We start from the raw sequence: 41,971 nt of genomic DNA, 5'->3' as shown, positions 1-41,971 counted from the left end.
GACGGTGCGCCAGAACAGCGGCCGCCCTGCAGATTTCGGCCGGTCGCGATACGGCGCGAACGTCGACAGGCCCGAGGTCTCGGACTGCCCGAACGTCGCCCAGAACGTTGCGTTCGGGCAGGCGGCTTCGAACCGCTCGATCGTCTCCGGGGTGTCGAGCCCGGTCACCGCGCGCAGGCTTTCGAGCTGAGCCGGCTGGGCCTGGTCGAGAACGTTGCCGAGCATCGGGGCGAACTCGGCCAGCACCGTCACCTTGTGGGCTTCGATGTCGCGCGCCGCCTGCGCCGGATCGAATTTCGCGGCGATCACGCTCGCTCCGCCGGCTTGTTGCAGCGTCAGCATCAGGCCGAGCCCGGTGACATGAAACAGCGGCAGCATGCCGAGATTGACGTCGGCTTCGCTCAGTCGCCAGGCGTCGACCAGCGAGCTTTGCGCAATCAGGAGATTGCCTTGCGAGATCAACGCGCCGCGCGGCCGGCCGCCCACCGCCGCAGTGTGGATGATGACGAAGCCGTCGGCGGCGCCGAACTCGGCCGGGGCGAAGGGAGCCTCCGACGACAGCTCGGTGAACGGCGCGAACGGGCCGCTGCCGCCCCCGATTGCGTAGGCCTTCTTCACACCGTCGAGCGAGGGCAGCATGCCGGCCACGATGTCGCGATAGTCGGTACCGGCCACCACCACGCTGGGCGCGCCGTCGCTGAGCACGAAGGCGATTTCGTCGGCATTGAGCCGGTAGTTCACCGGCAGCAGGATCGCGCCGATCAGCGCCACCGCACCGATCAGCTCGACCATCTCGATGCAGTTCTGCGACAGGATCGCCACCCGGTCGCCGGTCTGTACGCCGTCGCGCAGCAAACCACTCGCCAGCCGTTCGGCCCGCGCCAGATAGTCGCGGTGGGTGAGGCGGACGCCGTCGACCACGAAGGCGGTGCGCTCGGGAAACAGCACCGCGTTGCGGCGATAGACGTCGGCCAGCGTGAAGTCGTGAAGCGCCATCGTGTCCCCCCTGGTGCCGGCCGCAACCGCTCGTTCGCGGCGGGTCCGGATTGTCGCGCCGCCGGTTGGCCGGTCGTCCGCGCCTCGCTTTGTAGCGAACATCGTCAGGGTGCGGAAAGCATGATCGCGCATCCGCCACGCTATCCCGACCGCGCTACCGCTGAAAGCGGCATCCGGCGGAGGCCGGGTGACTGAATCCGTGACTTCCGGGGCCGGGCTGCTTCCGCTGCTGTTCCCGAATCCCCATTTGTATGAATGGATTGAAGGCAAGGAACATCGCTCACCTGGCCGAGTTGGGGACGCGAGACAAGGATTGGAGGCATCTCATGGCCAACGACACCCGAAGCCTGGACGAGATTCGCCGCGACACCGAACGCGCCCGGGCTGGCCTGACCGAGACCGTGGGCCAGTTGCGCGCCACCGTCGCCGACACCGCGAACGAGGTCCGCGAGAAATACTCGCCGGCCGCGATCAAGGCCGAGGTGGGCAGCTACATCAAGTCGCGCGGCGAGGAACTCGCCGACAATGTGCGCGACTCGATCCGCCACAATCCGGTGCAGGCGGTCGCGGTGGGCGCGACGCTGGCTTATCCGCTGTGGAAGGTGGTGCGGGCGATTCCCGCGCCGGTGCTGATGATCGGCGCCGGGCTGTATCTGGCCGGCACCCGATCCGGCGCGGAGCTGACCCAACGGGCGTCCGACAAAGCCCGCGATCTCGCCGGTGATCTCGAGCGCCGAACCCGCGAATTTTCCGCCGATGCCGCCGACACGGCGGTGGCGGCCCGCGAATATGCGTCCGGCGCGTTCGACGCTGCCAGTGATGCCGTGGCCAGTCGCGCCGAGCAGTTCCGCCAGGCGGCGACCGCGACCGCCGCGGATCTCAAGCACAAGGGCGACGATCTCAGCCGCAGCGTTGCGCATAGCGGCGATGATCTGCGACGCCGCGCCAGCGCGGCCGGTGAAGCGTTTGCCGGCGAAGCCGAACAGCTCGCGGCACGCGGAGCCGGCCTTGCCGGCGCCGTGGTCGACACGGTTCGTGAGCGCGCCGGTGATGCGGCCGCCAAGGTGCGCGAAACGATCCACGACACCCGAGATGCTGGAATGGAGGCGGCGGCGCGATTGCGCCACCAGGCCACCGATTTCAGCCATCGCGCCGGCAAGACCGCTAAGCAGACCCTGACTGATCATCCGCTGCTGGTTGCCGGCGCCGGATTGTTGATCGGCGGGCTGATCGCCAGCGCGTTTCCACGCGTGCGCGCCAGCGGCGGGCGTGTCGGCCGCCGCGTCGGCGAGCAGGCCAGGGACGCGGTGTCGCGCGGGTTCGAGAAGGGGCGCGCCGCCTATCAGGGCGCGGCGCGCGAAGCCGAACAGCAGGGATTGACCGGCGACGACCTCGCCGAGAACGTGAGAGATCTCGGCCAGCGCGTCCGTAAGGTCGCCGAAGCCGCAGCCTCTTCGTTCGAAGCGCCTTCGCCCTCGCAGAACAAGCATTGATCGGAGATACCGGACATGGCCGAGCAAATCGTCAAGACACCTGGCGCGACCGGCGGCAGCAATGGCGGACGCCAGCAGCCACCGAAGTCAGCCAAGAAGGATCCGGAGATGGTCTCCGGCGAGACCGGCGCGGGTGCGGAGCCCGAGCGCGATCTGAAAGAAAGGATCGTCGGTTTGGCAAGCGAATCCGCGGACGCCGCCCGTGCCAAGGCCGAGGAGTTCGCCGAAACCGCCAAGGATTTCGCCGCCGAGGCCGGCGAATCTTTGAAGCGGCGTGCCTATGAAGAAAAGCAGGCCGGCGCCGACTACGTCGCCCACATCGCCGACGCGATCCGCCGGGCTTCGCGCGAGTTCGACAACGATTTGCCGATCGCCGGCGTCTATATGCGCAAGGCGGCTAACAAGGTCGAGGACATCTCCGACACCGTGCAGCGCGGTGACCTGTCCGATCTGGTGCATGGCGTGCAGGACTTCGCCCGGCGCCAGCCGACGGTGTTTCTCGGTCTGGCGGTGCTCGCGGGGTTCGGCGCGGTACGCTTCCTGAAGAGTTCGGGGCGCGACAGCCGCGTCGTCGATGCTCAGGTCAACCGGAGTTCCGACGATGACAACGCCAAGTAATCGCTCGATCCCGGACCTGGTCGGGGACGCTTTCAATCAGTTCGCCAAGCTCGTCAGTAACGAATTCGATCTGGCGCGGGCCGAGATGTCGGACAAGCTCGGTCAGATTGGTCGGGCCGCGATGATGATCGGCGCCGGCGCGGTGATCCTGATCCCCGGTCTGGTGGTGCTGCTGATGGCGGCTGCGGCAGCTCTGATCGAGAACGGATTTGCGACCTCGGTGGCCTACCTGATCGTCGGCGCCTGCACCACGGGCATCGCGGCGACGCTGATCGGTTTCGGCGCAAACCGGATGTCGCCGGAGGCACTGAAGCCGGAGATGACCATGGAACAATTGCAGCGCGACAAGCAAGCGGCCGGGGAGATGATGCGATGAGCAAGAAAGAGGGCGTGCCGTTCATCGGCGATCTCGGCGACGCGATGCGGCGCAATCCGGTCTCGACCGCGCTGATCGGAATGGGACTATTGTGGCTGTTCACCGGCGATCGCGCCAAGGCGCGAGCGTCGCGCTTCGTGCACGACACCGGCCTCGACCGCGTCCCGGACGTCGCCTCCGAGGCGGTCGGGCGGGTCGGCGAGCGTTTCGCCGATGTCGGCGAGAAACTCGGCGAGGTGCGCGACGGCGCGGCGAGTGCCGCGAGCGAGGCCGCGCGGATGGCGCGCGAGCGCGGCGCGGAAGCGATCGATCGTGCGACAGAATTCGGCCGTGCCATTCCGGAGACCGGTGCCGACCTGTTCGACAGTGCGAAGACCCGGCTCGGCGATCTGTTCAATGAGCAGCCATTGCTGCTCGGGGCGATCGGCGTCGCGATCGGCGCCGGCATCGCGGCGTCTCTTCCGGCGACCGAGACCGAACGCGAGCTGTTCGGCGACACCAGCGACGAAATGATGGCGCAGGCGCGCGACTATGCGCGGCAGCAGGCGGCACGGGCTGGCGAGATGGCACGCGATGTCGCCGGCGCTGCCGCAGAGGAAGCGCGTCGTCAGGGGCTGACGCCGGAAGCCGCGATGGCAGCGGCGCGCGAGGTCGGCGAGAAGGCCAAGCGGGTTGCCGAAGCGGCCGAAGACAACGTGCGGCTGGAGTGAGGGCGATGGCAGACGACAAGGCGCCCGACGACCGCCCCGGCGACGCGATGAAGAGCGGCACCCGCGAGCCCTGGAAGAAGCCGGGGCAGAGCTCGCAGGTCGACGACCAGAATCCGCCCGACAGGCCGGATCTGGAACGCTGGCAGAAGTCCAGCACGCACTGAATTTTTGACACGCAACTGGTGTGCTGATGACCGCCGCGGAGCCAAGCCTTGCTGCGCGCCGCAGACGGCGTGCGCCCGAACGAGCCCTTTCGTCAGAACCGCGACCTCGCGCCGACTCGCCGTGGCAGGTTCTGCGCACCGGTTGGAAGCCGGTGTTCGCTGACACCTATGCGCGGATCGGCGGCGACCGGCTGCTGTTGGTCGCGGCTGGCGTGGTGTTCTACTGGCTGCTCGGTCTGTTTCCCGCCATCACGGCCCTGGTGTCGTCTTATGCGCTGTTTGCCGATCCTGTGACGATAAGCGGGCACCTCGCGCAGTTGTCTGCGGTGGTGCCGGCCGGCACCTACTCCGTGATCGAGGAGCAGGTTGGCCGGGTGCTGGCGAATGGCCAGACCAGGCTGGGCTTTGCGTTCCTGGTCAGCCTGTCACTGGCGCTGTGGAGCGCCAATGGCGGCGTCAAAGCCATCATCGACGCGCTCAATGCGGTGTATGACGTCGAGGAGGAGCGCGGCTTCTTCAAGCTCAACGCATTTTCGCTGCTGTTGACGCTCGGTGCGCTCGGTGCGGTGCTTGCGGCAATCGGCTTGGTGATCGCAGCGCCGATCGTGCTGGCACAGATCGGACTAGGCAGTCTGGTGGCGGTGGTGATCGACTATGGCCGCTGGCCCGTGTTGGCGCTGCTGACCTTCGCCGGGCTGGGACTGCTGTATCGAACCGCGGCCAACCGGCCGTCGCCGCCGTGGCGCTGGGTCGTGCCCGGCAGCGTCGCGGCGACGCTGAGTTGGCTCGCCGGCTCGGCTGCGCTGTCCTACTACCTCGCCAACTTCGCCGACTACAACGCGACCTACGGCTCGCTCGGCGCGGCGATCGGCTTGATGATCTGGATGTGGATGACCGCGATCGTGGTGCTGGTCGGCGGCGAGCTCAATGCCGCGATCGAAGCGCGGGCGGGGCGGCTCGGCCGGGCCGAAGGCGGGCCGAGCTGATCGAGCGTGCGGGCGGGCGCGACAGTCACAGATCCCGCCGGCTCGCATTGGTGGCTATCGCGGCGGCGGCGGTGCGGTTCTCGACGCCGAGCTTGGCGTAGATCTGCTCGAGATGCTTGTCGACGGTGCGGGGGCTCAGACCCAAAATCTGCGCGATGTCGCGGTTGGTCTTGCCCTTGCTCAGCCACGCCAGCACCTCGCTCTCGCGGCTGGTGAGGCCAAATTCGGCTGAGAACTGCGTCGGCGCCTCGGTTGCCGTATCGCGCGCCAGCCGCAGCAGGAATTCGTTGGGGCCGAGCTTGCCCATATATTGCAGCCGCAGCTCGTCGTTGCGCAGCATCGATGCCTTGATCGGCATCTTCGGCTGGGCGAGTCCGGTGTGGACCTGCTCCAGCCAGTCGAGCCAGGGCTTCGGCAGATCCAGCCGCAGACCGTCCTCCGGCGCGCCATCTGCGGCGAGCAGCTTTTGCGCCTGCGGCGTCGCCCACAGCACCTTGCCGAGCCGGTCGACCGCGAGCAGGAAACGTCCCGAAACATCCAGCGCTGCGCGGGCGCTCTGGCTCACCCGCGCGTTGTTGAGGTGAACTCGGATCCGCGCCAGCATCTCGACGATCGCGATCGGCTTGGTGACGTAGTCGACGCCGCCGGCTTCGAGGCCGCGGACGATGTGCTCGGACTCCGACAGTCCGGTCATGAAGATCACCGGCACGTCGGACAATCCCGCGCTGCGCTTCAGCCGCCGGCAGGTTTCGAATCCGTCCATCCCCGGCATTACGGCGTCGAGCAGGATGATGTCCGGCGTGATCTGCTCGACGATCCGCATCGCCGCGGCGCCGTCGAGCGCCACCATCACGGTCATGCCGGCGCCGTCGAGGGCGTCGGTCAGCATCCGCAACGTCTCCGGAGAGTCGTCGACCACCAGGGCGATATCGCGCTTTTTCATGTCATTGTTCATGGCGATACAGCGTGTTCAGCGTCTTCATGTAGGAGTCGAGATCGAATTGCTCGACGAGCGTTCGCATCTGCGACACGAACGCCCAGGTCTCCGGATAATCGGTGTGGATCTGATCGAGCTTCGACTCGATGCCGCGGATGTAGCCGATTTTGCCGAGCTCCAACAATTCCTCGACGTGCCGCATCGGCGGATGCTGGATCTCGGGCGTCTCATCGGCGGCGGCGGTGGTTTCGCCCTTGTAGATCCATTCGATCTTGAGGAGCTGGCCGATCAGTTCGAGCAGCCGCGGAATGTCGACCGGCTTCATCAGGTAGGCATCGTGGAACGGCTGGGACAGCAGCGTGCCGTGCGCCTCCAGCGCGCTCGCCGACAGCATCAGGATCCGCGCGTGGTGATGACCCTGGGAGCGCAGCGTCTCGGCCACCGTCCAGCCGTCCATCCCCGGCATCGAGATGTCGAGCAGGAACAGATCCGGCTGGCAGTGCTCGGCGAGATCGACGCAGGAATAGCCGTCGGTCGCCACCAGCACGATGAAGCCGAGCGGCGCCAGCGCATCCTGCAGCAATCCGCGCTGCGCCGGATCGTCGTCGGTGACCAGGATGGTCTTGCGCGGGCCCTGATAGCCGAGCACCGGCGCGCGGATCGAGCGGGTGCGGGTCGGATTGGTGACCTCGGACAGCAGCAGCTTGACCCGAAAAGTCGAACCCTTGTCCGGCGTCGATGTCACTGTGAGGTCGCCGCCCATCACCCCGGCCAGCAGCTTGCTGATGGTGAGGCCGAGGCCGGTGCCGCTGTGCGGCTGGGCGGCGCCGAGGGCGCCGCGCTCGAACGGCGCGAAGATTCGCTCCAGATCGTCGGGATGGATGCCGGGCCCAGTGTCGCGGACTTCGAGCTCGGCGACCGGGTTGCGGTAGTGCACGATGAACTGCACGCTGCCTTGCTGGGTGAACTTGATGGCGTTCGACAACAGGTTGATCAGCACCTGGCGCAGCCGCTTCTCGTCGGCATAGACCATCGGCGGCAGATATTGCGGCCGCTTGAACACGAACTCGATGTCCTTGGCGGCCGCCTGTAGCCGGAACATGCCGACGAGCTGATCGAGGAATTCGCCGAACCGCACCTCGTCGCGCGATAGGTACAGCCTGCCGGCCTCGATTTTCGAGATATCCAGCAGGCCGTCGATCAGGCCCGACAGATGATCGGCGCTGCGTCGCATCAGCCGGATCTGGTCGCGCGGCCGCGGCGGCAGGCTGTTGTCCTGCTCCAGAAGCTGCGCGTAGCCGCTGATGGCGTTGAGCGGCGAGCGCAGCTCGTGGCTGAGGCCGACCACGTAGCGACTCTTGGCGAGGTTGGCCGACTCCGCCGCCTCCTTGGCGCGCTGCAGCTCGGCGTCGGTCTGGCGGTGGGCGTCGATCTCCTGCATCAGCAGCGTGGTCTGTCGCCGGGTTTCGGCCTCCGCCGCCTGCCGGCTCAGCCGCGCCAGCACGAACAGCCAGCTCACCACGCCGACGATGATGGTCAGCGCGAAGAACAGCTTCCACAACACCTCGGCGAGTTCGATCTGCTGGGCTTCGTTGGCGGTCGCCGCCTGCAGATAGATCAGCAGCAACGACAGGCCGATCAGGCCGACCGAGGCTGCGAACACGGTGAGATAATGTCCGACCTGGGAATTCAGCAGCGCATAGACCCGCTGCGGCAGCACCTTGCCGAGGGTGTCGGTGAACTGCGCGTCGATTCGGGCGTGCGGCTTGCACAGATCGCTGCAGCGTGCGTCGAGCGAGCAGCACAGCGAGCAGATCGGCCCGGCATAGGCCGGGCAGGAGGCCATGTCTTCCGGTTCGAACGAGTGCTCGCAGATGCAGCACTTGATCGCCTCGACGTGCTGCCAGGCGCGTTTCGGCTTGCGCGCGATGTAGAACCGGCCGCCGGTCGCGAAGGCGATCACCGGTGCGGTGAGGAAAGCCACGGTCAGCGCCACGAACGGCGCCAGTGCTTTCACGGTCGGCCCGAACACGCCGTAGAACGCGGTGATCGACAGCACCGTGGCGATCGTCATCGAGCCGACCCCGACCGGGTTGATGTCGTACAGATGCGCGCGTTTGAACTCCATGTGGCGAGGCCGCAGCCCGAGCGGCCGGTTGACGACGAGATCGGCCACCAGCGCTCCGACCCAGGCGATCGCGACGTTCGAGTACAGCGCCAGGGTGTGCTCCAGCGCCTTGTAGACGCCGATCTCCATCAGCAGCAGCGCCACCAGCACGTTGAACACCAGCCAGACGACGCGTCCGGGATGGCTGTGCGTCAGCCGTGAGAAGAAGTTCGACCAGGCGATCGAGCCCGCATAGGCGTTGGTGACGTTGATCTTGATCTGCGACAGGATCACGAACGCGCCGGTCAGCGCCAGCACCAGGCCGGGCTGCTCCAGCACGGTGCGGAACGCTTCGAGATACATGTGCGCCGGCTCAGCCGCTTCGTCCGGCGGCGCGCCGCGGCTGAGGGCGAAGTAGGCGAGGAACGATCCCGCCAGCATCTTGAGCGCGCCGGGGACGATCCAGCCGGGGCCGGCGCTGATCATTGCGATCCACCAGGCGCCGCGGGAGGCGCGGCGGTCGCGCGGCAGGAAGCGCAGGAAGTCGACCTGCTCGCCGATCTGCGCCACCAGCGCGAACACCACCGAGGCCGCGGTGCCGAACAGCAGCAGATCGAGCTTGCCGTCCGGGCTGCCTTGCTCACCGGCGAACCTCGTCCAGGCGGTGAAGGACTCCGGGCTCTTCACCGCGATCGCGGCGAACGGAAGGATGTGCAGCAGGATCCAGAACGGTTGGGTCCAGAGCTGGAACCGGCTGATCAGGGTGATGCCGTAAGTCACCAGGGGGATGATCACGACCGCGCTGAAGAAGTAGCCGAGCGGCAGCGGCAGGCCGAAGCACAGTTCCAGCGCGTTGGCGAGGATCACGGCCTCGATGGCGAAGAAGATGAAGGTGAAGGAGGCGTAGATCAGCGAGGTGACGGTCGAGCCGATATAGCCGAAGCCGGCGCCGCGGGTCAGAAGGTCGATATCGACCCCACATTTCGCGGCGTGATAGGCGATCGGCAGGCCGCAGCAAAAGATGATCACGCCGACCACCAGGATCGCCGCGGTGGCGTTGGTGACGCCGTAGTTCAGCGTGATAGTGCCGCCGATCGCCTCCAGCGCCAGGAACGAGATCGCGCCTAGCGCGGTGTTGGCGACGCGTGCCGCCGACCACCGGCGCGAGCTCTTTGCGGTGAAGCGGAGCGCGTAGTCCTCGAGAGTCTGGTTGGCGACCCACTGATTGTACTGGCGCCGAACGCGATCTATGCGCTGCCGCCCCGCCACGCGCTTCTCCTCATCTCTGTCCGACCCTAGCGCCGATCCGCCGGCGACGTTGCCGGTTTTGCGATCACGACCCGCGCAATTGTTCGGCCTGCAGCTCGTTGCTGCGGCACCGGACCACGAGGCTCCGTCGCCTGAAAAACCTACGTCGCGATCTTGCGATGCAACATACGTGATCTTGCGTATCGGTCCAGTCGCCGAATTCGTCGATCGTTTCCCCGACTGCACTCGCATCCACGAACCACGAAGGGGTAGTTAATGTCAGACGACAACAAGACGAGCCTGAATTCGCCGCTCCGGCGTAAGCTGCTGATGGGAATGGCGGCGATCCCCGCCATCGCGATGTTGCCGCGCACCTCGTTCGCCCAGGCGCCCGCAACTTCTGCGGTCAATACGACCGGTCTCGCGGTGACGGATACTGAGGTAACGGTCGGCATCCTGCATTCGGTGACCGGCACCATGGCGATCTCCGAGACCGGCTCGGTGCAGGCCGAGAAGCTGGCGATCGAGCAGATCAATGCCAGCGGCGGCGTGCTCGGCCGCAAGATCAAGTACATTCAGGAAGACGGCGCTTCCGATTGGCCGACCTTCGCCGAAAAGGCCAAGAAGCTGCTGGTCAACGACAAGTGCGCCGCGGTGATGGGGTGCTGGACCTCGGCGTCGCGCAAGGCGGTGCTGCCGGTGTTCGAACAGTATAACGGCATGCTGTACTACCCGACCTTCTACGAAGGCCTCGAGCAGTCCAAGAATGTGATCTACACCGGCCAGGAAGCCACTCAGCAGATCATCGCCGGCCTCGACTGGGTCAACAAGACCAAGAACGCCAAGAGCTTCTATCTGCTCGGTTCCGACTACATCTGGCCTCGCACCTCGAACAAGATCGCCCGCAAGCACATCGAGAACCATCTGCAGGGCTGCAAGGTCGTCGGCGAAGAATACTTCCCGCTCGGCCACACCCAGTTCAACTCGGTGATCAACAAGATCAAGCTGACCAAGCCGGACGTGATCTACGCCATCATCGTCGGCGGTTCCAACGTCGCCTTCTACAAACAGCTCAAGGCGGCCGGCATCGACCTGTCGAAGCAGACGCTGTTGACCATCTCGGTGACCGAAGACGAGATCGACGGCATCGGCGGCGAGAACATCGCCGGCGCCTATGCTTGCATGAAGTACTTCCAGTCGCTCGACAATCCCAACAACAAGGAATTCGTCGCCGCGTTCAAGAAGATGTGGGGCGACAAGACGGTGATCGGAGACGTCACCCAGGCTGCCTATCTCGGCCCGTGGCTGTGGAAATTGACGGTCGAGAAGGCCGGCTCGTTCGATGTCGACAAGGTCGCGGCGGCCTCTCCGGGGGTCGAATTCAAGGGGGCGCCGGAAGGTTATGTCCGGATCCACGAGAACCACCACCTGTGGTCCAAGACCCGCGTCGGCCGCGCCAAGGCGGATGGTCAGTACGAGCTGATCTACGAAACCGCCGATCTGGTCGAGCCCGATCCGTTCCCGAAGGGCTACCAGTAAGCGTCGGCGAAACGCTTCCACAAACTCCGCGTCATGCGCGGGCAACAGCGCGAAGCGCGTCTTCGCATAGCTGCCCGCGCATCCATCTCCTTCGCAAGAAGATGGATCGCCGGGTCGCGCCCGGCGATGACGGCCGGAGTGTGGGAGCGCGCCGCCGCCACCACCGAATCCAGATCCATTCCATCCAGGGGCAGCGTCATGTTCGGCGACTATTCGATTGGCGATCTCGGCGCGATCTTCGCGATGCAGGGCTTCGCGGGGCTCATTCTGTTTTCGGTCTACGTGCTGATGGCGCTGGGGCTGGCGATCATTTTCGGCCAGATGGGCGTCATCAACATGGCCCACGGCGAGTTCATGATTCTGGGTGCCTACGTCACCTGGATGACGTCGAACCTGTTCCAGTCCTATCTGCCGTCGCTGTTCGCCGGCTACTTCTTCATCGCGATGATTCTCGCCTTCATCGCATCCGGGGCGCTCGGCATGCTGGTGGAGTGGGGGCTGATCCGCCACCTCTACAAGCGCCCGCTCGACACTCTGCTGGCGACCTGGGGGCTGTCGCTGATCCTGCAACAGGCGTACCGCTCGATCTTCGGCGCCCGCGAGGTGGGCGTCGAGCTGCCGCAGTGGATGCTCGGCTCCAAGCAGGTCACCGACACTATCGAGATTCCGATCAACGGCATGTTCGTGATGGCGCTCACCGTGCTGATCACCGCTGTGGTGTTCTATCTGCTGTTCTGGTCGCGCTGGGGCCGCCAGGTCCGCGCCGTGATGCAGAACCGGGTGATGGCCGGCGCCGTCGGCATCAACACCGAGAAGGTCGACCGCTACACCTTCGGCCTCGGCTGCGGCATCGCCGGCATCGCGGGCTCGGCCTTCACCATGATCGGCTCGACGGGGCCGACCTCCGGCCAGCTCTACATCGTCGACACCTTCCTGGTCGTGGTGTTCGGCGGTGCCGCCAGCCTGTTCGGCACCATCGCGTCCGCCTTCAGCATCTCCCAGGCGCAGTCGACGATGGAGTTCTTCATGTCCGGTTCGATGGCCAAGGTGCTGACGCTGCTCGCCATCGTGGCGATCCTGATGGTGCGTCCGCAAGGCCTGTTCGCCCTCAAGGTCCGCAAGTAAACAGGAGCCTCCGTCATGGACAGCCCGCGCTTCCTCAGTCGTACCGACCTGCTCGGTCTCGCCGTCCTCGCCGTGCTCCTGGTGGTGATCCTGCCGCTGACGCTGGACGTGTTCCGCCTCAACCTGGTCGCCAAATATCTGACCTACGCCTTCGTGGCGATCGGCCTGGTGCTGTGCTGGGGCTTCGGCGGCATTCTCAGCCTCGGCCAGGGTGTGTTCTTCGGTCTCGGTGGCTACTGCATGGCGATGTATCTCAAGCTGGAAGCCTCCAGCGTCGAGAACACCAAGATCCAGTCCACCCCCGGCATCCCGGACTTCATGGACTGGAACCAGATCACGCAGCTTCCGTGGTTCTGGCAGCCGTTCCACAGTCTGACGCTGACGATCGTGGCGATCCTGGTGGTGCCGACGGTGTTCGCCTATCTGATCGGCGCCGCGATGTTCAAACGGCGGGTCGGCGGCGTGTACTTCGCCATCATCACCCAGGCGATCGCCGCAATCATGACGATCCTGATCATCGGCCAGCAGGGTTACACCGGCGGCATCAACGGCATCACCGACCTGCGCACTCTGAAGGGCTGGGACATCCGTCCCGACCACGCCAAGGTGGTGCTCTACTTCGTCGAGGTCGCGTTCCTGTTCGGCTGCATCCTGCTGGCGCTGTTCGTGCGTCACGCCAAGCTCGGCCGCATTCTGGTGGCGATGCGCGAGAAAGAGGACCGGGTGCGGTTCTCCGGCTACAGCGTCGCCAATTTCAAGATCTTCGCGTTCTGCCTCGCGGCAATGTTTGCGGCGATCGGCGGCGCGATGTTCACCCTCAATGTCGGCTTCATGTCGCCGTCCTTCGTCGGCATCGTACCGTCGATCGAGATGGTGATCTACACCGCGGTCGGCGGCCGGCTGTCGATCTTCGGCGCGGTCTACGGCACGCTTCTGGTCAATTTCGCCAAGACCTCGCTGTCGGAATCCTTCCCGCAGCTTTGGCTGTTCGGCCTGGGTGCCTTGTTCATCGCGGTGGTGCTGATCTTCCCGAATGGTCTGGCCGGCATCTGGCGCGACAATGTCCAGCCGCTGTTCGGCAAGCTGATCAGCAAGCGTAAGCCCGGTTCGGATCACGGCAACGGCAAACCGTTCGGCTCGGTGGCCGACGGCGCCCCGGCGGAATGAGGAGGACATCATGCTGATCGGTCATCAACCGCCCGAATTCCTGCTCGCTGTGGAAGGGCTCACGGTTTCGTTCGATGGCTTCAAGGCGGTCAACGATCTGTCGTTCTACGTCGAGGAGAACGAGATCCGCGTGATCATCGGCCCCAATGGAGCCGGCAAGACCACGGTGCTGGATCTGATCTGCGGCAAGACCAAAGCGACCTCCGGTGCGATCCATTTCCGCGGCAAGGATCTCACCAAGATGAAGGAGAACCAGATCGTCCAGGTCGGGGTGGGGCGCAAGTTCCAGACGCCGTCGATCTACGAAGACCTCACGGTGTTCGAGAATCTGGAGATCTCATATCCGCAGGGCCGCTCGGTGTTCGGTGCGCTGGCGTTCAAGCGCACCGCCGCCGTGCGCGAGCGCGTGGAGGAAGTCGCCGAGGCGATCTTCCTCAAGGACAAGCTAGGTATGAGCGCCGATCTGCTCAGCCACGGCCAGAAGCAGTGGCTCGAGATCGGCATGCTGCTGATCCAGGACCCCGACCTGTTGATGCTCGACGAGCCGGTCGCCGGCATGAGCGTCTCCGAGCGCGTCAAGACCGCCGAGCTGCTGCACACCATCATCAAGGACCGCTCGGTTCTGGTGATAGAGCACGACATGAAGTTCGTCGAAGACATCGCCCACAAGGTCACCGTGCTGCACCAGGGCCAGATCCTGTCCGAGGGCACCATGGACACGGTGAAGAACGACCCCAAGGTGATCGAAGTCTATCTGGGCCACTAAAGGAGGCGGACATGCTTGCTATCAACGATCTGCACGTCGCCTATGGCCAGAGCGAGGTGCTGCACGGGCTCAATATCGACGTCGCGCCGAACGAGATCGTCGCGATCATGGGCCGCAACGGCATGGGCAAGACCACCCTGATGAAATCGCTGATGGGCATCGTCCCGCAGCGCAAGGGCTCGATCGCCATGAACGGCGTCGAGCTCGGCGTCCTCAAGAGCTACGAGCGCGTCGCCAAGGGGCTCGCCTATGTGCCGCAGGGCCGCATGATCTTCTCCACCATGACGGTGAAGGAGAACATCGAGACCGGGCTTGCGGCCTCCGGCGACAGCGAGGTGCCGGCCGACATCTACGAGCTGTTTCCGGTGCTGCTCGAAATGAAGGGGCGGCGCGGCGGCAACCTGTCGGGCGGCCAGCAACAGCAATTGGCGATCGCCCGCGCGCTCGCCACCAAGCCGAAGGTGCTGCTGCTCGACGAACCGACCGAGGGCATCCAGCCGTCGATCATTCGCGAGATGGCGCGCACCTTGAAGCGCATCCGCGACAGCCGCGGTCTTTCGATCATCGTGTCCGAGCAGGTGCTGAGCTTCGCGCTCGACGTCGCCGATCGGGTGCTGGTGATCGAGAACGGCGAAATCGTGCGCGATGAGCCGCGTGCCGGCGTCGATGAGGCGCAGGTCGCGAAATATCTGTCCGTCTAGTTTTCCACCGTCCACTGGTAACAAGGGGAGCTTCCGATGCCAGAGACACTGATCAAGGTCGACCTCACACAGTCGGCCTACGACAACGAGATGGTCCACAACCGCTGGCACCCGGACATTCCGATGGCCGCGTGGGTCAATCCCGGTGACGACTTCATCGTCGAGACCTATGATTGGACCGGCGGTTTCATCAAGAACAACGACTCGGCCGACGACGTTCGCGACATCGACCTGTCGATCGTGCACTTCCTGTCGGGCCCGATCGGCGTCAAGGGCGCCGAGCCCGGCGATCTTCTGGTCGTCGATCTGCTCGACATCGGCCCGAAGGCCGAGAGCATGTGGGGATTCAACGGCTTCTTCTCCAAGCAGAACGGCGGCGGCTTCCTCACCGACCACTTCCCGCTGGCACAGAAGTCGATCTGGGACTTCAAGGGGATGTACACCTCATCGCGTCACATCCCGGGCGTCAATTTCGCCGGGCTGATTCATCCCGGTCTGATCGGCTGTCTGCCCGATCCGAAGCTGCTGGCGGCGTGGAATGAACGTGAAACCGCGTTGATCGCCACCAATCCGACCCGGGTGCCCGGCCTCGCCAATCCGCCGTTCGGGCCGACCGCCCATATGGGCAAGCTGAAGGGCGACGACAAGGCCAAGGCCGCGGCCGAAGGTGCCCGCACGGTGCCGCCGCGCGAACATGGCGGCAACTGCGACATCAAGGATCTGTCGCGCGGTTCGAAGATCTACTTCCCGGTCTATGTGCCGGGCGGCGGCCTGTCGATGGGCGATCTGCACTTCAGCCAGGGCGACGGCGAGATCACCTTCTGCGGCGCGATCGAGATGGCCGGCTGGCTGCACATCAAGGTCGACGTCATCAAGGACGGCGTCTCGAAATACGGCATCAAGAACCCGATCTTCAAGCCGTCGCCGGTGACGCCGAACTACAAGGACTATCTGATCTTCGAGGGCATTTCGGTCGACGAGCAGGGCCAGCAGCATTATCTCGACGTCACTGTGGCGTATCGCCAGGCGTGCTTGAACGCCATCGAGTATCTGAAGAAGTTCGGCTACTCCGGCGCTCAGGCCTATTCGATCCTCGGCACTGCGCCGGTGCAGGGCCATATCTCCGGCGTCGTCGACGTTCCCAACGCCTGCGCCACGCTGTGGCTGCCGACCGAAATCTTCGACTTCGACATGATGCCGACCTCGGCCGGCCCGGTGAAGGCGATCAAGGGCGACATCCAGATGCCGATTTCGCCGGATAAGTAACCAAACGTCGTCATGGCCGGGCTTGTCCCGGCCATCCACGCCTTAACTGCTGAGCCGCATCAAGGCGTAGATGCCCGGGACAAGCCCGGGCATGACGGGAACAACGTGGCAACCGCCGAGCAGTCATCATGGCGGCTAGTCGCCAAGACTTCCCTGCGCGACGGGGGGCGGGACGGGGCGTGTTTTCCGCCCCGCTCCCATCGCACAGGTCCGAACCAATCGTCAGCGCAAGGGAAACGACGATGCCTGTCTACGAGTATCTATGCGACGCCTGCGGGCCGTTCACCGATCTGCGGCCGATGGCGGAATGTGACGATCCGCAGCTCTGCCCGACCTGCGAGACTTCGTCACCGCGGGTGATCCTCACCGCGCCGAATTTCTCCTGCATGCCGTCCTCGCAGCGCGCCGCCCACGCCACCAACGAGAAGAGCCGCAACGCGCCGATGACGGTCGGCGAATACAAAGCCAAACATGCCCCCGGCTGCAGTTGCTGTTCGGGCATCAAGAAGCCGGCGCGGCTGCAGACCCGCACCAAGAGCGGCGCCAAGGGCTTCCCCACCGCGCGGCCCTGGATGATCAGCCACTAATTGCTTTCTCATCATTGCGAACGAAGCGAAGCAATCCAGGAAGCGGGTGCACCGGGCTTCTGAATTGCTTCGTCGCGGAGCCTGTAATCGGACGACGCGAAGCGTCGATCCGGGTGCTCCTCGCTATGATGAAGGGACTGGAGCGACCGACCTATCCGGCGATCACCGCCGCGACGCCAAGCAGAAAGCCGATTTCGAACAATTGCTCGCTGGCGCCGAGCACGTCGCCGGTGTAGCCGCCGATCAGGCGCTTGGCCCAGCCGGCCATCGCTGCGGTGAGTGCGGCACCGGCGGCGAGGCCGATCACCAACGCGATCGGCGAAACCAGTAACAGCGGCAGCGCGCCGAGCGCGACAGCGATTGCGCCGAGCACCAGTTCGTCCTTGCGCAGCGTGGTATCGGCGTAGCTCGCCTTCATCGCCGCGGTATTGCCGGCGTAGCTCATCTGATGCGCCACCAGGCACGACGCGCCGCGCGACGCCGCATGGCAGGCGACCAGCGCGGCCAGGGCCGCCCACAGCGGCAGCAGCGTCAGCGCCGCAACCCGGAGCGCCACGCCGATGCCGAGCGCGAGCGCCCCGTAGGTGCCGATGCGGCTATCCTTCATGATCTCGAGTCGGCGCTCGACCGTCCAGCCGCCGCCGAACGCATCGAAGGTGTCGGCGAGACCGTCTTCGTGGAAGGCGCCGGTCAGCGCGATCGAGGCGGTCACCGCGAAGAGCGCGCCGAGCGTCGGTCCGAACAGGGAGGTGCCGACGATCATCGCCGCCGCTGACACCACGCCGATGCCGACTCCGACCACGGGAAAGAACGTCATCGCTCGCATCAGCCAGTCGGGCTCCGGGGCGCGGTCGGCGCTCGGCACCGGCAGGATGGTGAGGAAGCGCACGGCGTCGAGCAATTGCGCCAGGGTCGGCGTCGGCCGCGAGAGTTGAGGGGAGTCGGTCATGTATCTGCCTTTGCGGAAGCCGCCGTACTGCGCGCACCCGCGATTGCGGTCAAGCGCCCGCGTGCACCGTAGGTCGGTCCGACTGCGGTGTTTTGATACCGGGTTGCGGTTGCCGCGACCTTCCGCCGACTGTGACCACCCGCCGCATCCAAACGGCTAACCCCTTGATAGAGGTCAATGTGACCGTCGACCTCCGGCCGCTACCCTTTGTCAGTCCTGATCGAGATGGGGTACGCTGCGCGACGATGCGATTTGAACGAAAGAGGGACGGCTTGGCGATCTCCGCCGCAGTGCGCTTGTGGCTTCAGGCGGCGATCTGTGTGTGTGCATTCGCTGTGCTCGTTCTCGGCAACGTTTCGGTCGCCGCGGCTCAAGATGGGCCGCGTCCCGAGTTTACCCTCGTCAAGACGCCGCCTCCGGTTCCGCCGCTGAATCTCACTGACGATCCGGAGATCATGACGACCGACAGCGCCAATGCGCTGACTCCGGTGTCGTTCAGGAACCTCGGCTGCGATCAGTCGACCCGCGTGCACCTGCCGCTGGTCGAGCCGATGCTCGATCGCAGCGAGCCTCCGCAACTGCGTCCGCCAATAGCCGCATAGTCCTCACGCCGCGACTCCGTCTGCTGCCGTCATCCCGATCGAGCGAGCCGTCGTCCGACGGCGCGAGGCGCTGAGCCCGTTCTCGCCTGATCGCCGCGGCGACGCCGTCCGGCATTTCGATTTCCTCCCATCGCGTTGCGTGGCCGATTCCCTTGTTCGGGATCGGACGGAGCAGAGGCCATGGACGCGTCTTCTGAGGGATGCGTTCGGCTTCGAACCGCAGCGTTCTTGCCGAGCCCAAGACGTCGAGACCCCACCATGACCGAAGTATTGCAAGCCGACATCAAGGGCCCGAACGATCAGGCCTCCGCGGAAATGTGGCATGCGGTCGATGCAGACCGCGTCCTCGCCGCTCTCGGCACCAGTCGTGGCGGCCTCAGCAGCGAGGAGGCGAGGCGCCGGTTGGAGAGCTACGGCCCCAATGCGCTACCGGAGCCGCCGCGCCGCTCGGCGATCCTGCGGTTCCTGTCGCAGTTCAACAATACGTTGATCTACTTCCTGCTGGCGGCCGCAGTCGCTGCCGCGTTCCTCGGTCACCATATCGATGCTGCGGTGATCGTCGCAGTCGTGACCATCAACGCCATCGTCGGCTACCTTCAGGAGGACAAAGCCGAGAAGGCGCTCGCGGCGATCAAGAAGATGATCTCGCCGCGCGCTCATGCTTGGCGCGACGGTCATCGCGTCGTTGTGCCGGCCGAGGAGTTGGTGCCCGGCGACGTAGTCATGATCGAGGCTGGCGACCGCGTGCCGGCCGATCTGCGGCTGACACGTGCCCGCGGCCTGTTGATCGATGAAGCGATGCTGACCGGCGAGTCGGTCGCGTCGGAAAAGCACGACCAGCCGGCGGCGCCCGACGCGCCGCTCGGCGACCGACTGTGCATGGCGTTTTCCGGCACGCTGGTTTCGGCCGGGCAGGGCTTTGGTGTCGTGGTCGCGACCGCCGCCCGCACCGAGATCGGTCGCATCAGCACCATGATCCAGGGCGTCGAACAACTGGCGACGCCGCTGCTGGCACAGATCAATCGGTTCGGTGAACGCTTCACCTGGGTGGCAATCTCGGCGGCGGTGGCGATCTTCGCCTTCGCCACACTGGTGCGCGACTACGCCTGGTCGGACGCGCTGATCGCCGTGGTGGCGCTCGCGGTCGGCGTGGTGCCGGAGGGGCTGCCGGCGGTGATCACGATCACGCTGGCCATCGGTGTGCAGCGAATGGCGAGGCGCAACGCCATCATCCGCCGGCTGCCGGCCGTCGAAACCCTCGGCGCGACGTCGGTAATTTGCTCCGACAAGACTGGCACGCTGACCCGCAACGAGATGACCGCGCGGCGCATCGTCACCGCCGACCACACCATCCTGGTCAGCGGCTCGGGCTACGTGCCGAAGGGCGAGTTCACGGTCGACGGCCGCGACGATCCCGAAGCGGTGGCGTCAGCGGCGCAACTGATCCGCTCGGCGCTGCTGTGCAACGACGCCCAGCTTCGCCAGGTCGATGGGCACTTCGTCGTCGATGGCGATCCAATGGAGGGCGCGCTGGTCGCGCTCGCGATCAAGGCCGGGCTCGATCCGGAAGGCGAGCGGTCAGCGTGGAAGCGCTCCGATGAAATTCCGTTCGATGCCAAGCACCGCTTCATGGCGACCCGTCACGCTGCCGAATCCGGCGCGCAGGTGATCTTCGTCAAGGGCGCGCCGGAACGGCTGCTGGGCATGTGCGCGACCCAGGTTGGTCCGGGCGGTGCGCTGCATCCGATTGATCCGGAATTCTGGACCGCGCAGATTGCGCGCGCTGCGGCCGAAGGCGAGCGCGTGCTCGGCTTTGCGCTACGCTCGCCGGCGCGGCCGTCCGATCAGCTCGGCTTCGCCGATCTCGACGAGGGACTGTCGTTCATGGGGCTGGTCGGCTTCATCGATCCGCCGCGCGACGAGGTGATCCAGGCGATCGCCGAGTGCCGCTCCGCCGGCATTGTGGTCAAAATGATCACCGGCGATCACGCCGCGACGGCGGAGTCGATCGCACGGCAACTGAACCTCACCGATCATCCCGATGTCGTCACCGGTGCCGAGCTCGACCGCACCCCGGATTCCGGCTTCGTCGAGCTGGCGCGCCGCACTGACGTGTTCGCCCGCACCAATCCGGAACACAAGCTGCGCATCGTCCAGGCGCTGCAATCCACCGGTGCGGTGGTGGCGATGACCGGCGACGGCGTCAACGATGCGCCGGCGCTCAAGCAGGCCGATGTCGGCATCGCGATGGGCCACAAGGGCACCGAAACGGCCAAGGAAGCCTCCGAGGTGGTGCTGCTCGACGACAATTTCGTCTCCATCGTCGCCGCCGTACAGGAAGGCCGCACCGTCTACGACAACATCCGCAAGGTGATAGCCTGGACGATTCCGACCAACGGCGGCGAGGTGCTCACCGTCATCATTGCGATCCTGGTCGGCTTCACCATGCCGATGACGCCGGTGCAGATCCTGTGGATCAACCTGATCCTCACCGTCACGCTCGGCCTTGTGTTGGCGTTCGAGCCGCCGGAGCCCGGCGTGATGAAGCGCCCGCCGCGGCCGGCGCACGCGCCGCTGCTGTCGCGGTTTCTGGTATGGCGGATCTTCTTCGTCTCGTTCCTGTTCACCGTCGGCGCGTTGGCGATCTTCTTCTTCGCACTCGGCAAGGGCCTGCCGCTGGAGACCGCGCGCACCATGGTGGTCAACGTGATCGTGGTGTTCGAGATCTTCTATCTGTTCAACGTTCGCTATCTTCACACCAGTTCGATATCGCTGCGTGGCGCGCTCGGGACTATGCCGGTGCTGGCCGCGCTGGTGGTGGTGGTCGCCGCGCAGCTCACCTTCACTTATGCGCCGTTCATGCACAGCCTGTTCGCCACCACGCCGATCTCGCTGGTCGACGGTGCGGTGGTGATCGGCGCCGGCGTGGTGCTGATGATCGTGCTCGAACTGGAGAAGCTGGTGATGCGCAGGATCGGAGCGCTGCAGCGTCTCGAGCCGTAGCCGGTCATCGCGTCGTCGCGCCCGCTTCACTCCAACGACGAGTTTCATCATGAATGAACTGCCCCGTCCCGATACGATGTCCGGCCTGAAGGTTGTGCTCGCCGCCACTGATTTCTCGGCGCGCTCAGATCGTGCGGTGCGCCGTGCCGCCGCCCTCGCCAGGCAAAGCGGCGCCGGCCTGGTGATCGCCCATGTGGTGGACGATGATCAGCCCGAGCACATCGTCACGGTGGAGGTCGAACTCGCCGAGTCGGCGCTCGCGGATGCGATCCGCGAACACACCTATCTGGCCGGCCTGGATTGCAGGCCACTGGTCATACTCGGCACGCCGTTCGACGGCATCGTCCGTGCTGCGCAGCAGGAGAGCGCCGATCTGTGCGTGGTCGGCAGCCATCGCCGGCTATTCCTGCGCGACATTTTCGTCGGCACCACCGCCGAGAGGGTGATTCGCAACAGCACGGTGCCGGTTCTGATGGCCAATCTTGATCCGGCGTTGCCCTACGCGAAGAGCCTCGCGCCGGTCGAACTGACCGACTGCTCGGCCCAGGCACTTGAGACCGGGCGCCGGCTCGGCCTGCTGCAACGGACCAAACTGATCGTGATGCACGTCTACGACGCCGCCGCCGCTGGCATGCTCAACTACGCCGGCGTCGACAAGACCAGTCTCGACGACTATCTGGTCGACACCCGCACCGATGCGGTGCGGGATCTGGTGCGCTTCCTCGAACCGCTTAGGCTCGACGACATCGACTACTCCACCGTGGTCAGGGAAGGGGTCGGCCTCGCCACCGATATCATCGAGGCTGCTACCGAATTGCGCCCCGATCTGGTGGTGATCGGTACCCACGCGCGGCGTGGTGCGGTGCGGTTGTTGCTCAGCAGCGTGACCGAGGAGGTGTTGCGCCAACTGCAGCGCGACATTCTGGTGGTACCTGTGCGCGACGCCGCGGGCTGAACCGAGCCGGCTTGCCGGCCTCGGCATTGCCCGTCACACTCCCTGCTGATCGGCGTGGCATTGGCACCTCGCCGGCAAGCAACCGGGAGGTCGAGGATGGGCGCGCGGCTGAAGCACTATGGCTGGGGACGGGAAGGCGAGGGCATGACGGAGGCCGAGCAGGCGTTCGTGCTCGGCCGCTATCAGGCGAAGTTCGGCTGCGACAGCTTCGAGAGGGTCGGCGTCGCCGCGCTCGACGACATCAAGCTCCGCGAACCCCGGATCGTGCCGCCGAAGTCGCTGTCCGAAATCTGCGCGGTCGATGTCTATCACCGCGCCGCCCACGCCTATGGCAAATCCTATCCAGACTACGTTCGCGGCATGCTCGGCGACTACGATGCCGCGCCTGACGTCGTCGCCTATCCCCGCGACGAAGCTGAGATCGCCGCGGTGATGGATTGGGCCGGCGGCGCCGGCGCCGCGTTGACGCCGTTCGGCGGTGGCTCGTCGGTGTGCGGCGGCGTGGAATGCCGCGTCGACGGCAGCCGCTACAAAGCGGCGGTGACGCTTGATCTGCGGCACCTCGGCAAGGTGCTCGAGGTCGACGCCACTTCCCGCGCGGCGCTGATCCAGGGCGGCGCGTTCGGTCCGGCGCTGGAGGCGCAACTCAAGTCGCGCAATGTCACGCTCCGGCACTTTCCGCAGAGCTTCGAATACTCCACGCTCGGCGGCTGGATCGCGACCCGCTCCGGTGGTCACTTCGCCAGCCTCTACACCCACATCGACGATTTGGTCGAAAGCCTCCGCGTGGTGACGCCGCGAGGGGTGGTCGAGACGCGGCGGCTGCCGGGCTCCGGCGCCGGCCCGAGCCCGGACCGGATGTTTATCGGCTCCGAAGGCATTCTGGGCGTGATCTCCGCGGCCTGGATGCGGCTGCAATCACGCCCGATGTTCCGCGCCGGCGCTTCGGTGCGTTTTCCGACCTTCTTCGCCGCGGCGCACGCGGTCCGGGCGGTGGCGCAGGCGGGACTCTATCCGTCGAACTGTCGTATTCTTGATCCGCAGGAGGCGTACAACACCGGTGCCGCCGACGGCAGCGTCGCCATCATGGTGCTGGCGTTCGAGAGTGGCGATCACCCGGTCGAGCCGTGGATGGCGCGAGCGCTGGAATGCTGCGCCGACCACGGCGGCACCAAGGAAGAGGCCGACGCTTCATCGGCACATCTCGAAGGTGCCGCCGGACTGTGGCGCAACGCCTTCATCCGGATGCCCTATGCGCGGGAATTCCTGACGCCCGCGGGACTGATCAACGACACCTTCGAAACGTCGATAACCTGGGAGCGGTTCGAGAGCTTCCACGACGGCATCAAGGCTGCGACCGAGCAGGCGATCCTGGATGCGACCGGGATCAAGGGCGAAGTCACCTGTCGCTTCACCCACGTCTATCCGGACGGACCTGCGCCGTATTTCTCGTTTCATGCGCTCGGACGGCACGGCGCGCTGCTCGAGCAATGGCAGGCGATCAAGGATGCGGCGAGCGACGCGTTGATCGCCGCCGGCGGCACCATCACCCATCACCACGCGGTCGGGCGCGATCATCGCAAATGGTACGACCGTCAGCGTCCCGAACTGTTCGCTGCGGCGCTACGCGCCGCCAAACGCGAATTCGATCCGCACGCGATGCTCAATCCGGGAGTGCTGATCGATCCGTAGCGCGACGCTGCGGCGTGCCGGGAGCGGCCGGCGGCAGGGTGGCGGCAATTGTGGGCGGCGTCAGATCCGTGGCGCGGCGGCGCGGCAGGTCGACACGCGCTTCGACGAATTCCGGCGGGCCTTCGACCAGCCGAGCGATTCTCCGGTCGCGTTCGTCCGTCGGCGCTTCGGGATCGATCAGCGCGTGGATCTGCGACGCGGCGAGTTCGACCGCGCGGTCCGGTGCAATCGCGAGCGGTGGCCTTGCGCCTGGTGCGATGCCGAGGCCGAGCCGCACCAGCTCGGCGAGCGCTTCTGTTCGCGACATGCGCCGGCTCGTCGCCCACTGGTCGATCGCCGCCAACGTCGTGTCGTCGAGTGCGACCGCATGCGAGCGGGTACCGGCATTCGCGTTCGGGTTGGGGGCGGGCGTCGTTGCCCGTGCGCTGTCGTCGCTCATACATCAGCACTAGACGATCGACCGCCGATCCGGAAGCCGAACCTGCCACGGTCGGTCGTTCCACGTATTCACATCAGGACAGCACGGGCGTTGAGCCAATCGTTACCGGATTACTAACAGCAATACCCGCGATCTCGTGTCGCGCTTAGGCAAATTTTAAGCCGGGCCGCTTAGGTTAAGCCTGTGAGTTGAGTGCTTTGCGAGTTGTGAGTACGCCATGACAGAGCCCCACCGCCCGAGGGTAAAATACGTGATCGGGCCCGATGGAAGCCCATTGACGATCGCGGACCTGCCTGCACCCGGCACCAAGCGCTGGGTCATTCGCCGGAAGGCCGAAGTCGTGGCCGCGGTCCGCGGCGGACTGCTCTCTCTGGAAGAGGCGTGCAGCCGATACACCCTGACGGTGGACGAATTCCTGTCCTGGCAGTTCTCGATCGACCATCACGGTCTGGCCGGGCTGCGGACCACCCGAATCCAGCAGTATCGCCAGTAAACAAATCCTTTCCAGATTTCGACGATTCGATGAAAGCCGGCTCCTTTTCGGGAAGCCGGCTTTCAGCATTTTCGCCGGTTTTTCCGGTCCGTTAAGATTCGTTAACCATATGGAAACCATCCCATAGGCAAGATTTGCCTAGCCGGGCGGGGAGGCTGATCCCGCCGGTCGGTCGCGTCGTGCATCCGAGGGGCTGGTCCTTGCAGAATCTGTTGAGTTTCCTGAAAGGCTTGGGGGCCGCCCGGCTGATGGCGATGATCGCCGTCACGGTTGCGCTGGTCGGCTTCTTCGCCTTCGTCATCATGCGGGTGTCGCAGCCGCAGATGACGACTCTCTATACGGACCTCAGCGTCGAGGACTCGTCCAGCATCATCAAGGAGCTGGAGCGCCAGGGTATTCCGTTCGAGATGCGCAACGAGGGCGCCATTTTGCTGGTGCCGAAGGACAAGGTGACCCGGCTGCGGATGAAGCTGGCCGAAGGCGGCCTGCCGAAGGGCGGCGGCGTCGGCTACGAGATCTTCGACAAGTCGGATGCGCTCGGCACCACCAGCTTCGTCCAGAACATCAACCATCTACGCGCACTCGAAGGCGAATTGTCGCGCACCATCCGGGCGATCGACCGGGTTCAGGCGGCGCGGGTGCATCTGGTGCTGCCGGCGCGGCCGTTGTTCTCGCGCGAGGCGCCGGAGCCGTCCGCCTCTATCGTGCTGCGGGTGCGCGGCGCGCTGGAGCCGCAGCAGGTCCGCGCCATCCGCCATCTCGTTGCTTCCGCCGTCAACGGCCTGAAGCCGCAACGGGTGTCGATCGTCGACGAGGCGGGGCAGTTGCTCGCCGACGGCTCGGCCAGCGGCGAGCAGATGGAAGGCGCCACCAGCGACGAGCGGCGCGCCGCATTCGAAAAGCGGATGCGTCACCAGATCGAGGGCATCGTTTCCTCGGTGGTCGGCTCGGGGCGTGCCCGGGTCCAGGTCTCGGCCGACTTCGACTACAACAAGATCACCCAGACCTCCGACACGTTCGATCCGGAAGGACGGGTGCTGCGGTCGAGTCAGACTCGTGAAGAATCCGCCGCGACCTCGGCCGCCGATGGTCAGGTGACCGTCAACAACGAGCTGCCCGGCGCCAACCAGGGACAGGGCGCCGGCGCACGCGACGTCAGCAAGAAGTCCGAAGAGACCAACAATTACGAGATCTCTCGCGTCACCAAGACCGAAGTCACCGAGGCCGGCCGGGTCAACCGGCTCTCGGTCGCGGTGCTGGTCGACGGCGCCTACACCAAGGACGACAAGGGTGAGCTGGTTTACGCCGAGCGGTCCAAGGAGCAGCTCGACCGGATCGCCGCGCTGGTGCGCTCGGCGATCGGCTTCGATCAGAAGCGCGGCGACCAGATCGAAGTCGTCAACCTGAAATTCGCCGAAGCGCCGCAGATCGAGAAACTGCCGGAGCCCGCCGGGCTGATGGGCATGTTCCAATTCACCAAGGACGACATCATGAACATGATTCAGCTCGGGGTGATGTTCCTGCTCGGCTTGGTGGTGCTGTTCATGGTGATCCGCCCTCTGGTCAAGCGCGTGCTCGCCGCAGAGCAGACGCCGGAAGCGGCGGGCCTGCCGGCGCTGGCCGACGGCACCGTGCCGCAGATCGGCGTCGACGGGCAGCCGGTGGCGCCCGGAATGCCCAGCATGATCGACATCGCCCAGGTGCAGGGTCAGGTCCACGCCCAGTCGGTGCACCGGGTTGGCGAGCTCGCCGAACGCAATCCCAACGAAACCGCCGCCATTGTCCGTCAATGGCTGGCCGAACCCGCCGCCTAATCCGCCATGGCAGACGCTTCCCTCCCAGCAACCAGCCAGGATGACATCGCCTCCGTCGTCGCGACGCTGGCGCAGCGTCAGAGCGGCCGGGCGCCGAGCAAGCCGCTGAGCGGACCGAAGCGCGCCGCGATCCTGATGCTGGCACTCGGCGAGCAGTACGGCGGCAAGATCTGGAGTCTGCTCGACGACGAGGAGGTGCGCGAACTGTCCTCGGTGATGTCGACGCTTGGCACCATCGAGCCGGAAACGGTCGAGGATCTGCTGCTCGAATTCGTGTCGCGGATGTCGGCGTCCGGCGCGCTGATGGGCACCTACGACGCCACCGAGCGGCTGCTGCAGAAATATCTGCCGGCCGACCGCGTCACCGGCATCATGGAAGAGATCCGCGGCCCGGCCGGCCGCAACATGTGGGAGAAGTTGTCCAACGTCTCCGAAGAGGTGCTCGCCAACTATCTGAAGAACGAGTACCCGCAGACCACCGCGGTGGTGCTGTCGAAGCTGAAGCCGGAGCATGCCGCCAAGGTGCTGGCGATCCTGCCCGAGGACATGGCGCTCGACGTCATCAACCGGATGCTCCGGATGGAGTCGGTGCAGAAAGAAGTGATCGAAAGCGTCGAGAAGACACTGCGCTCCGAATTCATGTCGAACCTGTCGCAGACCCGCCGCCGCGACGCCCACGAGGTGATGGCGGAGATTTTCAATAATTTCGACCGCCAGACCGAGACCCGGTTCATCACCTCGCTGGAAGAGGACAATCGCGAATCCGCCGAGCGCATCAAGGCGCTGATGTTCACGTTCGACGATCTGGTCAAGCTCGACGCCGGCTCGGCGCAGACGCTGATGCGCAATATCGACAAGGATAAGCTGGCGATCGCGCTGAAGAGCGCCAACGAGGAGGTCCGCGGGTTCTTCCTCGGCAACATGTCGTCGCGCGCCGGCAAGATGCTGCTCGACGACATGGCCGCGCTCGGTCCGGTGCGGCTACGCGACGTCGACGAGGCGCAGGCGCTGCTCGTCAACCTCGCCAAGGACCTCGCCGCCAAGGGCGAGATCGTGCTGACCAAGAACCGTGCCGACGACGAATTGGTGTACTGATGGCCGCTCCCGCACAGAAATTCCTATTCAACGACGATTTCGGGGCGCCGGAAAAGACCCGCGAGAAGACGATCGCCGCAGCCGAGCTGGCGCAGGCCGTCGCCGCTGCCGAGCAGCGCGGCTATCACAACGGATTCGCGGCTGGTCAGAACGAGGCCATGGTCGAGGCTCAGCGGCGTAGCGCGATGGCGCTGGAGCAGGTCGCGCAGGCGATGCATGTGATCGCCAGCGGCATCGGCGGCGTCGAAACCCGGATGGAGACCGAGGCGGTCGAAGTGGCGGTCGCAGCGGCGCGAAAGCTGTGCGGCGAACTGGTCGCCGCCGAGCCGCTCGCCGAGATCACTGCGCTGGTCGGCGATTGCTTCCGTCATTTGGTGGCGACGCCGCATCTGGTGGTGCGGATCAACGACTCGCTCTATGAGGCCGCGCGCGAACGCATTGAGCTGCTCGCCAAGCAGAGCGGGTTTGCGGGGCGTCTGGTGCTGCTGGCCGATCCGGAGATCGCCGGCGGCGACTGCAAGATCGAATGGGCCGATGGCGGCGTGGTGCTGGAGCGCGCCGCGGTCGAAGCCAAGATCGACGAATTGGTGGGCCGCTACATGGCATCGCGCAACAGCGGCCGATGATCGGGAGGAAAGTGAGACATGGGCGACAATGACGGCCAGGTGCCGCTTCCCGACCTCAACGGCGCCGATGCGCCGCCGCTGGCGGACGTCGGCTATCAGGAGGACGAGCAGATTTCGCGCGTCGCCGCCGATCTCGAGGCGGTGTTCGACGTCCCGGTGCAAGTCTCGGCTGTGCTCGGCCGCTCGAAAATGGACGTCGGCGAGCTGCTCAAGCTCGGGCCCGGCGCGGTGCTGGAGCTCGATCGCCGCGTCGGCGAGGCGATCGACATCTATGTGAACAACCGCCTGGTGGCGCGCGGCGAGGTCGTGCTGGTCGAAGACAAGCTCGGCGTCACCATGACGGAAATCATCAAGGCAGACACCTAAACGAGCAGCGCGCGGATTCGCGCAGCAGGATATCCAGGAGCAATCCATGCGGCTTCTCATCGTCGGCACCCTCAAGGGCCAGCTCACCACCGCGACCAAGATCGCGATCGACAACGGCGCGTCGGTCACTCATGCGGCCGACAACGAACAGGCGATGCGGGTGCTGCGCGGCGGCAAAGGCGCCGACTTGCTTCTGGTCGACGTCGCGCTCGATATCCGCGATCTGGTGATGCGGCTGGAGGCCGAGCACATCGCGGTGCCGATCGTCGCCTGCGGCATCGCTTCCGACGCCCGCGCCGCAGTCGCCGCGATCCACGCCGGCGCCAAGGAGTATATCCCGCTGCCGCCGGATCCGGAGCTGATCGCTGCGGTGCTGGCTGCGGTGGCCAACGATTCCCGCGAACTGGTGTATCGCGACGACGCGATGGCCAGGGTGGTGAAGCTGGCGCAGCAGATCGCCGCTTCCGACGCCTCGGTGATGATCACCGGCGAGTCCGGCACCGGCAAGGAGGTGCTGGCGCGCTACGTTCACAGCCGCTCGGGTCGCGCCAAAAAGCCGTTCATCAGCATCAATTGCGCAGCCATCCCTGAGCATCTCCTGGAATCCGAACTGTTCGGCCACGAGAAGGGCGCCTTCACTGGCGCTGTGGCGCGCCGCATCGGCAAGTTCGAGGAAGCCAGCGGCGGCACGCTGTTGCTCGACGAAATCTCCGAAATGGACGTGCGGCTGCAGTCGAAGCTGCTGCGTGCGATTCAGGAGCGGGTGATCGATCGCGTCGGCGGCAAGAACCCGGTGCCGGTCGATATCCGTATCCTCGCCACCTCGAATCGTAATTTGTCCGAAGCGGTGCGCGAAGGCACGTTCCGCGAGGACCTGCTGTTCCGGCTCAACGTCGTCAATCTGAAGATCCCGCCGCTTCGCGAGCGGCCGGCCGACATTCTCGAACTGGCGCAGCACTTCGCCAAGAAATACGCCGACGCCAACGGCGTGCCGTTGCGGCCGTTGTCGGCCGAGGCCCGCCGGGTGCTCACCACCAATCGCTGGCCGGGTAACGTCCGCGAATTGGAAAACACCATCCACCGCGCGGTGCTGATGGCGCAGGGCGACGAGATCGGACCCGAAGCGATCATTACGCCTGACGGCGACCGGCTCGATCAGACCAAGACGCCGCCGGCGGTGGCGCACGCCACCTTCGCGGCCGAGCAGGTCACCCGCGCGCTGGTCGGCCGCACGGTGGCAGACGTCGAACGCGACCTGATCCTGGAGACTTTGAAGCACTGCCTCGGCAACCGCACCCATGCGGCCAACATCCTCGGCATCTCGATCCGGACGCTGCGCAACAAGCTCAACGAATACGCCGATGGCGGCCTGCCGATTCCGCCCGCGGGCGGCGGCGAGCCTCGTGCGTTCGTGGCGATGAGCTGACGTCGCCGATCGCATTTTCCCGACCCTGAAGAGAGCCCTCCGGCCCCCTCTGGAAGGTCTCTCCTCCGCCCCTCCTCCTGAAAGGAGGTGGGGCGGAGAGGGCAATTGGCTGCAGAGAATAGCTTCATCCGCAGTCATTCCGAGGCGCGCCGCAGGCGCGAACCCGGAATGATGCGGTTACTATCACTTGTCCGTGCTGGGGGAGTCACTGCACCTCCCCGTCCGCAGCCTGCTCCCTCGCCCCGCCCTTGCTGGGAGGGGGGAGCGCTTCACGAATATTTAGGCGCGTCGGGGTTGCGGAAGATCCGGATCGGCTCTCCCGGGGTCAGCTTCGGCGCGGTGAGCATCGCGTAGGCGTACAGCGCGAGGTAGCCGAAGGCGATGGCGCCGACCAAGTAGAACAGGAAGATGCCGAACCGTTTCATCGCGCGCGCCATGGTCGCCGGCCGTTCGGCCGCGAGAACCAGCATTGGCGCAGGATCGTGCCGGCGGCAAGGCGACCGAAGCTCGGCGAGCGCGGCAAACGGCTGCGGGGCCGCCGGCGGTGCTGCGGTGCGCCGGCTTGCGCCGCGCGGCCAAGACGCTAGCTTGCGGCCATCCGAGTCGCGGACCGCCCCGCGCCAGTTCCCGAAAGCCCATGACCACCTTCACCCCAGTCCAGGACGAGGCCCTGAAAGCCGTCGGCGAGTGGCTGAAAGCCAAGCCCGGCCGGGGCGGCACGCCGCTGGTGTTCCGGCTGTTCGGCTATGCCGGTACCGGTAAGACCACGCTGGCGCGCGAGATCGCCGAGGGGGTGTCGGGCGAGGTGAAGTTCGCCGCCTTCACCGGCAAGGCGGCGCTGGTGATGCGCAACAAGGGCTGCGACGACGCCCAGACCATTCATTCGCTGATCTACCGCACCAAGGAGAGCGGCGTCGAACAGCCGAGTTTTGAGCTGTGGGACGACGCGCCGGCGTCCAAAGCCAAGCTGATCGTGATCGACGAATGCTCGATGGTCGACGAGGAACTCGGCCGCGACCTGATGTCGTTCGATTGTCCGCTCCTGGTGCTCGGCGATCCGGCGCAGTTGCCGCCGATCCAGGGCGGCGGTTTCTTCACCAATGCCGAGCCCGACGTGATGCTGACCGAGGTGCATCGCCAGGCGCAGGACGATCCGATCGTGCGGCTGTCGATGGACGTGCGCGAGGGCCGGGGACTCGAACGCGGCCGCTATGGTGACACCGAAGTGGTGAGCCGCGACCAGCTCGATCCTCAGCGGGTGATGGAGGCCGATCAGGTGTTGGTCGGCCGCAACAACACCCGTCGCGCCTACAATGCGCGCTTCCGCCAGCGGCTCAATATCGAAGATCCGTTTCCGGTCGGCGGCGACAAGCTGGTGTGCCTGCGCAACAACCGCAAGAAGGCGCTGTTCAACGGCGGGCTGTGGCGGGTGAAGTCGCGCTCGCCGATCAAGACCAAGATCATCACCCTACGGGTGACGCCCGACGAGGAATTCGGCGGCCGGCTCACCAAGGTCTCGGTCCGCAACGAGTGCTTTGCCGGCGGCATCGAGGACATCTCGTGGGACCAGCGCAAGCCCTATGACGAGTTCGACTACGGCTACGTGCTCACCGTGCACAAGAGCCAGGGCTCGCAGTGGGACGACGTCGTGCTTTTCGACGAGAGCTTCGCGTTCCAGGACAGCCGCGCCCGCTGGCTCTACACCGGCATCACCAGGGCGGCGAAACGCCTGAGCGTGGTGGTGTAGGCGGCGATCTCCGCGGTCTTTCTGCCGGTCATTCCGGGGCGCGAGCGATCAGCTCGCGAACCAGGAATCTGACACGCAGAACTCTTCGGGATTCCGGGGTCGCTCGTGGTACGAGCGCCCCGGAATGACCGTGTGCTTGACAGCAAGAAACTACTCCGCCTTCCGCGCCACGAAGGTCATCCGCCACGGATTGTGGCCGATGTTGCGCTCGGCACGGCGGGCGGTGAAGCCGGCGGCGGCGAGCTTGGCGAGCATCTCGGACTCGCTGTAGCGCTGCAGGCCGATCTTGGTGCGCAGCTCGCGATAGTCGGACAGCGCGGTTCGCGCCAGTCCCCACAGCGCGTCAGTCAGGAAGCCGTGGCGGCGCGCCATCATCAGCAGCGCCAGCACGTCGCGTGGCATCCCGACCTCGGGGCGGAGAATATCGCCGAGTACCAGGCCGCCGGGCGGCGACAGCAGCCGCCTGATCACCGCGAAGGACTGGTCGAGCTCGGCCGGCGTCATATATTGCGCCACCGAATTCATCACCACGAGATCGACCGAGCCTTCCGGCATGGTGCGCAGATCATCCAGCGACCGCACCCGGATCTTGGTATTGAGGGCGTAGCGGGCGATCAGCCGGCCGCGCACCCCGGGCGCGGGTTCGGCCAGGATCAGCTTGCCGCAGGCTTCCGCAACACTGGGCGCCGACAGCGCCTCGCCACAGGAATAATCCAGCACCACCGCACCGGGGGAGGGGATGTAGCCGGTAATGTCCCGGGCGATCTCGGCAAAATGCACGTCGCGATGGTGGTTGCTGACATAGATCGTGTGGGTGGAGTCGTAATAGTCGATCCAGTCGTCCATCCCTTGACCTCGAAACCCGCCGAAACCAGGCCGAACGCGGCCATTCTAGGGCCGATCGGTCGAGCGCCGCCTGTTCCGCATGGCTGTTCCCCAGATGGAACGCCAGCGGACGGAGCGCGTTGACGAGGGGTCTAACGTGTTTCGCGGGAAACACAATGCACAGCCGAAACATCCAAGACGTGTTTTCCAGGATCGACTTGGATCGTCCGCGCCCGGCCGTCCCGCCGACCGCTGCGTTCGCCCTGGACGTCAACCGCATCACCGCAGGATTCTCATCGTGACCAAAGCCAAATCCGCCTCCGTCGCCCCCGAACTCGACACCCCCACCGATCTGCCGCCGCAGGCGGTGGAGAAGATCTCGACCGCGCTGAACGGCCTGCTGGCCGACTCGTTCGCGCTGTATCTGAAGACCAAGAATTTCCACTGGCACATCAGCGGACGTCATTTCCGCGACTATCATCTGCTGCTCGACGAGCAGTCGGCGCAAATCCTGGCCACCACCGACGATCTCGCCGAGCGCGTTCGCAAGGTCGGCGGCACCACGCTGCGCTCGATCGGCCATATCTCCAAGCTGCAGACGATCCAGGACAACAACGACGACTACGTGCCGCCGCGCGAGATGCTGCGCGAGCTGATGAACGACAACAAGAAGGTCGCCGCCGCGATGCGCAAGGCGCATGAGATCGTCGACGAGTGCAAGGACGCCGCAAGCGCCGGCCTGCTCGAGAACTTCATCGACGAAACTGAGAAACGGACCTGGTTCCTGTTCGAGGCCACCCGCCAGGAAGGCGCCAACGAGGCGTAAGCGGCGAGGCCTGGACAAGAGGCTCTCATTGAATAGTCTATAAAAGAGAGAGCTCTAACTAGAATGAACTCCCTCTCCCCGCCCTTAGCGGGGAGAGGGGTGAGCGGCACTGCGATAGCTACTTTGATTGGTCTCTCGGCCTCGCGAACACGCCCTCACCCGGCTGCACAATTCGACCTCTCCCCGCGTGCGAGGAGAGGTGAAGACGCGCATCGGGATGAGCAGTGCGAAGCTACTTCCGCCACAGCCTCATTAGCGGCCCGTCCTTGCCGAACACCGGATCGGTCTCCGGCAGCGCTACCTGCGGAATCGTCTTTCGAGCGCGTCGATAATTGTCCGGGGTCGGTCGGGTCACCTGCATCTGCGTGCCCGGCGGATAGGCGCCGATCACCCTGAAATCATGGCTGGCGAAGACGCATTTGTGGCCGGTGCCGGCCGGCAGCACGGCGATGTCGCCGGGCGTCAATTCGATCGCCTCGCCCTGTTCGCCGCCGAACAGAACCATCGCCAAGCCGCGTGCCACGCCGAGCGCCTCGTGCACCGTGGCGTGATAGTGCTGATAATCGAAAATCCCGTTTCGCCAGCGATCGCCCCAACCACTCCGTTCGAACAGATCCTCGATCGCCTGCTCCGGATCGCGCCCCGCGACGTCGACTGCGCGCTTGTACAGCAGCAGCGGCAACGGGTTGTTCGGAATCAGCCCATCGTCGTCGAACACCAGCGCAAACGGTTTGATCTGGTCGCGGGCAAGCGACATGGCGTCTCCAGCGGATGCGGGGAAGATCGTCGGCTCGCTGAGATAACGTGACGTCGCGCAGGGCGTTCCCGCGTTCGTCACTCGCCCAATACACGTCATTCCGGGGCGCGCCGATAGGCGCGAGCCCGGAATCCAGAGGTGACTGTGCTCGGATCAGATTCCGAGTTCGCGAGCTAGGCTCGCGCCCCGGAACGACCCGTTGAGAGGACGTGATCCGTGAGAATGATGGTTGAAGCCAAAGCCGCCGCGACTACGCGGCGGCTTTCTTCGCGCGCATCAGATCGGTGAAGCGGCGGAACAGATAGTGCGAGTCCTGCGGACCGGGCGACGCCTCGGGGTGGTACTGCACCGAGAACACCGGCTTGTCGGCCAGCGCGATACCGCAGTTGCTGTCGTCGAACAGCGACACGTGGGTCTGCTGGACGTTGGCCGGCAGTGTCGATTTGTCGACCGCGAAGCCGTGGTTCATCGAGGTGATCTCGACCTTGCCGGTGGTGAGATCCTTGACCGGATGATTGGCGCCGTGGTGGCCCTGATGCATCTTCACGGTCTTGCCGCCGAGCGCGAGGCCGAGCATCTGGTGGCCGAGGCAGATGCCGAAGGTCGGCACGCCGGTCTCGATCACCTTCTGAATCACCGGCACCGCATATTTGCCGGTCGCGGCCGGATCGCCCGGGCCGTTCGACAGGAACACGCCGTCCGGCTTCATCGCCAGAATGTCATCGGCCGAGGTGGTGGCGGGCACCACCGTGACCTTGCAGCCTTCGCCGGCGAGCAGCCTCAGGATATTGCGCTTGATGCCGTAGTCGATCGCGACGACGTTGAACTCGGGGCTCTCCTGCCGGCCGAAGCTCTCGCCCCATGCCCACGGCGTCTCGTCCCAGGTGAAGCGCTGGCCGGAGGTGACCATCGGCACCAGGTCCATGCCTTCCAGGCCGGGCCACTTGCGGGCTTCTTCCTTCAGCGCGTGCAGGTCGAATTCACCATTCGGCGCATGCGCGATCACCGCGTTGGGCATGCCCTTCTCGCGGATCAGCGCGGTCAGCGCTCGAGTGTCGATCCCCGACAGGCCGATGATGCCGCGCGCCTTCAGCCAGGCGTCGAGGTTCTTCGACGAGCGATAGTTCGACGGATCGGTGATGGCGCCGCGCAGGATCACGCCGCGCGCGCCTGGTGTCGCCGCCATGTTCACCGTCTCGATATCCTCGTCGTTGGTGCCGACGTTGCCGATATGCGGGAAGGTGAAGGTGATGAGCTGCCCGGCATAGGAGGGATCGGTCAGGATCTCCTCGTAGCCGGTCATCGCGGTGTTGAAGCAGACCTCGCCCACGGCGGAGCCGACGGCGCCGAGGCCGAAGCCTTCGAACACCGTGCCGTCGGCGAGCACGAGCAGCGCGGTCGGTTTGTGGTCCGGCCAAGCGGGATTGGATGCTGAATTGGTCATGAGCGCACTACATAGTCGCGGGCGTTGCCGACGTCAAAGCACGGCCCCCCTCGAATTGTTCGCTTTTGGACGAGATTTGACAGGGAATTTGGCTGTCCTAGGCTCCGCGGCGGGCGCAGGGGCAGAATCGTGCGTGGGGAGAGGTTGCATGGACACATCATTGCCGGTGGTGCTGGTGCCCGGTCTGGCCGGGTCGCCGCGGATCTACGCCCCGATCCTCCCCGCGCTATGGGCTTGCGGCTCCCCGGTGACGGTCGCCAACCACATCCGCGACGACAGCATGGCGGCGATCGCCCGGCGGATTCTCGCCGAGGCCCCGGCCCGTTTCGCGCTCGCCGGGCATTCGATGGGCGGCTACATCGCGTTCGAGATCATGCGTCAGGCGCCCGACCGGGTCGCGAAGCTGGCGCTGATCAACACCCAGGCTCGCCCCGACAGTCCGGAAGCCACCGAGCGCCGCACCCGCCAGATCGGGGAAGCCGAGGCCGGCCGGCTGCATGCGGTGCTGGAGGAGCTGTATCCCGGCTTCGTCCATCCGTCGCGCCGGGACGACTCCGCGCTGCAGCGGATCGTGCAAGACATGGGCGACGACGTCGGCGCCGTCGGTTTCGTCCGCCAGCAGCGCGCCATCATCGCCCGCGCCGACTCCCGTCCGACCCTGGGCACGATCCGTTGTCCGACGCTGGTGATCTCCGGCGATACCGACACCACCATTCCGAACAGCCTGTCGCAGGAGATGGCCGATGGCATCAACGGAGCGAAACTGGTGATCATCCCCGATTGCGGGCACCTGCCGCAGATCGAACAGCCCACCGCCACCGCCGCCGCGCTGGCGGGCTGGCTGCGGAACTAGAGTTGTCTGAGGCGGCCGAACCGCCTACATCAGCGGCAGATTTGCCATTTTTCGTCATCGCGAGCCGAAGGCGAAGCAATCCACGCTCGTTTCGAGGGCTCTGGATTGCGTCGTCGCTTCGCTCCTCGCAATGACGCATCGACTACGAAGGAGCCCGACATGCTGCGCGACGACATCAACACCGCCGTCAAAGAGGCGATGAAGGCCAAGGACGAGCGCAAGCTGTCGACGCTGCGGATGGTGAATTCGACCATCAAGAACGCCGACATCGAAGCCCGCGGCCAGGGCAAGCCGCCGCTGTCGGACGGCGATCTGCTCGGTCTGCTGCAGAAGATGATCAAGCAGCGCCAGGAATCGGTCGCGCTCTATGACCAGGGCGGCCGCGCCGAACTCGCCGATCAGGAACGCGCCGAGATCGCCGTGATCCAGGCCTACCTGCCGCAGCAGATGTCCGAGGACGAGATGAAGGCCGCGATCGCCGCCACCATCACCGAGACCGGCGCCGCCGGCATCAAGGACATGGGCAAGGTGATCGGTGCCCTGAAGGCGAAGTATGCCGGCCAGATGGACTTCGGCAAAGCCAGCGGCATGGTGAAGGCGGCGCTGACGGGCTAGGCGCGCGCTGACAATCGGGCGATCCTTTTGTCCGTCATTCCGGGGCGCCGCGGAGCGGCGGACCCGGAATCTGGGTGTGGTCCTGCGTGACAGCCGCCACGCACCCCGTCGCGCCTTGCTTCGCGAAAACTGCGAGCTTCCCGGGTCGCGGGCTGTCGCTTGCGCCCCGGAATGACTGATCAAACTCAATGCCCCATCGCCGGCTTGTCGCTGCGCTTGACGGTGCGGAGGGAGAGCGCCGGCGGGATATCATGGCCGCGGCGATCGGGCCGAGCGCGACGAAGACGTCGAGATAGGCCAACAAGCGATCTCGGCGTAGCACTTCCACGGCCGTTCACGACGGTGTGAAGCGGGCGGCTGCCAGCCGCCGAACAACGGCGATGTGTTGGTGAGGTTGCGGAAACGCGTCCAAACGACCCGCTGAACGGCCAGTTTTGCGCCTATTGCAGCGCGAATTAGTTGTGCGCTGCGGCGGGAACTAATCGATATGCATGAATATTGGCGATCGACTGCTACCAAGTTGATTGACGGTCGGTGCGCTTCGCGCCTTAATACGTATAACTAACAATGAACGATGCCCCACGAACCAGGGAGGAGCGACCATGTCGATCTCCGGTAAGGTTGATCCCGTGGTGCGGCCGATTGCGATCGGCGACATCGCGGAAGCGTTGGGTCAGGGTCTGCGCGATTTCCAAGCCGCGCCTCTGTACGGGCTTGCGTTCGGTGCGTTCTATGCGGCGGGCGGATTGTTGATCCTCGCCTGTCTCACCGCCTTCCACATGGTGTATCTGGCCTATCCGCTCGCCGCCGGATTCGCGTTGATCGGGCCGTTCGTCGCGCTCGGCTTGTACGAGGTCAGCCGGCAGCGCGAGGCCGGGAAACGGCCGTCTTTGTTGCAGATCGCCGGCCTGATGCGCAGCCGCAGCGAGCTCGGCTGGATGGCGTTCGTCACGCTGTTCCTTTTCGTGATCTGGATGTACCAGGTTCGGCTGCTGATCGCGCTGTTCCTCGGCGTCGGCGCTTCGTTCGGCAGTCTGCAGGAGTTCATCTCGGCCGTGCTCACCACCAACGAGGGGCTGGTGTTCCTGGCCGTCGGCAATTGCGTCGGCGCCTGTCTGGCGTTGGTGCTGTTTTCGTTGACGGTGGTGTCGTTCCCGTTGCTTCTCGATCGCGACGTCGATTTCGTCACCGCGATGGTCACCAGCGTCCGTGCAGTTGTGACGAGCCCGCTACCGATGATCGGCTGGGCCGCCACCATCGTGGTGCTGCTGGCGATTTCTGCACTGCCTTACTTCCTCGGCCTGATCGTCACCTTGCCGGTGCTCGGCCATGCCACATGGCACCTGTATCGCAAGATCGTCGCTCCGGTCGCGGCCGAACTGCCTGCGAGCGAGTCCGAGGCGAGCACCAACGTCGTGGCGATGCCGAAGCGAGCTGCCGCGGGCGGCTGACGCAGGTCTGCAACGTCGATCACCGGAGGCGCTCGCAGGCGCGCCGCCGGACAGATGCCGGCGCGGCCGGCGCACGCATCGCATTCCGCATCCGATGTTTCCGCTGTCCTGAGATGAATTGCGCGGGGTCGCCGCGACAGGACCGGCCTGATATCGTGGCGGCGGAATCGTTGCGTGAATGGGAATGCCATGTCTCTCGAAATGTACCTGACCTTCGTCACCGCCTGCATCGTGCTGGCTCTGCTGCCCGGACCTGTGGTGACGCTGGTGATCGCCAATGGACTGCGTCACGGCACGCGCGCTGCATTGCTCAACATCGCCGGCGCACAGCTCGGGCTCGGTCTGGTGATCGCGCTGGTCGCCGCGGGTCTGACCACGCTGATGGCGACGCTGGGCTATTGGTTCGATTGGGTACGGTTTCTCGGCGCCGCCTATCTGGTCTGGCTCGGCATCGGCCTGATCCGCCGCCCCGTTGAGGGGCTGTCGACCGATCAGCCGCCGCCTCCGCCGCGCGGCGGTTTCTTCCTGCAAGGCTTCTTCGTGCTGCTGGCGAACCCGAAGGTGCTGGTGTTCTTCGGTGCGTTCATTCCGCAATTCGTCGACATGCAGCGCGAGACGGTGCCGCAGGTGGCGCTGCTCGGCGTCACCTTCATGGTGATCGCGGCGATGACCGATGCGATCTACGCGCTGCTCGCCGGCCGCGCCCGCACGATGTTCTCGGCGCAGCGCACGCGGCTGTTGTCGCGGATTTCCGGCGGCTTCATGATCGGCGGCGGCGTCTGGCTCGCGCTCAGCCGGGCGAAGTGAGGCGCGGACTTTCCCTCGTTCCGGGGACGTTCGGCCGACGAAGCGGTCCAACGACCGAGTGCTCAGCTCGTCGGGATTGCTTCGCCCTCGGTTCGCAATGACGCAGCGAGGTTTGCGGTCGTGTTGCTATCGCAGCGCCTGCTGTTGCCGTATCGTATCGCCGATCGTGCTCAGCACGCGTGTAAGCCGCTCTGCCCATTCGACCTGGCCGGCCTCGTCGGTGATCTGATCCTGGCGGATTTCGATGCCCGAGGTGATCAAGCCGCGTGCGGTGCCGTGCACCGGGATAGTGTAGTCGGTGCCGTCGGCGACCGCGTAGGGCTGGTTGTCGCCGACCACCAGCTCCGGCTCGCGCCGCAGCTCGGCGAGCAGCAGGGGCGGCAACACGGTGCAGTCCTGATACAGCGTGCCGATGTGCCAGGGCCGCGCCATGCCGTGATACACGGGTGTGAAAGAATGCAGCGCCAGCAGCACGGTCGGCTGGCCGGACAATTGCCGGTCCTCGATCGCCGCCTCGATCCGCTGGTGATACGGATCAAAGATCAGCCGCCGCCGCTCCGCCGCCTGCTCCCGGGTGAGTCCGTCATTGCCGGGAATCGTGGTCGCTTCGCTGACCAGGGGAATGGAGCTCTCCGCGCTCGGGGGGCGGTTGCAGTCGATCACCAGCCGCGAATAGCGCTGCGCGATCAGATGCGCGCCGAGCGCATCGGACACCCGCTCGGCGACGCCGGCGATGCCGACGTCCCAGGCGATGTGCCGCGTCAGTTCGGCTTCCGGCAGTCCCAGGTCGCCGAGCTGCGCCGGAATCCGGCGGCCGTAGTGGTCGCACACCAGCAGGAACGGCGACTGTCCGTTCGGATTGCGCTCGATCACCGGAGGCGCTCCGGAATCGAGGCTGAGGAAATTATCGCGCACGCCGTCCATCACAGAGACCTGCCTATCGACCGTTGTCGTCCGTGCCCCACCGAATCGGTAGCGGATTCGCCGGCGCTGCGTCGAGACGATTGAACTTCGCCGGCACGAACCGTGCATGACAGCCTGCCGATCTTTGCGCTAGCTTCGACCCGGTTTGCTGAAGTTGCGGTGAATGATGTCCGATCGTCTGTTCGTTTATGGCACGCTGATGCGCGGCTACGACCATCCGATGGCAAGGCTGTTGTCGTCGAATGCTGATTTTCTCGGGACTGCCTCGATCCCGGGCCGGCTGTATCTGGTGCGGCACTATCCGGGTCTGGTGCCGTCGGAGGATCCTGCGGATCTGGTCCACGGCGAACTTTTCCGGCTGCATCGGCCGGACGAGGTGCTGGCGCAGCTCGACGATTACGAAGGCTGCGGGCCGCGCGACCAGCGCGCGGAATACCGGCGCGAGATTGCCCGCGTGACACTGGAAGGCGGCACCGAACTCGACGCGTTCGTGTATTATTTCAATTGGGACGTGGCGCGGCTGCCGCGCATCGGAACGGGGCGCTACCAGCCGGAGGCGTTTTCCGGCTGATCGCGTAGCGCGGCTTTGGTCCTAGCCGGTCAGATGCAGTTCGATCCGCGCATTGGCGGCGAGCGGCAGCAGCGTCAGCCAATCCGGATCGCCCGGCTCGGTGAGGCAGAAGCTGGGGAAGTCGTAGGCTTCAACTGAAGCGGTGGCGATGTCGAGGACATGGCCGCAGTCGTCGCATTTCCAGGAATGGATCTCGTACACACCGTCGACGGCTTCCACGCCGAGCGACGTCATCTGCGCATTGCAATGGGCACAATTAGCCATGGTCTGGCTCCTTATCGTTCGAACGCGGCATTCCTGAAAGGTCGGGAACGACGCGGGTGAGCCCTCTAAGCCTTGGCTGATCGTTCTCCCCCGACTCCCCTGCGTGATGCAGGGTGCGGCAGTTCAATCCCGCTTGCGCGGTGCAGCAATGAGCTGGATCAAACCAGCTCCGCTTGCGAATTGTCGCGGGTTTACAAGGGTATTGCTCATGCCGCAATGCGAAATATTGCGAGGTAATGACACGCGTGTGCAACCTCGCAGCTACACGTAAATGCAACTATCGGTTCAGCAGGTCGCCGTTTTGCACGCGGCCTTCCGCCTGAACGGACCTTTTTTTTAGGCCCGGACCGGTGGATAGCTTGGACAAGTCAGGCCCCTCTATCCCACGCTGAGCTGCAGCCTATATCGATGTTCGGTTGGCGCCGTAGCTGCGCGCCGTTCCTGAAGCCCTTCAACCTCGCGAGCTCATGCGCTTCTCGCCGCAGTTCCTCGACGATCTGAAAGCCCGTCTGTCGGTGTCGGAGGTGGTCGGCCGTCGCGTGAAGCTGAAGAAGGCGGGGCGGGAGTGGAAGGGGCTGTCGCCGTTCCAGCAGGAGAAGACGCCGTCATTCTTCGTCAATGACGAGAAACAGGCTTGGTTC

General features: G+C 65.3%; 43 protein-coding genes. 31 read left to right on the top strand and 12 right to left on the bottom strand.

Translation table 11 applies throughout. From position 1 onward, the window contains the following. The coding region (locus tag DU475_RS08095; RefSeq protein ID WP_164631637.1) for an AMP-binding protein at positions 1-996 on the bottom strand (996 nt) is incomplete at its 3' end. A gap of 326 nt (positions 997-1,322) precedes the next feature. Here DU475_RS08095 and DU475_RS08090 point away from each other — a divergent pair. The 6 genes from DU475_RS08090 (at position 1,323) to DU475_RS08065 (ending at position 5,343) form a co-directional block, all read left to right on the top strand. Beyond that, the gene (locus DU475_RS08090) at positions 1,323-2,489 is read left to right on the top strand and encodes a hypothetical protein (protein ID WP_164631636.1); all 1,167 of its coding nucleotides are present in this window, start codon (positions 1,323-1,325) and stop codon (positions 2,487-2,489) included. 15 nt (positions 2,490-2,504) lie between these two features. Next, positions 2,505-3,107, top strand: a complete 603-nt coding sequence (locus DU475_RS08085) for a hypothetical protein (RefSeq protein ID WP_013503862.1) — start codon at positions 2,505-2,507, stop codon at positions 3,105-3,107. Then, positions 3,091-3,483 carry a phage holin family protein gene (locus DU475_RS08080; protein ID WP_164631635.1) on the top strand — a complete coding sequence of 131 codons (393 nt, stop codon included), beginning with the start codon at positions 3,091-3,093 and terminating at the stop codon, positions 3,481-3,483. Before DU475_RS08085 ends, DU475_RS08080 begins: the two co-directional genes overlap by 17 nt. Beyond that, entirely contained in the window at positions 3,480-4,193 is a 714-nt protein-coding gene (locus DU475_RS08075) for a hypothetical protein (RefSeq protein ID WP_164631634.1), read from the top strand. Before DU475_RS08080 ends, DU475_RS08075 begins: the two co-directional genes overlap by 4 nt. Positions 4,194-4,198: 5 nt before the next feature. Next, positions 4,199-4,357, top strand: a complete 159-nt coding sequence (locus DU475_RS08070; protein WP_164631633.1) for a hypothetical protein — start codon at positions 4,199-4,201, stop codon at positions 4,355-4,357. Between the two features lie 152 nt (positions 4,358-4,509). Beyond that, positions 4,510-5,343 carry a YihY/virulence factor BrkB family protein gene (locus DU475_RS08065; protein ID WP_235677196.1) on the top strand — a complete coding sequence of 278 codons (834 nt, stop codon included), beginning with the start codon at positions 4,510-4,512 and terminating at the stop codon, positions 5,341-5,343. A 25-nt stretch (positions 5,344-5,368) separates the two neighbouring features. On the opposite strand, the gene DU475_RS08060 is transcribed toward DU475_RS08065, so the two are convergent. Both DU475_RS08060 and DU475_RS08055 read right to left on the bottom strand, forming a co-directional pair. Further along, entirely contained in the window at positions 5,369-6,298 is a 930-nt protein-coding gene (locus DU475_RS08060) for a response regulator (RefSeq protein ID WP_013503858.1), read from the bottom strand. After that, entirely contained in the window at positions 6,288-9,656 is a 3,369-nt protein-coding gene (locus DU475_RS08055) for a hybrid sensor histidine kinase/response regulator (protein WP_142882048.1), read from the bottom strand. Before DU475_RS08055 ends, DU475_RS08060 begins: the two co-directional genes overlap by 11 nt. A 255-nt stretch (positions 9,657-9,911) precedes the next feature. On the opposite strand from DU475_RS08055, the gene urtA reads away from it, so the two are divergent. Beyond that, a complete protein-coding gene (gene urtA / locus DU475_RS08050) occupies positions 9,912-11,174 on the top strand; it encodes an urea ABC transporter substrate-binding protein (RefSeq protein WP_013503856.1) in 1,263 nt (420 codons plus the stop codon). On the opposite strand, the gene DU475_RS24055 is transcribed toward urtA, so the two are convergent. Beyond that, on the bottom strand, positions 11,165-11,374 hold the full coding sequence (locus DU475_RS24055) for a hypothetical protein (RefSeq protein WP_205524275.1): 210 nt from the start codon (positions 11,372-11,374) through the stop codon (positions 11,165-11,167). The two genes, urtA and DU475_RS24055, sit on opposite strands and share 10 nt — an antisense overlap. Between DU475_RS24055 and urtB the strand changes: the two genes are divergently transcribed. The 6 genes from urtB to DU475_RS08020 all read left to right on the top strand — a co-directional run bounded on the left by urtB (position 11,373) and on the right by DU475_RS08020 (position 16,786). Continuing rightward, positions 11,373-12,299: an urea ABC transporter permease subunit UrtB gene (gene urtB, locus DU475_RS08045; RefSeq protein ID WP_142884150.1), complete on the top strand. Its 927-nt coding sequence runs from the start codon at positions 11,373-11,375 to the stop codon at positions 12,297-12,299. The two genes, DU475_RS24055 and urtB, sit on opposite strands and share 2 nt — an antisense overlap. Before the next feature lie 15 nt (positions 12,300-12,314). Next, positions 12,315-13,466, top strand: coding sequence for an urea ABC transporter permease subunit UrtC (gene urtC / locus DU475_RS08040; protein WP_142882049.1), 1,152 nt, complete (start codon positions 12,315-12,317; stop codon positions 13,464-13,466). A gap of 10 nt (positions 13,467-13,476) precedes the next feature. After that, a complete protein-coding gene (gene urtD / locus DU475_RS08035; RefSeq protein ID WP_142882050.1) occupies positions 13,477-14,232 on the top strand; it encodes an urea ABC transporter ATP-binding protein UrtD in 756 nt (251 codons plus the stop codon). 11 nt (positions 14,233-14,243) lie between these two features. Then, complete coding sequence (gene urtE, locus DU475_RS08030; RefSeq protein WP_164631632.1) at positions 14,244-14,933, top strand: urea ABC transporter ATP-binding subunit UrtE; 690 nt, start codon at positions 14,244-14,246, stop codon at positions 14,931-14,933. A 36-nt stretch (positions 14,934-14,969) separates the two neighbouring features. Continuing rightward, on the top strand, positions 14,970-16,199 hold the full coding sequence (gene fmdA / locus DU475_RS08025) for a formamidase (protein ID WP_142882052.1): 1,230 nt from the start codon (positions 14,970-14,972) through the stop codon (positions 16,197-16,199). A 242-nt stretch (positions 16,200-16,441) separates the two neighbouring features. After that, positions 16,442-16,786 (top strand): FmdB family zinc ribbon protein, encoded by a 345-nt coding sequence (locus DU475_RS08020; RefSeq protein WP_142882053.1) that lies wholly within the window; start codon positions 16,442-16,444, stop codon positions 16,784-16,786. 151 nt (positions 16,787-16,937) lie between these two features. Here DU475_RS08020 and cobS read toward each other — a convergent pair whose 3' ends face one another. Further along, the gene (gene cobS, locus DU475_RS08015; protein WP_164631631.1) at positions 16,938-17,735 is read right to left on the bottom strand and encodes an adenosylcobinamide-GDP ribazoletransferase; all 798 of its coding nucleotides are present in this window, start codon (positions 17,733-17,735) and stop codon (positions 16,938-16,940) included. Positions 17,736-17,866: 131 nt separating this feature from the next. On the opposite strand from cobS, the gene DU475_RS08010 reads away from it, so the two are divergent. The 4 genes from DU475_RS08010 to DU475_RS07995 all read left to right on the top strand — a co-directional run bounded on the left by DU475_RS08010 (position 17,867) and on the right by DU475_RS07995 (position 23,987). Next, on the top strand, positions 17,867-18,337 hold the full coding sequence (locus tag DU475_RS08010; protein WP_349644170.1) for a hypothetical protein: 471 nt from the start codon (positions 17,867-17,869) through the stop codon (positions 18,335-18,337). A gap of 258 nt (positions 18,338-18,595) precedes the next feature. After that, entirely contained in the window at positions 18,596-21,340 is a 2,745-nt protein-coding gene (locus DU475_RS08005; protein WP_013503847.1) for a cation-transporting P-type ATPase, read from the top strand. 49 nt (positions 21,341-21,389) lie between these two features. Next, positions 21,390-22,295 carry a universal stress protein gene (locus tag DU475_RS08000; protein ID WP_164631629.1) on the top strand — a complete coding sequence of 302 codons (906 nt, stop codon included), beginning with the start codon at positions 21,390-21,392 and terminating at the stop codon, positions 22,293-22,295. 96 nt (positions 22,296-22,391) lie between these two features. Beyond that, positions 22,392-23,987: an FAD-binding oxidoreductase gene (locus DU475_RS07995; RefSeq protein WP_164631628.1), complete on the top strand. Its 1,596-nt coding sequence runs from the start codon at positions 22,392-22,394 to the stop codon at positions 23,985-23,987. Here DU475_RS07995 and DU475_RS07990 read toward each other — a convergent pair. Next, positions 23,959-24,426: a hypothetical protein gene (locus tag DU475_RS07990; protein ID WP_164631627.1), complete on the bottom strand. Its 468-nt coding sequence runs from the start codon at positions 24,424-24,426 to the stop codon at positions 23,959-23,961. The two genes, DU475_RS07995 and DU475_RS07990, sit on opposite strands and share 29 nt — an antisense overlap. Before the next feature lie 217 nt (positions 24,427-24,643). Between DU475_RS07990 and sciP the strand changes: the two genes are divergently transcribed. The 6 genes from sciP (at position 24,644) to flbD (ending at position 30,246) form a co-directional block, all read left to right on the top strand. Then, positions 24,644-24,919 carry a CtrA inhibitor SciP gene (sciP, locus tag DU475_RS07985; RefSeq protein WP_011156827.1) on the top strand — a complete coding sequence of 92 codons (276 nt, stop codon included), beginning with the start codon at positions 24,644-24,646 and terminating at the stop codon, positions 24,917-24,919. Between the two features lie 200 nt (positions 24,920-25,119). Then, the gene (fliF, locus tag DU475_RS07980) at positions 25,120-26,733 is read left to right on the top strand and encodes a flagellar basal-body MS-ring/collar protein FliF (protein WP_013503843.1); all 1,614 of its coding nucleotides are present in this window, start codon (positions 25,120-25,122) and stop codon (positions 26,731-26,733) included. Between the two features lie 6 nt (positions 26,734-26,739). Then, positions 26,740-27,828 (top strand): flagellar motor switch protein FliG, encoded by a 1,089-nt coding sequence (fliG, locus tag DU475_RS07975; RefSeq protein ID WP_013503842.1) that lies wholly within the window; start codon positions 26,740-26,742, stop codon positions 27,826-27,828. Next, positions 27,828-28,454, top strand: a complete 627-nt coding sequence (locus DU475_RS07970) for a FliH/SctL family protein (RefSeq protein ID WP_013503841.1) — start codon at positions 27,828-27,830, stop codon at positions 28,452-28,454. The genes fliG and DU475_RS07970 overlap by 1 nt, the downstream gene beginning before the upstream one ends. 18 nt (positions 28,455-28,472) lie before the next feature. Continuing rightward, on the top strand, positions 28,473-28,820 hold the full coding sequence (gene fliN / locus DU475_RS07965; RefSeq protein WP_011156831.1) for a flagellar motor switch protein FliN: 348 nt from the start codon (positions 28,473-28,475) through the stop codon (positions 28,818-28,820). 46 nt (positions 28,821-28,866) lie between these two features. Further along, positions 28,867-30,246: a sigma-54-dependent transcriptional regulator FlbD gene (flbD, locus tag DU475_RS07960; RefSeq protein ID WP_013503840.1), complete on the top strand. Its 1,380-nt coding sequence runs from the start codon at positions 28,867-28,869 to the stop codon at positions 30,244-30,246. Between the two features lie 269 nt (positions 30,247-30,515). Here flbD and DU475_RS07955 read toward each other — a convergent pair whose 3' ends face one another. Next, positions 30,516-30,716: a hypothetical protein gene (locus DU475_RS07955; protein WP_164631617.1), complete on the bottom strand. Its 201-nt coding sequence runs from the start codon at positions 30,714-30,716 to the stop codon at positions 30,516-30,518. A 167-nt stretch (positions 30,717-30,883) separates the two neighbouring features. Between DU475_RS07955 and DU475_RS07950 the strand changes: the two genes are divergently transcribed. Beyond that, complete coding sequence (locus tag DU475_RS07950; protein WP_164631626.1) at positions 30,884-31,993, top strand: ATP-dependent DNA helicase; 1,110 nt, start codon at positions 30,884-30,886, stop codon at positions 31,991-31,993. A 150-nt stretch (positions 31,994-32,143) separates the two neighbouring features. Here DU475_RS07950 and DU475_RS07945 read toward each other — a convergent pair whose 3' ends face one another. After that, on the bottom strand, positions 32,144-32,839 hold the full coding sequence (locus tag DU475_RS07945) for a class I SAM-dependent methyltransferase (protein ID WP_164631625.1): 696 nt from the start codon (positions 32,837-32,839) through the stop codon (positions 32,144-32,146). A gap of 277 nt (positions 32,840-33,116) precedes the next feature. Between DU475_RS07945 and DU475_RS07940 the strand changes: the two genes are divergently transcribed. After that, positions 33,117-33,644, top strand: coding sequence for a Dps family protein (locus DU475_RS07940; RefSeq protein WP_047307027.1), 528 nt, complete (start codon positions 33,117-33,119; stop codon positions 33,642-33,644). A gap of 232 nt (positions 33,645-33,876) precedes the next feature. Here DU475_RS07940 and DU475_RS07935 read toward each other — a convergent pair whose 3' ends face one another. Continuing rightward, positions 33,877-34,401, bottom strand: a complete 525-nt coding sequence (locus DU475_RS07935; protein WP_164631624.1) for a hypothetical protein — start codon at positions 34,399-34,401, stop codon at positions 33,877-33,879. A 250-nt stretch (positions 34,402-34,651) separates the two neighbouring features. Next, the gene (gene carA / locus DU475_RS07930) at positions 34,652-35,845 is read right to left on the bottom strand and encodes a glutamine-hydrolyzing carbamoyl-phosphate synthase small subunit (RefSeq protein ID WP_164631623.1); all 1,194 of its coding nucleotides are present in this window, start codon (positions 35,843-35,845) and stop codon (positions 34,652-34,654) included. Between the two features lie 148 nt (positions 35,846-35,993). On the opposite strand from carA, the gene DU475_RS07925 reads away from it, so the two are divergent. The 4 genes from DU475_RS07925 to DU475_RS07910 all read left to right on the top strand — a co-directional run bounded on the left by DU475_RS07925 (position 35,994) and on the right by DU475_RS07910 (position 39,571). Beyond that, the gene (locus DU475_RS07925) at positions 35,994-36,698 is read left to right on the top strand and encodes an alpha/beta fold hydrolase (protein ID WP_164631622.1); all 705 of its coding nucleotides are present in this window, start codon (positions 35,994-35,996) and stop codon (positions 36,696-36,698) included. 159 nt (positions 36,699-36,857) lie between these two features. Continuing rightward, positions 36,858-37,313: a GatB/YqeY domain-containing protein gene (locus DU475_RS07920; protein ID WP_164631621.1), complete on the top strand. Its 456-nt coding sequence runs from the start codon at positions 36,858-36,860 to the stop codon at positions 37,311-37,313. Positions 37,314-37,915: 602 nt separating this feature from the next. After that, the gene (locus DU475_RS07915) at positions 37,916-38,764 is read left to right on the top strand and encodes a DUF2189 domain-containing protein (protein WP_047307032.1); all 849 of its coding nucleotides are present in this window, start codon (positions 37,916-37,918) and stop codon (positions 38,762-38,764) included. A 189-nt stretch (positions 38,765-38,953) separates the two neighbouring features. Next, on the top strand, positions 38,954-39,571 hold the full coding sequence (locus DU475_RS07910) for a LysE family translocator (RefSeq protein ID WP_164631620.1): 618 nt from the start codon (positions 38,954-38,956) through the stop codon (positions 39,569-39,571). 126 nt (positions 39,572-39,697) lie between these two features. Here DU475_RS07910 and DU475_RS07905 read toward each other — a convergent pair whose 3' ends face one another. Further along, the gene (locus DU475_RS07905; RefSeq protein WP_164631619.1) at positions 39,698-40,495 is read right to left on the bottom strand and encodes an N-formylglutamate amidohydrolase; all 798 of its coding nucleotides are present in this window, start codon (positions 40,493-40,495) and stop codon (positions 39,698-39,700) included. A 163-nt stretch (positions 40,496-40,658) separates the two neighbouring features. On the opposite strand from DU475_RS07905, the gene DU475_RS07900 reads away from it, so the two are divergent. Further along, complete coding sequence (locus DU475_RS07900) at positions 40,659-41,066, top strand: gamma-glutamylcyclotransferase family protein (RefSeq protein ID WP_041807478.1); 408 nt, start codon at positions 40,659-40,661, stop codon at positions 41,064-41,066. Positions 41,067-41,087: 21 nt separating this feature from the next. On the opposite strand, the gene DU475_RS07895 is transcribed toward DU475_RS07900, so the two are convergent. Beyond that, a complete protein-coding gene (locus tag DU475_RS07895) occupies positions 41,088-41,330 on the bottom strand; it encodes an LIM domain-containing protein (protein ID WP_013503824.1) in 243 nt (80 codons plus the stop codon). Between the two features lie 467 nt (positions 41,331-41,797). Here DU475_RS07895 and DU475_RS07890 point away from each other — a divergent pair. Beyond that, positions 41,798-41,971: CHC2 zinc finger domain-containing protein (locus tag DU475_RS07890; protein WP_164631618.1), on the top strand; the 174-nt coding region annotated here is incomplete at its 3' end.

It is taken from the genome of Rhodopseudomonas sp. WA056 (assembly GCF_010906995.1).
In the GTDB taxonomy this organism is placed as follows: domain Bacteria; phylum Pseudomonadota; class Alphaproteobacteria; order Rhizobiales; family Xanthobacteraceae; genus Rhodopseudomonas; species Rhodopseudomonas palustris_G.
This window is presented reverse-complemented; position numbering and strand designations above follow the sequence as displayed.

Excerpts from the sequence above, each read along its gene's own strand:
- DU475_RS08090 (WP_164631636.1), top strand. The coding sequence starts at position 1,323 with ATGGCCAACGACACCCGAAGCCTGGACGAGATTCGCCGCGACACCGAA.
- DU475_RS08085 (WP_013503862.1), top strand. The coding sequence starts at position 2,505 with ATGGCCGAGCAAATCGTCAAGACACCTGGCGCGACCGGCGGCAGCAAT.
- DU475_RS08080 (WP_164631635.1), top strand. The coding sequence starts at position 3,091 with ATGACAACGCCAAGTAATCGCTCGATCCCGGACCTGGTCGGGGACGCT.
- DU475_RS08075 (WP_164631634.1), top strand. The coding sequence starts at position 3,480 with ATGAGCAAGAAAGAGGGCGTGCCGTTCATCGGCGATCTCGGCGACGCG.
- DU475_RS08070 (WP_164631633.1), top strand. The coding sequence starts at position 4,199 with ATGGCAGACGACAAGGCGCCCGACGACCGCCCCGGCGACGCGATGAAG.
- DU475_RS08060 (WP_013503858.1), bottom strand. The coding sequence starts at position 6,298 with ATGAACAATGACATGAAAAAGCGCGATATCGCCCTGGTGGTCGACGAC.
- urtA (WP_013503856.1), top strand. The coding sequence starts at position 9,912 with ATGTCAGACGACAACAAGACGAGCCTGAATTCGCCGCTCCGGCGTAAG.
- urtB (WP_142884150.1), top strand. The coding sequence starts at position 11,373 with ATGTTCGGCGACTATTCGATTGGCGATCTCGGCGCGATCTTCGCGATG.
- DU475_RS24055 (WP_205524275.1), bottom strand. The coding sequence starts at position 11,374 with ATGACGCTGCCCCTGGATGGAATGGATCTGGATTCGGTGGTGGCGGCG.
- urtC (WP_142882049.1), top strand. The coding sequence starts at position 12,315 with ATGGACAGCCCGCGCTTCCTCAGTCGTACCGACCTGCTCGGTCTCGCC.
- urtD (WP_142882050.1), top strand. The coding sequence starts at position 13,477 with ATGCTGATCGGTCATCAACCGCCCGAATTCCTGCTCGCTGTGGAAGGG.
- urtE (WP_164631632.1), top strand. The coding sequence starts at position 14,244 with ATGCTTGCTATCAACGATCTGCACGTCGCCTATGGCCAGAGCGAGGTG.
- fmdA (WP_142882052.1), top strand. The coding sequence starts at position 14,970 with ATGCCAGAGACACTGATCAAGGTCGACCTCACACAGTCGGCCTACGAC.
- DU475_RS08020 (WP_142882053.1), top strand. The coding sequence starts at position 16,442 with ATGCCTGTCTACGAGTATCTATGCGACGCCTGCGGGCCGTTCACCGAT.
- cobS (WP_164631631.1), bottom strand. The coding sequence starts at position 17,735 with ATGACCGACTCCCCTCAACTCTCGCGGCCGACGCCGACCCTGGCGCAA.
- DU475_RS08005 (WP_013503847.1), top strand. The coding sequence starts at position 18,596 with ATGACCGAAGTATTGCAAGCCGACATCAAGGGCCCGAACGATCAGGCC.
- DU475_RS08000 (WP_164631629.1), top strand. The coding sequence starts at position 21,390 with ATGAATGAACTGCCCCGTCCCGATACGATGTCCGGCCTGAAGGTTGTG.
- DU475_RS07995 (WP_164631628.1), top strand. The coding sequence starts at position 22,392 with ATGGGCGCGCGGCTGAAGCACTATGGCTGGGGACGGGAAGGCGAGGGC.
- DU475_RS07990 (WP_164631627.1), bottom strand. The coding sequence starts at position 24,426 with ATGAGCGACGACAGCGCACGGGCAACGACGCCCGCCCCCAACCCGAAC.
- sciP (WP_011156827.1), top strand. The coding sequence starts at position 24,644 with ATGACAGAGCCCCACCGCCCGAGGGTAAAATACGTGATCGGGCCCGAT.
- fliG (WP_013503842.1), top strand. The coding sequence starts at position 26,740 with ATGGCAGACGCTTCCCTCCCAGCAACCAGCCAGGATGACATCGCCTCC.
- DU475_RS07970 (WP_013503841.1), top strand. The coding sequence starts at position 27,828 with ATGGCCGCTCCCGCACAGAAATTCCTATTCAACGACGATTTCGGGGCG.
- fliN (WP_011156831.1), top strand. The coding sequence starts at position 28,473 with ATGGGCGACAATGACGGCCAGGTGCCGCTTCCCGACCTCAACGGCGCC.
- flbD (WP_013503840.1), top strand. The coding sequence starts at position 28,867 with ATGCGGCTTCTCATCGTCGGCACCCTCAAGGGCCAGCTCACCACCGCG.
- DU475_RS07955 (WP_164631617.1), bottom strand. The coding sequence starts at position 30,716 with ATGCTGGTTCTCGCGGCCGAACGGCCGGCGACCATGGCGCGCGCGATG.
- DU475_RS07950 (WP_164631626.1), top strand. The coding sequence starts at position 30,884 with ATGACCACCTTCACCCCAGTCCAGGACGAGGCCCTGAAAGCCGTCGGC.
- DU475_RS07945 (WP_164631625.1), bottom strand. The coding sequence starts at position 32,839 with ATGGACGACTGGATCGACTATTACGACTCCACCCACACGATCTATGTC.
- DU475_RS07935 (WP_164631624.1), bottom strand. The coding sequence starts at position 34,401 with ATGTCGCTTGCCCGCGACCAGATCAAACCGTTTGCGCTGGTGTTCGAC.
- carA (WP_164631623.1), bottom strand. The coding sequence starts at position 35,845 with ATGACCAATTCAGCATCCAATCCCGCTTGGCCGGACCACAAACCGACC.
- DU475_RS07925 (WP_164631622.1), top strand. The coding sequence starts at position 35,994 with ATGGACACATCATTGCCGGTGGTGCTGGTGCCCGGTCTGGCCGGGTCG.
- DU475_RS07920 (WP_164631621.1), top strand. The coding sequence starts at position 36,858 with ATGCTGCGCGACGACATCAACACCGCCGTCAAAGAGGCGATGAAGGCC.
- DU475_RS07915 (WP_047307032.1), top strand. The coding sequence starts at position 37,916 with ATGTCGATCTCCGGTAAGGTTGATCCCGTGGTGCGGCCGATTGCGATC.
- DU475_RS07910 (WP_164631620.1), top strand. The coding sequence starts at position 38,954 with ATGTCTCTCGAAATGTACCTGACCTTCGTCACCGCCTGCATCGTGCTG.
- DU475_RS07905 (WP_164631619.1), bottom strand. The coding sequence starts at position 40,495 with ATGGACGGCGTGCGCGATAATTTCCTCAGCCTCGATTCCGGAGCGCCT.
- DU475_RS07900 (WP_041807478.1), top strand. The coding sequence starts at position 40,659 with ATGATGTCCGATCGTCTGTTCGTTTATGGCACGCTGATGCGCGGCTAC.
- DU475_RS07895 (WP_013503824.1), bottom strand. The coding sequence starts at position 41,330 with ATGGCTAATTGTGCCCATTGCAATGCGCAGATGACGTCGCTCGGCGTG.